A 57,527-nucleotide genomic window follows, 5' to 3' on the forward strand; every position below is an offset into this window, starting at 1 on the left:
CGCCGCGCGCAGGTGCATCCGCCACCCGCTGTTCGTAGTCGGCCACCGCGGCGGCGAGCTTCTCGTGCAGCAGGGTGCGCACGGATTCCGGCTGGGCGTGCAGGCGGCGGGCGAGCGCCTCCATCGCATGGAAGCGCACCGGGTCGATCCGCCACGCGTGCGCAGCGCGCAGGGCGGCCAGGCGGTCGGCAGGCGCGGGCGATGCGCTCATTTCGCGGCGGGTGCGGAGACGGGGACGGCCGCGGAGGCGGCGACGGCGGAGGAGGTGGGAGCGGAGGCGGAGGCGGAGGCGGAGGCGGCGACGGGCGCAGAGGCGGCTGCGGAGGCGGCCGCGGCGGCTGCCGGGTTGCTGCGCGGCACCGGCGCCATCTCCACGCGCCGGTTCAGCGCGCGCCCCTGCTCGCTGGCATTCGACGCCACCGGCTGCTGCGCGCCGAACGCCGCGGCGAACACCTGCGCGGAGGGCATGCCTTCCTCGATCAGCGCGCGCGTCACCGTCAGGGCCCGCTGCGCCGAGAGCTCCAGGTTGTCGGCGAAGCGGTGATTGCTTTCGCGCAGCGGCTTGTCGTCGGTGAAGCCGCTGACCATCAGCATCTCCCTGCGCTCGCCGAGATAGACGCGCAGCGGATGCACCAGGCTGCGCAGGAGCTGCCGCCCTTCCGGACGCAGTTCGTCCGAGTTCACCGCGAACAGCACGCTGCCGCTGATGCCGATGCGGCCGTTGTCCAGCGTCACGCGGCCGGAGGCGAGCGGGATGGCGAGCGCCTTCTCCAGTGCCATGCGGCGCTGTTCCTCGATGCGGCGCTTCTCCACCTCCTGCTGCAGGCTGGCGACCAGGTCCATCTGCACCAGCAGCACGCCGATCAGCACCAGCACGAAGGCGCCGACCAGGCCGGCCATCAGGTCGCCGAACACCGTCCACACCGGCGCCTGCGCCGCCAGGTCGCCGTCGTCCGCCTCCGTCATGCGGGTTCCCCGTCCGCGAGCGCGAGCGTGCTGCCCCTGCGGCCCTGGAGCTGGCGCAGGTTCTCGACCAGCCCCTGCTGCGAGGCGATGCTCAGGTCGATGACCTCGCGCGCCTGCGCCACGTAGTACGCGAGCTGCTCGTCGCTGCGCGCGGTGGAGCGCTGCAGCGCGGCTTCGATGCGCTGCAGGGACTCGGCCAGCTTGTCGTTGCCGGCCTGGAAGGACTGCACGCCCTGAGCGAACGCCTCGGCCACGCTGGCGAGTTCCACCGCGCCGGCCGCCAGGTGCGCGCTCGTGTCGGCCGCCTTGCCGGCCTGGGATTCGAGCGCCTGCGCCCAGCGCGCCCCCGCCTGCTCCAGCACGGAAGTCGTCGAGGCCACCATCGCATCGATGGCGGCCCTTTGCTCGCCGGAGGCCTCCTGCAACGACTGCAGCAGGGCGCCGAGGCGCTCCAGCAGCAGGGTGCGCTCCTGCAGGCCAGCGTTGTCGCGGTCCGTGGCGCGGCTCATTTCCTCGCGCAGTTGCGCGATCACGCCGGCGGCCGCCTGCGGCACTTCGGACGCCGTCTGCAGCAGGCGCGTGATCGGCGCTTCCAGCGCGGTACCGAGGGTGGCCAGGTGCCGCGCGACGCCCGCCTCGAGCTCGCCCAGCCGGGCCACCGCGGCGCGAGCGCGCTCCTCCTCCTGCGCGCGCAAGGCCTGCAGCTCGCGCGCCAGGCCTTCGAACGCCTGCGTCCAGGCCTGCTGGCGCTGCTGCTCGCCGCGTGCCTGCTCCTGCAGCGCCGCCGTCCAGCGCTGCGCCATGTCCTGCGTGGTCCCGCCGAACTGCGCCGCCATCGCTTCGACCTGGCGCTGCGCCGCTTCGCCCAGGCGCTCGTGCAGGCGCTGCGCGTCCTGCGCGAGCTGCGCCATCGCGGAGGCGACCACGGGGCGGATGCTGTCGCCGGCCGCGCGGGCGCCGTCGGCCAGGCTCTCCTGCAGCGAGGTGCCGACGCGGTCCGCGAGCGCGCCGTAGGCGCCGCGCACCTCCTCGTGGAACCGTTCCTGCCGCACCGAGAGCTGCTCATCGAGCTGGCGGCCGCGCTGCTCGATGCGCTCCATCATGGCTTGCAGCCGGTCGACCAGTTCGGGCAGCGCATGCGCCTGCCGCTGGATCGCGTGGAAGGTCTCGTTGCGCTGGTGCGCGAGCGAGAAGGGCCGCAGCGCGGTGGCGATGCAGCCTTCGAGCTGGCGCGCGACCTCGAGCCGCTCGCGCCGGGCGATCGCCGCCATCAGGCCCAGCATGGCAGACGCCGCCACGCCCGCGACCGACGTGCCGAAGGACAGGCCCAGCCCCTTGATCGGCGCCGCCAGCGCGGAGCGGATCGCCTGCAGGTCCGTGGAGCCTTCCAGCGCGAACACCGCGCCCTTGAAGGTCACCACCATGCCGAGGAAGGTGCCCAGCATCCCCAGCATGACCAGCAGGCCCACCAGGTAGGGCGTGAGGGCGGGGCCGGGCAGGCCGGCGCGTTCGCCGTCCATGCGCAGGCGCACCGCCTGGCGCAGCGCCGGCGGCACGCGTTCCAGCCAGGGGCCCAGCTGCGCCAGCGGCTGCGGGATCGTGGCCAGTGCCTCCGCCAGGCCCGTGGTGCCGGCGCGGAACTGCCGCAGTTCCGCGGCGCCCAGCAGGTACACCCCGCCGATCGCCAGCGTCATCACCAGGGCCAGCCAGCTCGAGGAGCCGACGAAGCCGGCGGCCACCCAGGCCACTGCCGCCAGGCCGATCGCGAAGGCGGCCGCAAAAGATCGCTTGCTCATTGCAGTTCGTTCGATTCGTTGTCCAGGGCCTCGACCAGCCCCATTGCGGGCTGCAGCCGCAGCTCCAGTTCCGCGGCCAGCAGCTGCCGCCATGCCTGCGCGAAGCGCTGCAGCCAGCCACCCGGCCGGCGCCAGGCCGCGGGATCGTCCTGGCCGGCGCTGTCCTGCAGCGCCTGCAGGTGCGCTTGGCGCAATTGCGTGAAATGCGCCTCCATGCGCTCGGCGATGCGGGGCAGCAGCAGTTGCTCGCGCGGGGCGAGCACCTGCTCCATCGCGGCGTCCAGCGCGGCGAGCTGGCGCAGGCGCACCGAGCGTTGCGAGAGCGCCTGCCGCAGGTGCTCGCGCAGCGGGGCGATCATCAGCTCCATCTGCCGCTGCAGTTCCAGGTGGCGCTGGCGCCAGGGCGCGTAGCTCGCATCGGCGGCGGCCTCGTCGGGCCGGGCGGCCGCGCGCGCGAGGCGGCGCAGGTCGGCGGGCGTGCGTGCCGTTTCCACCACGGGCCCCGGTTCCTGCGCGATGGCCCGGGCCAGCACCGAGCGCACCCGCTCGACGTCCTCGCGCAGCGACTGCGACTGCGGGCCTGGCCTGCGCGTATTCGCGGCCGCGGGCTCGCGCAGCGCGGCGATCGCCTGGTGCGCCGCCTGCAGCCGGATCGCGTCGAAGGCGTTCACCCACAGGCTCAGGCGTTCGGCCACGTCCGGGCCGGACGGCTCCGCTGGCGCGGGCGTCCAGCCGTCAAGCAGGCGGACCAGCGTGGAACTGCCGAAAGTGCTGCGCAAATGGATCCTCCGCACCGTGCGGTGCGATGCACATTCCGAAATGGGGGGTGGCGCAAGGCCGTCGCCCGGCGGCGGGGTTCCGCGTGGAAGCCGTGGCGGGACCCGTATTAGAAACGATCCGGCGGGCGGCTCCGCGCAGGACCACCCGCGGCCGTGCACTTTTCCGGCCCCCCGGGGCGCGGCGCAAGTGCTACGCTGGTCCGCTCATGACAGCGCCCCCGTTCCAGTCCAGGTATCACGCCATGCGGATCTTGCTTGCGGTTTCCTCTGCTTTCCTCGTTCTCCTCGCCGGCTGCAGCATGCCGCGCGCCGGCGGCGACGTCGCCGGTGCGGCCTGCGAACGCGCCACCGTGCCGCCCGGCGCGGTGTTCGGCGTGCGCGACCGCACGGAGATCGCCACCTGGCCGCCGGAGATGGCGCGCGGCGTCACCGGTTGCCAGCGCGTGTGGTACGGCGACCGCGCGAAGCCCGAGACCATGCAGGTGCTCGCGACCTACTACTTCGAAGGCGGGCGCGTCCGCCGCCTGACCGGGCGCGTGCCGAACGGCGCGGCATACGACTGCAAGTACAGCGACGGCGAGCTCGATGCCGCGCACTCGCAGAATCCTTCGCAGTGCCCCCGCGCCTCGGAAATCGAAGTCGCGCGCTGACGCCGTCCTGAACCTTCGCGCGCGCCTGACCTGCGCGCCCCCTCGTGTCCATCGCCTCGAAGTAGGGTGATGTTGCACACCCGTTTACGTGATGTCTCGATACGTAAAAGAGACGAGGAAACATGAGCGACTTTCCGGGAGAGTCGGCCGCTGGCAACCGTAGCGCATGCATCTTCACCAGTCGCTGCGGTGCCTTTCCGGTTGATTCGCTTGAAAGGTCTGTCTATGCGAAATCGCTCGATTGCGGCGCTGGCCCTGGCCGGTGCCACCCTGGTCCTTTGCGCGTGCGGCGGCGGCGGAGGCGGCGGCAAGGAAACCCCCGGCGGTGCGGCACCGCCGCCGGCGGTGGAACCGAACCCGCCCGCGGCCACCACGCTGGACATCTCCGGCGTGGCCGCCGTCGGCCGGCCCTTCGCCGGCGCGCTGGTCACCGTCTATGCCAGCGGCTCCGCGGCCGGCACGACCACCGTGCAGCTCGATGGCGCCTATGCACTCACGATCCCCGCCAGTGCGGCGGGGCCGCTGGTGGTGGAGGCCACGCTGGGCAGCGACAGCCTGGTCAGCATGGCGCCCGAGGCGAAGAGCGGACGCATCAACGTCACGAAGTTCACCAACCTCATCGCGTCGCAGCTCGCGCCCGACGGCGATCCGCTGTCGCTCAAGCGCGATGCGGCCAGTGTCACGACCGCCGCGGTCGCCGAGAAGGTGCAACTGCTGGCCACGATCCTCAAGCCCCTGCGCGATGCGGCACAGGATGCGATCGACCCGATCTCCGGCGTCTTCGCCGCCGACGGCACGGGGCATGACCAGGCGCTGAGCGCGGTCAGCGTGGTGATCCATCCGACCGGTGCCGGCGCCAACATCGAGGTCAGCTACACCACGGTGTTCGCGGACGACGGCAGCCCCCTGAGCACCACCTTCACGAGCGCGCAGACCACCGCCATCGCGCCGCTGCCGCCGGTGACCCAGGCGGACCTGCCCCCGCCGAGCCTCGACGGCATGATCGACGATCTCACGCAGCGCATGACGGCGTGCTTCGCGCTGCCGCTGCCGCAGCGCGTGCGCAACGTCGGCGCGACGGCCACGGCGGTGATCGGCACCGGCGAGGACATCGTCGCCGCCGAATGCCGCAGCCTGTTCGTGGGCGATGACCCGACCACCTACCTGAGCAACGGCGGGCGCGTCGGGCGCGACCGCAACGGCAACGGCGCCTTCAGCGGCATCTTCCGCGCCGGTGCGACGGGCGTGAAGTTCGACCAGGGCAACTTCGAGTTCCTGCGCAACAACGCGCAGAAGGACGTGGTCTTCACTTTCCGCACGGTGGGCAGCAACGGCGACGAGAGCTTCGACCAGGTGGTCGCGCGCCAGGAGAGCGGCAAGCTCAAGCTGTTCGGCAACCAGTACATCTACAGCGCCCGCGTGCGGCCGATCGTCGAGGACCGCGAGTTCCTCAACCAGCCGGCGGCCAGCTACGTGCTGACCGGGTACGACTTCTTCGTCAACAACCTGCTGGATGGCAGCGGCAACCCGGTGTTCTCCAAGGTGGTGGTCACGGCGCCGAAGCCGGGCACGCAGACGTTCACGCTGGCGCCCAACGCCGGCCGCGACGGCCTGACCCTGCAGCGGCCCAATGGCACCCTCACGCAGACCTCGGCGATCGGCCTCGCAGCGCAGTTCCGCAACGGCGACCCGCGGGCGCCCGGGCAGTTCGACACCGGCCTGCTGTTCCAGTCGCCGGCCCTGGCCGACGAGGACATCCGGAAGATCCCGGCAATGGGCGTGTGGACCGTGGAGTTCTTCCACGCCGACTCCACCAGGCCCAACGTGGTGCAGACCTACCGCACCATCTCCCGCGCGCTCACCGTCGCCGAGGCGCTGCAGCGGCCGATGGCGCAGCTCACGGACGCGGCCAAGGCGGCACTGCGCGCGGACGGCAATCCGCAATCGGGCGTGCTCGTCTTCGGCGCCAACAGCACGACTGACCCGAACGTGTTCCTGCTGACGCTGCCGGACGGCGGCGATGCCTGGCAGGTGACGCCGCCCGCGCTGCCGCCCACCCTGGTGCAGGTCTTCGGCCGCGGTCCGGCGGGCACCTCGGCGCCGGGCGCGCCGTTCAGCGACAGCGTCAACGTCTCGCCGAGCGCGCGCAAGGGGGGCCGCATCGACTGCTCGCGCCTGGGCACGGCGGACACGCACTGCGACAGCAGCGTGCCGGCGCAGTTCGCGCAGGGCACCAGCATCTCGGTCATCCAGCTGTTCACGACCTCGCGCCGCCAGGAGGAACTGAGCAAGATCAACGCGCTCTACTTCATCCTGCCGCGCCCGTAGGCGGGCGCATGGCCCGGGGCCGCCGCGCGCAGCGGCCCGGGTCCGGCTACGAGAAGTGGCGCTCGCCGGGCATCTGGTGCAGCGCCACTTCGCCGGGATGACCGCCGAGGTTGAAGGGAATGGTGGTGAACGCGGTGAACGCCACGGGCACCAGCGCCATCACCACGACCCTCAGCCACTGGCGGCAGAAGCACGCAAGATCCTTGTCCATCATCGGTCGGCCCTCCTTGTCGATGCTTCGCATCCTGGCGCGCTGGCCTTAGGGTTCCCTTAACAAGGGGCTGGACTCGGGGCGGGCGCAGAGGGAGGCGTCCTGCGCCAGCGGCAGGCAGATCGTGAAGGTGCTCCCCAGGTTCGCCCCCTCGCTGTAGGCCTCCACGTGGCCGTCGTGCAGCGCCACCAGCTTCTGCACCAGGGCCAGCCCGATGCCGAGGCCGCCCTGGGCCCGCGACAGGTGGCCGCTCACCTGCTCGAACATGTCGAAGACCTTGGCCTGCGCGGCCGGCGGGATGCCCACGCCGTCGTCCGCCACTTCCACGATGGCCTCCTGCCCTTCGCGCCGGGCGGACAGCCGGATGTGGCCGCCCGGCGGCGTGTACTTGGCGGCGTTGCTCAGGAGGTTGGTCATGACCTGCAGGAGGCGGTTGCGGTCCACGTCGACGCAGAGCGGCGCGTCGGGCAGCGTCGTCGTCAGCTCGTGCCGCGGCCCCTGCATGAACACCGCCGCCGACTCCGCGGCGCCCGCGAGCAGGTCGCGCAGGTCCACGCGCTCCTTCTGCAGCCGGATCTTGCCGGCACTGACCCGCGAGACGTCCAGCAGGTCGTCGATGAGGCGGCGCAGCTGCGCGAACTGGCGTGCGATCAGCTCCTGCGCGCGCACGGCGCGGTCCGAGCCCGCGCGCACGCGCTCCAGGATCGCGAGGCCGTTCTGCATCGGCGCGAGCACGTTGCGCAGCTCGTGCGACAGCGTGGCCAGGAACTCGCCCTTGAGGCGGTCGGCGTTGCGCAATTCCTCCGCCAGCGTGCGCAGCCGCTCCTCGTTGAGCTTGCGTTCGGTGATGTCGACCGCCAGGGCGGCGACCGACAGCACCTCCCCGTCTTCGCTGCGAACGGGCGACAGGACGAGGTCGACCAGCGTCTGCCGGCCGTCCGCCATGCTGTACGCGGCTTCGCAGCGGAAGGTGTCGCCCGCGCGAGCGGCCTGGAAGCCGCGCTGCACGGCCTCCATCGAAGCGCTCATGCCGCGCCACCAGGCGCAGTCCCAGAACCTCGCGCCCACCACGTCTGCGCGCGTGTAGCCGCAGGCCGCCAGGCCGGCGTTGTTGGCCTCCAGCACCGTTCCGTCCAGCGCGAGAACGCAGGACAGGAAGCAGCCCTGCTCGAAGAAGGTGCGGAATTTCGCGTTCGCGGCGGCCAGCGCGCTCGCTTCCGCCTGCGCCGCCCGGTCCGCGAGCGCCTGGGCCTTCTGCTCCTGGCGCTGCGTGAAAACGACGAAGGCGGCCGCCAGCAGGCCGGTGAACACCAGCAGGCCCGCACCCGCGCCGAGCACCGCGCGCCGCCAGCCCTGGAGCACGGTCGATTCGGCGGTGGCGAGTACCACCACCAGCGGCTGGCTGTCGAGGGCGCGATAGCTGACGATGCGCTCGAAGGGCAGCGGCGGGCCGCTGGTGGTGAAGGAGCCGGCCCGCTGGCGCGGCAGGAGTTCGGTGAAGAGCCGGGTCTGGGCGTAGGTCTGTCCGATCTTCGCGTCGTCGTGGGGGAAGCTGGCGAGCAGCTTGCCGTCCGTCTGCAGGAGTGCCATCGACTGTCCGGAGACCAGTTGCAGCTTGTCGAACAGCTTGCCGACGGTGTCCAGGTGCACCGCGGCCACCACCACGCCGCGGAAGTCTCCCTCGGGGCCGGCGATCCGGCGCGTGGACGCGACGAACCACCCGTGGCCGGAGCGGCTCTGCAGCGCCTCCGACAGGGCGTGCTGCAGGTCCGGGCGTTCCAGGTACTGGCGGAAGTAGGCGCGGTCGGCGAGCGAGACGTCCGGCGTCTTCGGGTAGTCCGTGTCCTGCTGGATCCTGCCGTCGGGGCCGATCACGTAGATGGCACGCACCGTGGGCAGGTACTGCAGCCGCTGGCCCATGACCGCCCGCAGGTCCGCGTCATGGCGCTGGAAGTTGTGGCGCGTCATGAGCTCGGCGAGGCCGGCAAGGGCGACGTCGACGGTGTCGAAGGTGCGCGCGGTGCTTTCCTCGAGCACGGCCGAGAGGCTGCGCGCCTGCTGCTGGGCCTGCGCCAGCGCCTGCTGCCGCTCGCGGTGCAGGGCCAGCGACACGATGGCCACCACCGCCAGCCACAGCACGATCGCGGCCCACAGCGCCGTCCTCACCTCGGCGGGCACGGACTTCCTGGCTTCGGACGGATCCATCGCCTCACCTCCTCCATCCGGGATGCAGCCTCACGTATGCCATCCGCCGCAGGCGCGTTCAAGCCCCGCCGCCCAACGGCCGGCGCCGTGCGGGGCCGTCACCACTGCAGGCTGTAGCTCACGACCAGCGCACCGCCGGCCATCCCCACGCTGGCGCCGGAGCGCCGGCCCGCGAAGCGGTCGGTGAAGAACCAGCTCGAGGCGCTGCCGATCACGGCCCCGCCGATGACATCCTTCGTGAAGTGATGGCGGGTGCGCACGCGTTGCGCCGCGGTCGCGGCTGCCAGGGCGTAGAAGGGCATCGACCATTGCAGCGAATAGCGCCTGTGGACGTAGGTCGCGGCGGCAAACGTCGTGGAGACATGACCGGACGGAAACCCGCGCCCGGTGCCGTCCGGGCGCTTGCTGTTCACGGCGTGCTTGAGAAGTTCCGTGCTGCCCTCGGACAGGAGGAGGGACTTGCCAAGCTGCTTCAGGCCCTCGGTATCCCTCTCGTACGCGCTGAGTGCGGCTGCCGCCAGCGGCAGCCCGAAGTGCATCGTGTCGCCGAACCGATCCCTTCCGGCGACGACCTGCGCCTGCGTGGCGGTGCACGAGAACGCCAGGCACAGGGCGGCGCGACGGGCGGGACAGTTGGGCAGGCGCATCTTCATTCCTCGGTGCCGGTGGGGGTGGCGCTGGACCAAGGCTAGGGGGCACCGGCGGTGCGAGCTTGACAGCCGTCAAGTCCGCGGTCGCGCGAACCGTCGGGCGGCAAACTGGCGTTGGCCCCGTCAGTCCGGGCCATGGCGCAAGCTGGACGCCACGACGAGGGTCAGCACGGTGATGATCGCCAGCGCCAGGACCAGCAACGCCCAGTCGGACCCGTGCAGCGGGCGCAGATTCAGGAGTCGGCCGAGCCTCGGGACCTGGACCAGGACGACCAGGGAGGCAACCGTCCCGGACACGAGCCAGCGCGCCGCGGCCTGGCGCAGCCGGGTCAGGCCGGCCGTGAAGCCCGCGCTGGCGAGCAGCAGCATGGACAGGGCCATCGCGCGCGCGTGCTCCACGTCCTGGTCGCCACCGAGCGCGTGCAGGTAACTCCAGACCGTGGCGAGGCTCACGAGGCCGCCGGCGAGGCCCATGAACACCCAGGCCTGGGTGGAGAAGAAGCGCGCGCGTCCACCGCGCCGCACCGGCGCCAGGGGCCCCTGCCGGGGCAGGTCCTGGAAGGCCAGCATGGCGGTCGGATGGATGACGAGTTCCAGCCACACGATGTGGATCGGCAGGAACAGCAGCGGCAGGTCCATCAGCGGGATCGCCGCGGCCCCGATCACCAGCGGCAGGTGCACGAGCAGCAGGTAGGCAAAGGCAAGCCGCAGGTTCTGGAACAACTGGCGGCCTTCGGCGATGGCATCGACGATGGTCCGGAAGTTGTCGTCGAGCAGGACCACCGGGGCCACCTCGCGCGCGCTGCGCGTGCCGCGCTCGCCCATCGCCACGCCGATGTCGGCCAGGCGCAGCGCCGGCACGTCGTTCACGCCGTCGCCCGTCACGGCGACGAGTTCCCCCTGGGCCTGCAGCGCCAGCACGAGGGCGAGTTTCTGCGCGGGCGTGGCGCGCGCCACGACGTGGACGCCGGCTTGCGCACCCCGGGCGGCGTCGTCCTCGAGGGCGAGAACGACGACCTTCGCCTCCGCACCGAGCCCGATCTCGCGCGCAATCGCCGCGGCCGTCGCCGGATGGTCGCCGGTGACCATGATGACGCGCATGCCCGCGGCCATGCATTCCGCGATCGCCTCGCGCACGCCTTCCCGGACCGGGTCCTCGAAGGCCAGCAGGCCCGCGAACCGCAGTCCGCCCGCGGGTTCGACGTCCGTGGCCGCGCCGGGGGCAAGTTCGCCCCGGGCGCAGCCGATCACCTTGTGACCGGACCGGGCGTACGCCTCCACCCGGGCGAGCCAGTCCGCGCGTTCGGCCTCGGTCATTGCGCTCGTGGCCAGCACGGTTTCCGGCGCCCCCTTGGTGAAGGCGATGGGGCTGCCGTCCCCCATGCGCCAGATGACCGTCTCGCGCCGCCGGGCTTCCGTGAACGGGAAGTCGGCCAGCCGCGTCGCCCGCGGCAGCGGCCCCGCCGCCGCGTGCAGGGCCTGGTCCAGCGGATCGCCGCTGTCCGGCCGCGCGGCGAAGGTGGCCACCTGCAGCACCGACGCTTCGTCCTGTCCCCCCGCGGGGACGCGGTGGGCCAGCACCAGCGAGCCGGCGGTGATCGTGCCCGTCTTGTCGGACACGATGCAGGTGACGCGGCCGATGTTCTCCACGGCCACGGCGCGCCGCACGAGGGCCTTCCTGCGGGCCAGGCGGAAGACGCCCGCGCCCAGGAAGAAGGTGTAGACGAGCGGGAACTCCTCGGGCAGCGCTGCCACGGCCAGCGTCACCGCGCTGACGAGGGCATCGATCCAGCCGTGCCCGTGCCACAGCCGCACGGCGGCCAGGATGACGCAGAGGACGACCGCCACTGCCAGCAGGACGGCGACGAGTTCGCCGATGGCCTTCTGCAGGGGAGTCGCCGCGTGGCTGCCCTCGGTGGCGGAGCGGACGATCTCGCCGTAGCGCGTCTCGCTGCCCGTGCAGACGATGCGCACCCGTGCGGTGCCGGTCAGCAGGCGCGTGCCCGCCATGCACCAGTGTTCCTCCGATGCGCTGGGAGGCAGCGGCTCGGCAGGGTCCATGCTGCGCTTGGCGACCGGCAACGATTCGCCGGTCAGGGTCGACTCGTCCACCTGGATTCCGTCGCCCCAGACCAGCAGGCCATCGGCGGGCAGGTATTCACCCGCCGTCACCTCCACCAGGTCGCCCGGAACCAGTTCCCGCGAGACGATCTCCTGCCACACGTCATCGCGCAGCACGCGCGCCGAACTGGCGAGCCGGCTCGCCAGCCCTGCGGAGGAAGCAGTGGTGCGCCGGTGCAGGTAGGCGTCCATCCCCAGCAGCGGGGCCATCGCCACGAGCAGGGTGACGGACTCGGTGACCTGGCCCAGCAGGCCGAACAATCCCGCGGTCAGCGCTAGGAACCACAGCATGGGGTCGCGCGCCGTGTCGCGCGCGACGACCCGCCAGCCACTCGCCGTCGGCGGAACGATGTCGTTCAAGCCGAAGCTGCGTTGCGCCGCGACCTGCGTGGAGGCCAGACCCATCGTGCACGGTGCGGGCAGTCTCTCGAGGGCGATGCGGCGCTGGCTCATGGCGATCGGAGCGCGCTGGCCGCGCGCCCGTGCGGGCAGTTTCCCTCCCAACGAGGGCGGCAGGCCGCGCCGCGGTCAGCGAAGTTGCGGCGCATCAAGAACCTGGGTGGGAATCCCTGCTGGTGCTGGTGCGCGCCGGCGTCCACTTCAATGCCATCGTCGGCTGGCTCGCGGTCGGCGCCATGCCGGTCGACGTGGGCAGCGGACTCACGGGCAAGTTCTGCTGGATCGCTCGCGACGGGGATGCCATGAACATTCGCAGGCGAAAGTCCGGCAGCAACGCCACACGGCTCGCCCGAGGAATCCGACGCTCGTCTTCGTCGTGAGCCGACTGTCGAGGACCGTGCTCGACCAGATCCTGTGCCCATGTCCTTTTGAGGAGATCGACATGAAGCACAACAAGTTGATTGCAGCGCTTGCCACCGCGGGCAGTCTCTTTGCCGTGAGCAGCGCCCATGCCTTTGCCCCGGCCGTGGCGGCCGGCATCGCTGCCCTGATCGGGGCGGGTGCGGGCAGCGCGGCGAACCAGGCGGAACAGGCGCGGGCGGAACAGGCGCGCGCCGACCAGGCGCGCGCGGCCGCGGCCGCCCCGAGCAACCCGACGGTGGTGCTGGGTGGCCCGCCGGCAGTCATCCAGGCAGGAGGCTACCGATGGCAGCAGGGCCACTTCGAGGTGCAGAACGGCGTCTCGGCGTGGGTGCCCGGCCACTGGGTTTCCAGTGAAGTGGTGATCCACGAAGGCAACTGAGGCGGGCCAGCCGCAGACGCCAGCAGGAAAAAAGCCGCTACGGATTCCGTAGCGGCTTTTCCTTGTGCGGGTGGTGGGTCCTGTAGGATTCGAACCTACGACCTACGGATTAAGAGTCCGCATCCCCGAGAACTTCCGGGATTTCGTGGGACGGCCGATTTCCGGATTTTCCCTCTGAAAATCGTCCCAGGATGTCTACGGGCGGTCGACACCATCTCGCCCAAAACTGTCACCATACTGTCACCAGCGCGCAGAGGGGGGACAAGGTGGCAAGTTACAGCGAGCGGCTTGATTCGCTTCAATCAGGGCAGTCCGCGGTCATCGAAAAGCTTGCGACGGGCGGGTCGCTGGAGGCGCGACGCCTGGGCTCCGGCGCAGTCATGTTTTACTGGCGCTACACCCAGGAGAAGCGGACCGAGCGCATGCCGATCGGCGTGCACGACCCTGCGGCCCCGCCGCGGGCACTGAAGCCGACCGCCCGGGGCTTCGGGGTGCAGGCGGCGCTGGAGCGCGCCCGGGACCTGGCCAAGAGCAACCGGGACGTCCCGGGCGGCCTGAGAGCCGAACGCTTGCGGCGCAGCGCCAGCGACGCCGCGGAGGCGCAGGCGAGAGTGGCGCGCGAGCAGCACTCGCTGAAGGCGCTCTGCACGGACTACTGCGACTGGCTGAAGTCCAGCGGCAAGTCGGCGCATGCCGATGCCGCGAACATCTTCAAGAACCACCTGGAACAAGCCTATCCCGAGCTGGTCGGAAAGCCGGCGGTCGAGGTGGAGAAGCGGGAGGTTGTCGCGGCGCTCAGGAGGCTGACCGAGGCAGGCAAGGTGACGACGGCTCGCAAGCTGCGAGCCTATTTGCGTGCAGCGTACGCGTGCGCGCTGCACGCAGATTCCGACGCTGCGATCCCTGCGAAGTTCATCGGCTACCAAGTCACCGTGAACCCGGTCGAGGGCACCGCGGCCATCAAGGGACAGGCCGACAAGAATCCATTGTCACTGCCGGAGTTGCGCAAGTACTGGAAGCAGCTCAAGCAAGAGGATGGAGTGATCGGGGCTGCCTTGCGGCTGCATCTCCTCACCGGTGCGCAGCGCACCGCGCAGCTCACGCGGCTGAAGGACTCGGACACGGCCGGCAGCGTGCTCAAGCTCCTCGATCCCAAGGGGAAGAGGACGGAACCGAGGTCGCACCTGATTCCGGTCACCATCCCGATCCGAAATGAACTGGGCAAGCTCCCTCAGCGCGGCTTGGTGTTGTCGACGGACGGAGGGCGAACGCCGATGCATTCGACCAGCATGTCCACCTGGGCGCAGGAGGCCGCGGCCAAGGCTGGAATTTCGGGCTTTCAGCTGAAGAGGGTGCGCAGCGGCGTGGAGACCTTGCTTGCCGAGGCCGGCATTCCGCGGGAGATCCGTGGCCAGCTTCAGTCTCACGGGATCGGCGGAGTTCAGGACCGCCACTACGACGCCCACCACTACCTGCCAGAGAAGCGCCATGCGCTCGAGACACTGCACCGGGCGCTCGAAGGCAAAGCCCTGGCCAAGCGGTCCCGCGCGAGCAGCGCGTCGGTATAGCGTTCTGGCGCGAGCTCCTTCTGTGATGACTTCCTGTCTGCGGCGGCATCTCCCATTCCGAAGCGGTACATAATGACCATATCGATCAATATGGCTGCGAGGTCTCCATGATTACCGAAGTCAACGCCGTCACCTTCCGCCAGAACCTGGGCGAGATGCTCAACCAGGTCCAATATCGGAACGACAGCATCGTGATCAACAAGGACGGCAAGCCCGTGGCCGCCCTCGTGGACGCCGAGTTGTTCGCGCGCATCCGGCGCATGCGCGAGCGCTTCGACGCACTCAGCGCCCGCATCGCCGACGCGTATGCCGGAGTCGAGCCCGAAGAGGGCCTCGCAGAGATCGATGCGGCCGTGGCGGCCGAGCGCGCGCGGCGCTGATGCCAGGCTTGCGCATCGTGCTGGATACCAACGTGCTGGTGTCCGGGCTGGCGTACCCCGGCAGCATCCCGGGGAGGATCGTCGCAGCTTGGCGGCAAGGAGGCTTCGAGCTCGTGCTGTCGCGGCACATACTGGACGAGATGGTCCGGGTGCTGCCCCGCCTTTCGCGGGTGCAAATGACGCCTGCGGAGATCCGAGACCTGGCGGACAGCTTCATGTTCCTGGCCAACGTCGTTGAACCGGCAGGCGAGTCGGAACCCGCCCTGCGCGATCCGGCAGATCAGCCCGTGCTGAACACCATGCTGGCGGGGCGGGCCGACTACCTCGTCACCGGCGACAAGGACCTGCTGGCGCTGGCAAGCCAGTACCCGATCATCACGCCGGCTGCTTTCTGGGCCCGCCACGGCGGCTGATTGGGCGCTGCTACCTCTGAGTTGCCGTTAGCTGCCCCGCCTACTGCCAATTGGCAGCAATCGTGCCGCCAAGCGCCGCCTGGTAGTCATCGGGAAGGGTCGTCTGGCCCATGGCAGGCGGCGAGAAGCTCGCCATGGCTTGAACGAGGTTCTGCACGTTGGCATCCGTCAGGCGCTTGCCGTCGCTCACCTGCAGCGTCTCCACGTGCCAAGTGGTGCTGCTGTACCAGTTGGCGATCGTCACCTTGTCGGAGGTTCCGATCACGGAGACCTCCAGGTTGTTGTTGACGCGCCGCAACCAGAGCTGGTTTTCGGCAATGTCCGCGCCGAAGCTCAGTACGTCCTGCGCTCCTGCGGTGCCATCGTTGTCGTAGACAGTGTCTTGGCCGCCGCCCCGTGCGAAAAGGTAGGTGTCGTTGCCCGTCCCGTTGTACGTTCCCCAATAGCCGTCGTAGACACCGCCGATGAGGGCGTCGTTGCCCGAGCCGCCGTCCAGGACATCATTGCCGTTGCCACCCTGGAGGTTGTCGTTGTCGTCGCCTCCGAGCAGCGTGTCGTTGCCATCCTGGCCGGCGAGCGCGTCGGCGCCTGCGCCGCCGTCGAGCCGGTCGTTGCCCGTGCCTGCGCTCATGGTGTCGTTGCCTGCATTGCCGACCATTGCATCGTCACCGGCGTAGCCGACCAACACGTCGGCGCCTGGACCACCCGTGAGGGCCATCGCCTTCACGTCGGCGATCGACCAGAGAGCCGTGGCGTCGTCCGTGAACCGGATCTCCTCGATAGCCCACCCACCGGCCCCGTCGTTGAGGAAGTAGTTGGCCACCGTGATCTGGTCGGTGGTGCCGTTGATCTTCAGGACCAGGTTGTTGCTTCCGCCCGGGCGCTGTACCTGAACGTCCGTGGGCAGGACGCCGGCCTTGAACACAAGCTTGTCCACCACGCCAGCCGTCGTGTCACTGTCGTACACCGTGTCCTGGCCGTCGCCGCGGCCAAAGAGGTAGGTGTCGGCGCCGGGCCCGGTGTACGAGTTCCAGTAGCCGTCGTAGATGCCGCCGATCAAGGCGTCATTGCCCGCCCCGCCATCCAGCGTGTCGTTGCCGTTGCCGCCCTGCAGGTTGTCGTTGTCGGCACCGCCGAACAGTCCGTCATTTCCGTCATCGCCTGCGAGGGTGTCCGCCCCGGCACCCCCCAGCAGGGTGTCATTGCCAACGCCGCCGGAAATGCTGTCCGCACCGTCCTCGCCGTTGAGGCTGTCCGCGCCGGCGTTGCCGACCACGCGGTCGTTACCGGCCCCGGCGTTGATGGTGTCGTCCGTGGCGTAGCCTTCGAGGTAGTCCGCTGCAGGCGTGCCCGTGATCGCCATGGCCTTGACCGCGGGAATCGTCCAGACCGTGCCGGGATCGTCGGAAAACCGGATCTCCTCGACGGACCAGCCGCCGGCAGCGTCGTTCAGGAAGTAGTTGGCAACCGTGATCTGGTCGGCGGTGCCGTTGATCTTCAAGACGAGGTTGCTGCTTCCGCTCGGACGCAGGACCTGCAGGTCCGCCGGCAGGACGCCGGGCTTGAACACGATCGTGTCCACCACGCCGGCCGTGCTGTCAGCGTCGTACACGGTGTCCTGGCCGTCGCCGCGTCCGAACAGGTAGGTGTCGGCGCCGGCGCCGGTGTACGTATTCCAGTAGCCGTCGTAGACGCCGCCAATCAAGGCGTCGTTGCCGGCGCCTCCGTCGAGCGTGTCGTTGCCGTTGCCGCCCTGCAGGTTGTCGTTGTCGGCACCGCCGTAGAGGCCGTCGTTGCCATCTTCGCCAGCCAGCGTGTCTGCGCCGACGCCGCCATACAGCGCGTCATTGCCCGTGCCACCGGAGATGCTGTCCGCACCGTCATCGCCGTTCAAGGTATCCGCCCCGGCGTTTCCGATGAGGCGATCGTTCCCGGCGCCAGCGTTGATCGTGTCGTCGGTCGCGTAGCCTTCCAGGTAATCCGCGCCAGTCGTTCCTGTCAGCGCGGCAGCCTTCACGGCGGCTACCGTCCAAATGGTGGCAGGATCGTCCGCGAACCGGATCTCCTCTACGGCCCACCCGCCGGCGGCATCGCTGGTGAAGTAATTCTTCACCGTGATCTGGTCGGTCGTGCCGTTGATCTTGAGAACCAGATCGGTATTCGAAGGCCGCACCACCTGCACGTCGGACGGCAAGACCCCCGACTTGAACACCAGCTTGTCGATCACGCCTGCGCTCGTGTCGTTGTCGTACACGAGGTCCTGGCCATCGCCGCGGCCGAACAGATAGGTGTCCGCCCCAGCGCCGCCATAGGTATTCCAGTACCCGTCGTAGCTGCCTCCGATCAGCGTGTCGTTGCCGCTGCCGCCATCGAGCGTGTCGTTGCCGTTGCCCCCCTGGAGGTTGTCGTTGTCGGCGTTCCCCAGGAGGCTGTCGTTGCCGTCCTCGCCATAGAGCGTGTCCCCTCCGGCCTCCCCATTGAGGGTGTCATTGCCGGCACGCCCACTGAGGGTGTCGTTGCCCGCGCCGCCCCACATCACGTCGTTGGTGGCATACCCCACCAGGTTGTCGTTGCCGGCGGTGCCGCTCAGGGCGACCCGGTTCTTGACATCGGCGACGGTCCAGACGGCAGCAGCATCGTCGGTGAAGCGGATTTCCTCGATCGCCCAACCGCCGGCACCATCGTTGGCGAAGTAGTTGGCCACCGTGATCTGATCGGTGCTCCCGTTGACCTTCAACACCAGGTCGTTGCTGGACGCGGGGCGCACGGCCTGCACATCGGCCGGCAGCACGCCGGCCTTGAACACGATCTTGTCCACCACGCCAGCGGTGCTGTCGTTGTCGTATACCGTGTCCTGGCCGTCGCCGCGGCCGAACAGGTAGGTGTCGGCGCCCGATCCGGTGTACGTATTCCAGTAGCCGTCGTAATTTCCGCCGTTCAGCACGTCATTGCCGGCGCCCCCATCGAGAACGTCGTTGCCGTTGCCGCCCTGGAGGTTGTCGTTGTCGGCACCTCCGTACAGGCTGTCGTTGCCGTCCTCGCCGTAGAGCGAGTCCGCACCAGCGCCGCCCAGAAGGATGTCGTTTCCGGAGCCCGCGGAGATGCTGTCCGCGCCATCCTCGCCGTCGAGGCTGTCCGCACCGGCATTCCCGATCACACGGTCGTCACCCGCGCCGGCATGGATCGCATCGTCGGTGGCGTAGCCCTCGAGGTAGTCGGCCGTCGCCGATCCGGTGATCGCCATGGACTTCACGGTGGGAAGCGTCCACACCGTTGCGGGATCGTCCGAGAACCGGATTTCCTCGATTGCCCAGCCACCGGCGGCGTCGCTGGTGAAGTAGTTCTTTACCGTGATCTGGTCAGCCGAGCCGTTGATCTTCAGCACCAGGTCGGTGTTCGACGGCCGCAGCACCTGCACGTCCGCGGGCAGCACGCCAGCCTTGAAGACGATGGTGTCCACCACGCCGGCGGTCGTGTCGTTGTCATAGACCGTGTCCAGACCATCGCCGCGGCCGAAAATGTACGTATCGGCGCCCGAGCCCGTGTACGTGTTCCAGTAGCCGTCGTAGGTGCCCCCGATCAGGACGTCGTTGCCAGCGCCGCCATCGAGGGAGTCGTTACCGTTGCCGCCCTGGAGGTTGTCGTTGTCGGCACCTCCCGCCATGCTGTCGTTGCCGTCTTCGCCGTACAGGGCGTCGGTACCGGCGCCCCCGACCACTGTGTCGTCGCCGGCGCCACCCCAGATCGTGTCCGCACCGTCCTCTCCGTTCAGACTGTCAGCACCTCCGTTGCCCATCACGCTGTCGTCGCCGGCACTGGCATTGATCGTGTCGTCGCTGGCGTAGCCCGCCAGGTAGTCCGCCGCGGCCGTGCCGGTGATCGCCAAGGCCTTCACCGTGGAGAGAGTCCACACCGTGGACGGGTCGTCCTCAAATCGGATCTCCTCCACCGCCCAGCCGCCCGCCGCGTCACCGGTGAAGAAGTTTTTCACCGTGATCTGGTCGGTGGTGCCGGTGATCTTCAGCACCAGGTCCGCGTTCGAGGGACGTACCACTTGCACATCGGCCGGGGACACGCCCGCCTTGAACACGATGCTGTCGACCACGCCTGTGCTTGTGTCGTTGTCGTACACCGTGTCCTGGCCGTCGCCGCGGCCGAACGCGTACGTGTCTGCGCCAGGACCCGCATACGTGTTCCAGTAGCCGTCGTACGTTCCGCCGACCAGGACGTCATTGCCGGCGCCGCCATCGAGCACGTCGTCGCCGTTTCCGCCCTGCAGGTTATCGTCGCCGGCTCCGCCCAGAAGGACGTCGCGTCCGTCCTCCCCCCGAAGGGAATCGGTGCCGTCGCCGCCATCGATGGTGTCATCGCCGGCACCGGCGACGACGCTGTCGTCCCCCGCAGCGGCCGTGATGCGGTCATCGCTGGCGTAGCCCACGATGGTATCGGCGCTTGCGGAGCCCACCAGCATCATCGCCTTCACATCCGCGACCGACCACACTGCATCCGCCGCATCCGTGAACCGGATCTCCTCCACTGCCCAACCGGCAGCTGCGTCGCCGGCAAAGTAGTTGCGGACGGTGAACTGGTCCGTGGTGCCTGCTATGCGAAGCACGAGATCGCTGCCACCGTCCGGACGCTGCGCTTCGACCTGCGACGGAAGAACGCCCGCCTTGAAGACGATCGAGTCCCGCACTCCTACCGTCGTGTCGTTGTCGTAGATGGTGTCCTGGCCATCGCCTCGGCCGAACAGGTAGATGTCGGCACCGGCACCGTTGTAAGTGTTCCAATAGGCATCGTAGTAACCACCGATCAGGACGTCGTCGCCAGCACCTCCGTCGATGACGTCACTGCCCGATCCGCCCGAGAGCGTGTCATTTCCCTCCAATCCATCAAGCACGTCGTCACCTGCGCCGGCGTTGAAGGTGTTGGCATCTGCGTCGCCAAGGAAGATGTCAACCGAGTCAGATCCGGTCGGGGCGGCTCCCAGATAGATCCCCAGGGAAGCGAATTCCCCACGCACAGGTGCATCGGGCGCGAGGCCGCCGATCCAGTCGCGCAGGACACTGGTGGTCGGAAAGCCCGTAGCCATCAAGGCGTCGCGGGCATACTTGTTCAATTCCACCAGGTCGATGAACGCGTTGCGTTCGTCGACGAACTTGTGCGCGTCGAGCATCGCCGTCATAGCCGCCGTGTCGAGCCGAATTCCGTCTTCGTCGATGACCAACTCGATCTCGTCCAAATAGGGACGAAGGCGGGTCTGAAGCACCAGCGACTCATAGACGCTCGTGCGCAGCGCGTCGTAGCTTGCGTTCAGCAGGCCGATCTGCGTCGAGCTCAAGGTTGCGTCGACATACGTCGCCCCCGCGACGGTGCCGCTGGTTTCGCCGCCTCCCCCGCTGCTGCTTCCCACTGGCGTGGATGGAGGAGGCGGTGGGATCAACTGGACGAATTTGCCCCCGTTGAAAACCTCCAGCACATTGAGCCGACGGAGTACCTCCGCGCCGGCTTCGGTTGGCACAGTGCGTGTACCGAAGAGGGTATCGCTGACCGTCGTCTCCATGCCTTGCGGGTGCAGCGTGAGCACCGTCGATCCAAAGGACTCGCTGGTCAGGTTAGTCGTGACGTAACGGCCGTCGCTGTTCGAGACCAGGTTGTAGCGGTAGATGCTATCGACCTGGCGTTCGCTGCTCCTGCCCCAATCGGACAGAAGCTGGTCGATGAGTGCCATCTGCTCGTCGCGCGTGGTCGCGGCGGCGAACGCGGAAACGCTATTCTGCAACGATTGCGCATGCTCGGTGCCGAGACTCATGGCCTCGCGCAAGTCCCGAACTACGCCGGACCCGTGCATCTGTGGGAGCGCCAATGCCAGATCGATCAGTTCAGGGTCGTCGGAAAACTCCCGGTAGAAGTTGTTCGAAGCGAGCAGCAAGCTGCCTGAAAGCTCCGGGGTCCCCGTCTCCCCCGTTGTACCGTCAGCCTTCGCGTAAGAGCTCGTCCACGGCTGGGTGTTGCCATTGCCCAAATTGGTGTTGGTGGCACTTGCAGTCAGGGAGATGCCGACGACCCCCTTGTCTGCCAGCGTGGAAAGCTCGTTCGCTTGACTGACACCATCCTGGTTAAAGTCTTGCCAGAGGCGCAGTCTTGAGTACGCGGCATCGTTTGCGTCGATCTGGTGATCGCCGTTAGCGTCCAGGTCCGCCAGTGCCTCGAAGCCGTTGGATGCCAATTGGCCTGCATTAGGTCCATTTTCCAGAACCGTGTTGTCGCCGAAGAGCTCACGGCCGGAGTCGATCGTTCCATTCCCGTCGCGATCAAGTACCAGGAGGCCGTCGTCCGGCTGGATCCAGCCGGTGGCTGTCTTGATGCCGTCGGCGTTCTGATCGAAGAGCACCGGACGATTCGGATCGATCGCTGTGGCTTCGATGCCGTCTCCGTCTAGGTCGAGGACGAGTGGGTCGCGCGGGGTGACCCAACTTACCGCCGCGCGCCAGCCGGCGCTGACCGAATCAGAAACGAAGCACGAGAAGTCGCTTAGATTCTTCTGGAGCAGATCGAACGCATTATTGAGGTCTCCGGGGTGATCCTGGATATACCTCTTAGCGATGACCGTTCCCGCGATGATCGGAACAGCGGCGGCCGCGTATGGCCCACCGTATAAGGCCAGCAAGCCTGCGCCACCACCGAGGACGTCAAGGTATCCAGTCGCAAACTCATCCGAGTTGTGCGTAAGTATCGCATCTTGCATCTTCGCAATGCCAGAGCCGATCGTGTATGCATTCATGACGATGCCGGTCAGCGCGAAGCCGCCTGTGGCGCCGCCGCCAGGGAGGGCGAACTCGTCTGAAATCGCTTTCCCGACTGTGGCAATCAGCGCCGTCGAGGAAGCAAGTGTGTCCGTAATCGCTAGCCAGTCGGTCGGAGAAAGATCGGGTTTTGCGAGCAATGGGAGGTTTGAGACTCCGTCATTCGCTGCTGCAGTGACGTTGTTTAGTAGATCGCCCAGTTTGACGAGTGCTTCGCTGGTCATGTAATCCTCCAGAAGAAATACGTGCCAATCGCCCCAATCAACACCCCGAAGGAAATGCACATTGCGGCGAAACCGATGAAGAACGCAGTCCAAGTCGCGCGAGCGGATCCGCCAAGTCGCTCCCAACTCGCCGAATCCGAGACCAAGTCTCGCCAACGCACCCCTGGCTTCCGCCTACGCAGGAGCATCATCGCGATCCAGAGACAGAGCGCGATCGCGACACCGACGCGGGCCATAAGCAGGCTGGAAAAGGCAAGCATGGAACCGTACTTCGGGCCACTCACTCCCAACACGAACACGAGCGCGGCCGAAATCCAAGTGAAATGCATGTAGTAGCTACCTACGGTGCGTATTACTGAAAAAGAAAAACGCGGCATACCTCTCCTTAGTAGTTTCATTCGCATGCCCAGAAAACCGGATCAGCGCTCCCTCAGGCTCTCGCCGGCGGCCTTTTGAATCGGTGAAAGCAGGTACTCGATGACCCGTCTCTGCCCCGTCCTGATCTCGGCAGTGACATTCATGCCCGGCGCCAGCCGGATCATCCTGCCGTCCACATTGATCTGATTCCGCAGCAAACCGACGGTCACGGGAAAGATCGCACCGCGCTTTTCGTCATTTACCGCATCCGCAGTAACAAGAGTCACCTTGCCGTCGATTGTCCCGTAGCGCGTGAACGTAAAGGTCTCCAGCTTGATGACGGCCTCCTGTCCCACACGTACGAACCCGATGTCCTTGTTCTCCAGGGTCACTTCCGCCGTGACCTGCGCGGCCTCCGGCACCAAGATCATCGCCACCTGGGCCTCCGTCACGACGCCGCCGGACGTGTGCACGGCCAGTTGCTGCACCACGCCGTCCACGGGCGCCCTGAGCGTGGTGAGCTTCTCGCGGTAATCCGCCTTGGCCTGCTCCTGCGACGCCGCCTCGCGTTTGAGGTCTGCCTGGGCCTCGCGCTCGGAAAGGGATCGGCGCGTCTCGGCCAGGTAGGCTTCGCGCGTGTTCTCGCTCTCGGCCAGGCCCGCCTGCGCCTCCACAAGTTTCGACCGCTCGGTGGCCAGGTCTCGCTCGAGCTCGATGCGTTCCCGGGTGCGGTCCTGCCCCGCATGGCTGGACATGAAACCCTGCTCCGCCAGCCGCTTGAAGTCTTGCTCGCGCTGTACCACCAGCGGCAGAGTCGCTTCCAGTTTGGCGACCACCTCGCGCACGGTGACGATCTCCGCGCGGCGGCGCGCAACTTCGGCGCCGGCCTTCGCGAGCTTCGCAGTGACGTCGTTCCACTCCGCCGCGAGCTGCGCCCGCGCTGCCGCCCGGTCGCGTTCGCTCCAGGCTCCCGGCAGCTCCCTCGCGAGCTGCGACTGCAACTGCGCCAGCGAAGCGGACCCGCTTGCCTGCAGTGCCTGCAGCAGCACGCGAGCGCGGATCACGTCCGACTGCGTGGCCTTGAGCTGCTCGTCCGCCGTCGCCTTGTCGGCGGTGGCCGCAGTCGGATCGAGTTCGACCAACACCTGCCCCGCCTTCACATGCTCGCCGTCTCTGACCAGGATGCGCTTGACCACACTGCGTTCCAGCGGCTGGATCTGCTTGGTCCGCTCGCTCACGACGATTCGTCCTGGCGCGACCGCCACGATGTCCACCTCGCCGAACACCGACCAAGCCAGTGCGATGGAGAACAAAGCCATGAGCGCGTATGCCAGCCGGCGCGGTGCCGGATGCACCGGCGTTTCCTGCAGGCTCAGTGCGGCCGGCAGGAAGGCCGTCTCGTCGGCTATGCGCCGCGGACCGGCCAGCTCGTGGCGCACCTGCCACGCCGCGCGGAACACGGCGCTGTAGCGCGCCAGCAGGACCAGGAGCGGGTGCTGTTGCGATGCAGTGCTCATCGTGCTGCCTCCGCAGCGGGGCGGCTGCCGTCCTGCATCCGCCAGAGATGAGCATAGATGCCCTGTGCCTTGGCCATCAGCGCATCGTGCGGCCCCACCTCCGCGATGCGCCCTTTGTCCATCACGATGATGCGGTTGGCGTGGCGCACCGCCGAGAGCCGGTGCGCGATGATCAGGACGGTGCGGCCCTTGCAGATCGCCGCCATGTTGCGCTGGATGATCGCTTCGCTCTCGTAGTCCAGCGCGCTGGTCGCTTCGTCCAGGATCAGGATGCGCGGATTGGTGAAGAGCGCTCGCGCAATGGCGATGCGCTGTCGCTGCCCGCCGGACAGCGACGAGCCCTGCTCGCCCACGACGGTGTCGTAGCCCTCGGGCAATTCGCTGATGAAGTCGTGCGCGCCGGCCAGCTGCGCCACGCGCACGACGGCCTCGATCGGTGCTGCAGGATCCGCGATGGCAATGTTCTCGCGCACACTGCGATTGAACAGCAGGTTCTCCTGCAGCACGACGCCGACCTGCCGGCGCAACTGCGCTGCATCGATCAGGCTGATGTCGATGCCGTCCACCAACACGCGCCCCTGTTCCGGCGTGTACAAACGCTGCACCAGCTTCGTGAGCGTGCTCTTGCCGGACCCGGAACGCCCCACGATGCCGATGACCTCGCCGGGCGCTGCATCGAGCGTCACCCCGTGGAGCACGGGTGAGGCCTCCGGCCGGTACCGGAAGGTCACGGCATCGAGGGTTACGCGCCCCTTGAGCGGGGGCAGTTGCGCAGCATTGGTGGGCGGCAGCTCGGTACGCGTGTTCAGGATGTCGCCCAGGCGCGCCATCGAAATGCCGGTCTGCTGAAAATCCGTCCAGAGTTGCGCCATTCGCATGATGGGCTGGGCGACGCGCTGCGCGAACATGTTGAAGGCGACGAACTGGCCCACGGTGAGCTCGCCGTTCATCACACGGTGCGCGCCGTACCAGAGCGTGGCGGCGTTCACCAGCTTGCCGATCAGGTTGATCCCCTCGTGCGCCCAGGACGCGAGCGTTTGCGTACGGAAGCTGGCCGAGACATAGGCGGCCAGCTGGTTGTCCCAGCGGCGGCCGAAACTCGGCTCCAGCGCACTGGCCTTCACCGTCTGAATCCCGGTGACCGTCTCCACCAGCATGGCCTGGTTTTCCGCGCCCCGCGCGAACTTCACGTCCAGGCGCTTGCGCAGGATGGGGACGATGGAAACGATCAGGGTCGCGTACAGCGGCAGGCTGGCCATCACGATCAGCGTGAGCGGCACGCTGTAGAAGAACATGACGGCGATGAACAGCACCGAGAAGAACACATCGAGCAGCACCGTCATGGCGTTGCCGGTGAGGAAGCTGCGGATGTTCTCCAGCTCGCGCACGCGCGCCACCGAGTCGCCGACGCGCCGCGCCTGGAAGTACGCCAGCGGCAGCTGCACCAGGTGGCGGAACAGGCGGGCGCCCAGCTCCACGTCGATGCGGCTCGTTGTATGGCTCAAGATGTACGAGCGCAGCCCGTTGAGGGCGCTTTCGAACACCACCACTACCACGAGGCCGATGACGAGCACGTCCAGCGTGGTGAGGCCGCGGTGCACGAGCACCTTGTCCATCACCACCTGGAAGAACAGCGGGCTCACCAACGCGAAGAGCTGCAGGAAGAAGGAGATCAGCAGCACTTCGCCCAGCAGCCGCCGGTACTTCACGATCGCCGGAACGAACCAGGAGAAATCGAACTTCGCCAGCGCCCCGACCATGCTCGCGCGGCTGGTGACGAGAATCAGCTTGCCGGTCCACTGCTCGGCGAAGACAGACAGGGGCTCGATGGTGGGACGGCTCGGCACCGCCGCGGGGTCCTGTATCAGCACGCGCTGACCGTCGCACTGGGCGACGATCACCGTACGGGTGGATCCGTCCTCGCTGCGCATCAGCGCGAGTGCCGGCAGCGCGGCCAGCGGCAGGCGTTCCGCGCTCGACGCGGACAGCTTCGCCTTCAGGCCAAGGTGGTGCGCAGCACGGACGATGTCGTCCGGCGAGACGGCATCGCTCTGGGCGATTCCGAGTTGGTGGGCCAGTGTGGCCGGATCGGCGGCGATCTGGTGAAAGCGCGCCACGGCGCACAAGGCGACGAGCGCAGACGCTCGGGGCCGCTCTTGCTGCGGCGCCGTGTTCGGCGGCACCGGTTCTTCCGGCGCGGCCTGGATCCCCCCTCCCATTGCGACTCCCTCTAGTTCTTGTCCCTGTACAACCGGCCGAGTGTCCGTCGTAAACCCCTCGGCTGCCCATCGCTCAATCGGGCTAAGAAACGTGCCACCCCATTCGTAGAAGCATGGGGACGAGCGTTTATAGGTCGTCGACGTGCTGACTCCCCGCGTGCCCCCTGTCAACATTGACAGTTCCAAAGTTCCACCTTGTCGCGCATTCGAGCGTTTGCGTGAACTTGTCACTTGCCGGTGTTCAAGCGCATGCGGGGTCACCTCGCGTGTGCATCGGCAGGAGCCTGTGCCTGCGGTGCCCACGAAAGTTGAAACCCTTCGTGACAGTGCCACGCACGTACCGGGATGTTCTGGGCTCGCCTTGGATCTCCTGGTATTCGCAGGCCATCCCAGGTGCTGCGCTGCTGTCCCTTTCGGAATTGCGTGCGTCACGGCACGATCGTTCCATGCGTCTGCCGTGGCGAAAGTCGCCCCTCCATCAGCTCGATCTGCTGGGCGATGTGCCCGCGATCGACGCCGAGCAGGCGGCCACCCAAAGTCAGAAGCTGCCCGCTCCACGGCTCGCCACGGGCCGACCGGCAACAGTCCCCATCGCACTGATTGACGAAGACCCGGCCAATCCACGGGCCGACTTCTCCGAAACGGAGTTGGACGACTTGGCGGCCGACATCGAACTGCGCGGCATCCTCGTTCCGCTGGTTGTTCATCCCGCTAATGCGGATGGCCGGTACCTGCTGCACTTTGGTGCCCGGCGGCTGCGCGCCGCGACGCGTGCTGGCCTGCACGAGGTGCCAGTAGTTGTGCGGGACGCGCCGGCCGACCGGTACGCCCAGGTGGCCGAGAACGTCCGACGCGCGAATCTTGAGCCGTTGGACTTGGCGCGATTCATTCGCCAGCAGATGCACGCTGGCGACTCGCAAGCCGAGGTCTCGCGGCGATTGGGAATGAACCTCACGACGGTGGCACACCACCTGTCCTTGCTGGATCTGCCACCGATGCTCGCCGATGCGTTGAAGTCGGGTCGCTGCACTTCGCCGCGTACGCTGCATGAACTGAGCAAGCTCAACGAGCAGCAGCCGGAGATGGTGCGCTCGCTGATTGAAGGGAAGGGTGCAGTCACACGCGAGGCGGTCGAAGCGCTGAGGGATACCACAACGGTCGCTGCTTGCTCCCCGATGCCCCGCGTGATCCAGCAGGCCCATACCGCCTGCGAGCGGCTCCAGCGCTTGCTGGCACGGGTCAAGCCGCCGGCTGACGAAGCATCCCAGGCGGACTTGGCCGCATTGCGCACCAAGGTCGAATCACTCACCGGGTATCTTCCGCAAGGGTCTGACAGTCAGACCCTCTCCGCGACGGATTCCTGACCCCGAGAGAGCGGCGATGGAGAAGGTTGGAGGAGATGTAAGGCAGGATAGGCGGGCTGCCACAAAGTGGCTGCCACGCCGCCTTCGGCGCGGGGTGGCCAGGCATGGCAAGGACGTCGCGTGATCGCGTGTCGATCGACCTGCGCGGCGTGGGCGAGGCCGTGCGAGCCGCTGCCGCCGGGCGCAGGCAGACTGTGGCGGCGTTTGCCAGAGACGCGCTTGTCGCGGCGGCTGGTTCCCTTCCGTCACCCACCAAACGGGGGGAACCGCGATCGCGCGGCATGACCAAGCTCCATCTGCGCATGGGTGATCTCGAAGCCGAAGCGCTCGTCGTCAACGCACGCCTGCTCGGCCTGAGCTATGGCGACTACGTTGGCCGGCTCGTCGTCGGGACACCGTTGCCGGCACCGGTCGCGCAGCGAGATGCAGTGCGTGCTGCATTGCGGCAGTCCTGCGATCAACTGGCCGTGCTGGGCGGCGACATCAACGCGGTGATCCGGTTGATCTACTTGGGCAGGCCCGCGGACGCAGCGAACGAGTACGGCGAGAGCATGCGCAGGCTGGAGGTCGAGGTTCGACGGCACATCGATCTCGCATCGCGACTGCTGGCCACCCTGGAGGACACACGATGACTGCGAGTCCTATCGATGGCGTGCTAGTGGAGTGGGGCGACCGGCTGTTCTATGGATCGAACCGCATCGTGCGAAGCCGCACGCCGGTTCTCACCGGCGCGGGCTTGCACACGCGCGCGAACGCGCTGCGCCAGCGCATCCAGGCGATCGTGGTGCGCCACGCGCCACAGGTGATGGTCAAGGTCACCGGCGGCGGTCGGGGCATGGGGGTCATTGCGGCGCACCTGCGCTACATCAGCAAGTCCGGCCGGCTCCGCTTCGAGGACGACCGCGGCGTCGTGCGCGACGGGCCGGACGCCTTGCGCGACGTGATCGATCAATGGCGCTGTGGCGGAAGCCGGATCCCGGAGCACAGCGAGCGGAGGGAGGCGTTCAACATCATGTTGTCGATGCCGGCCGGGACGCCGCCGGAGATCGTGCGCAATGCGGCGCGCGAATTCGCGAAGGCCGAACTCGCGAACCACCGGTATGTGATGGTGCTCCACACGCACCAGGCGAACCCGCATGTTCACCTTGCAGTACGCGCAGAAGGTCGCGACGGCCGAAGGCTCAATCCCCGCAAGCAGGACCTGCGCCGCTGGCGCGAGGTGTTCGCAGAAAAGCTGCGCGGCTGGGGGATCGAAGCGGACGCTTCGTCGAAGCTTACCCGTGGCAGCCGGCACCGCAATCAACGGCTTTGGGAGCGTAAGGCACGGGAGCGAGGGCGCGTTGGCGAGCGCGGAGCAAGCGCGGACACGAAGCTCACCCCGGTTCGCCGTGCCGCGGCGCGGGCCTGGTGCGAGATTGCCAAGGCGCTCGCGTCTTCCGATGACATGGCTGATCGTGAACTGGGCCGGTCGGTCGTCAACTACGCGCGCTGGTTGCCGGGTGTGCGCTACAGGGCGCCCGAGAAGCAGCCGCAGCGGGAGTTGCCAGGGCTGGAGCGCACGGTTGCGCAGAAGACACGGCCAGAGCCTGGATGGGAACGCTGACTACGCGCGCAGTGTTCGAACGCTGAAGTCATCAATGAGATGCAACAGGGCCACACGGAACCGAGGTGTCCTCGCCGCCGGACGGGCTCGGGGGCAGGCCTCCCATGGAAGCCTGCCCGAGCCCGCAGCGTAGTGCGGCGCGCGCCGCGTCAAGGGTGCGCCTTCGGCCGGGCTGCGCCCGCCCTTGACGCGGCGCGTGCCGCGGACCGAGTCGCTGATCCGCCCAACGCTGAGCAACAGTGGCTGGGCACTTCGCGACCGGCCACGCGGGGAGACTGGAATTGCCAGACCGGCACACCTCTGTCACCAGACTGTCACCAGCGCCTCCCAAAGAAAAAAGGCTGCTACGTGTTCTGTAGCAGCCTTTTAAGCGTTGACGCGGTGTTGGGGTGGTGGGTCCTGTAGGATTCGAACCTACGACCTACGGATTAAGAGTCCGCTGCTCTACCAACTGAGCTAAGAACCCCCGAGGGATGTTGTGGTGGAGAGGAGGAGGATCGAACTCCCGACCTCCGCATTGCGAACGCGGCGCTCTCCCAGCTGAGCTACCCCCCCACAACGAACGTCATTGTAGCAAAAGCCGCGCAGCACTTTCCGCGACCCCGCTGCAATCAGTGGATCCGTCAGCGTGCGAACAGGCTCTCCATTTCGCGGCGGATCCTGTAGGCGTGGGTGGTGGTGTCCATCGCCACGTCGGCCCAGCTCAGGCTCTGGCCCTTCTTCACCGGGCGCACCAGCTTGACGTCGTGCGCCAGCCCGAGCGGCAGGCCGCCCATGCGCACCGAGGCGTCGACCGGCAGCAGCTTGCCCCACACGGTGTAGCCGCCCTCGCCGTCGAGCACTTCGCCCGGCTGCAGGTCGCGCTTGGCGGTGGCCACGACGTCCGCGTTCCAGCAGGTGGGCACGCCCGTGCCTTCGCCGCGCAGCGCGACGCTCGCCACCGACACGCCCACCTCCAGCCCGATCAGGTGCCAGCGCTTGTAGAGGGTGAAGTAGCGGCCGCTAGGGTCGGTGTGGGCCTTGTACTCCTCGAAGCAGTTCCTGATGTACTCCGTCTCGGCTTCCACCGTGACCCACACGCCCATGCGGATCTCGTACGGGATCGCGCGGCCGTCCGCCTCCAGCGAGGAGATCACTTCGACCATGCCCTTGCGTTCGAGCACGCCGCCCTCGGAGCGCGGGCGCGTGACGAAGGGGATGTCCTCGATGCTGGCGGGCGGATAGAGCAGGCCGTTCGACGGCACCGCGAGGCCCGTGGCGTTGGCCACCGCGGTGCTCTCGATCGAGGGCTTGGAGCCATCGAGGAAGCTGTTGAACATCTTCGGGTTGAGGCCGCCGCGCTGCGCCTGCTCCGGCGTGAGGCCCCAGTTGTTCCACACCGTGTCGGGCGTGGATTCGCTGAAGTGCGGCAGCCACTTGTGCCCGCGGCCGGCGGCCACCACGGGGAAGCCGCAGGTACGCGCCCAGTCCACCAGGTCGCAGATCAGGGCCGGCTGGTCGCCGAAGGCCAGCGAGTAGACGACGCCGGCCTCCGCCGCCTTGCGCGCGAGCAGCGGGCCACAGAACGCATCGGCCTCCACGGTCACGTTCACCACGTGCTTGCGGTTGGCGAAGGCTTCCAGGCAATGGTCGACGGCGGAGATGGGGTGGCCCGTGCACTCGACGACGACGTCGATGGCGGGATGGCGCACCAGCGCCTGCCAGTCGTCGCCGACGTGCGTGGCGCCTGTCCTCAGCGCTTCGTCGATCGACGAGGCCTGCGCGCGTTCCGGCTTCCAGCCCACGCGGGCCAGGTTGTTGCGCGCGTTGGAGGGCGACAGGTCCGCGATGGCGGCCAGGTGCACCCCGGGCGTGTTGGGAACCTGGGCCAGGTACATGGAGCCGAACTTGCCGGCGCCGATCAGGCCGACGCGGATCGGCTTGCGCTCGGCGGCGCGTTGCTGGAGTTTCGCGTGCAGGGACATTGGGTTTCTCCTGGGTCCCCGCCTACGCGGGGATGACGGCTTGCGCCGTCGCTTTCTTGATCTGGTCGATGGGGTCAGGGGAAGTGACGAGCGCGCTGGCCGGCATGCCGTCCTTCCAGGGCAGGTCCACGGGGTAGGGCCTGAGCAGGCAGTCGTCCGGCAGGCAGGCGATCGGCGTGAAGTCGCGGTGCGCGATGTACTCGGGCCGCTTGAAGCGGCGGATGTGGTTGGAGACGGCGCACAGGCTCAGGTACACGCTGACGCGGTTCCACGGCGACAGGTTGCTGGTGGACGCATGCACCAGGCAGCTGTGGAACAGGATCATCGAGCCGGCCGGCCCCTTGGGGCTGACGATGCCGCCGTTCTTGCCGCCGGCGCGTTCCACCAGCTGCCGGATCAGGTCGCTGGAGACCGTCCACAGCGGATAGCTGGTGGTGGTGAGGTCGTGCTGCGCATCGACCACGCCCTTCCTGTGGCTGCCCGGGATGAACATCAGCGGCCCGTTGAACTCGTTGACGTCGTCCAGGAAGATCGCGACGTTCATCGCGCGCTCGGTGGGCATCATGTCGTCGTTCAGCCAGGTGCCGTAGTCCTGGTGCCACTGCCAGACGTCGCCCTCGAAGGCCATCTTGCCGTTGATCTTGAACTGGTGCATGTAGACCGCCTCGTCGAAGAGGTCCATCACCGGCTGCACCATGCGCGGATGGCGCGCCAGCCGCGCGAAGGGCTCGCTGTACAGGTGCGCCGCGAAGTTGGTGCGCACGGCATCGCTGCCTTTCTCGCGCACGTTGAAGGCTTCGCGGCGGGCGTACAGCGCCGGCACCGCGGCGGTGAGCGTGCGGGTTTCCTCCGGGCCGAACAGCCCGGGGAAGAACAGGTAGCCGTCGCGGTCGAACTGTTCGAGTTGCGCGGGGGTGAGTCTCACGTGGGTCTCCTCGGGTCGGTCGCCATCGGTGCCTGCAGCACGTGGTCCAGCCCCGCGCCGAGGTTCTCGCTGGCGTGGCGGCTGTGCTCCTCGATCAGGCGCGCGGCCTCGCTGGCGCGGCCGGCGGCGATCGCGCGCGCGATCGCCTCGTGTTCGTCCCAGACCTGCTCGCGCTGGCGCAACTGCTGCAGCACCGCGCCCATCACGCGCCGCAGGTGGCGCCAGTGCAGCTGCGCGCTTTCCTCGATCAGCGGGTTGCCGGCGGCGCGGTACAGGGCGACGTGGAAGGCCAGGTCCGCATCGATCATGGCGACGACGTCGTCCCCGCGGGCGGCCAGGCGTCCGGCCTCCAGCAGGGCGGGGTCGATCCGCAAGCGCAGTCCGGCGGCCAGCCGCGCGGCGAGCGCATCGAGGGCGCCGCGCACCTGGTACACGTGCCGGATCCACTGCGCATCCAGCGCGGCCACCTGCAGGCCGCGGCCGGGAGCATCCTGCACGAAGCCGTCGCGCTTGAGCAGGCGCAGGGCTTGCAAGACCGGCTGGCGCGACACGGCGAGTTGCTGCGCGATGTCTTCCTGCGTGATCCGCTGGCCCGGGGCCAGGGAGCCGTCGCTGATCGCGTCGCCCAGGGTGCGGTAGACCCGCTCCACGAGATCTGGCGTGGCTTCCAGTTGCACGAGTTGGGCGGCCATGGGGCCCGTATTCTGTATACGGAATACTTTTACGTCAAACTGACGACCTCAACCGTAAGCTGACAAATTGTGACAGGATGTTGCAAAAGGGGTGGGGTACAACGGAGGAGTGGATATGAATTGGGGTGACGGAGCCTGGTACGACCGGATGTACAACAACCGGGCGCTGGTGCCGGACCATGCGGACTACTTCGCGCGCTGGGCCGAAGAGTCGCGCAAGGCGCGCAGCGAGCTTCGCTGCGAGCTGGACGTGGCGTATGGCAAGGAGCCCGGGGAGACGCTCGACGTCTTTCCGGCCGAGCAGGGCGACGGGTCCGTGCTCGTGTTCATCCACGGCGGTTACTGGCGCTCGCTGGACAAGAGCGACCATTCCTTCGTCGCGCCGGCGTTCACGCGGCACAACACCTGTGTGGTGGTGCCCAACTACGCGCTGGCGCCGGCGGTGACGATCCCGCAGATCACGCTGCAGATGGCGCGCGCCGTGGCGTGGACCTGGCACAACGCGCACCGCTTCGGCGGCGACCCGAACCGGATCGTGGTGGCGGGCCATTCCGCCGGCGGGCACCTGGCCGCGATGCTGCTGACCTGCCTGTGGCCGCAGCTCGATGCTTCGCTGCCGCGCGACACGGTGCGCAGCGCGCTGTCGATTTCGGGCCTGCACGACCTGGACCCGATCCTGCATACGCCCTTCCTGCAGGCGACGCTGCAGCTCACGCCGCAGCAGGTGGAGCAGGCGAGCCCGGCGCGGCTGCCGGCGCCGCGCGGCGGCACGCTCTATTCGGTGGTGGGTGGCGAGGAAAGCCCTGAATTCCACCGCCAGAACCGCCTGATCCAGGAAGCCTGGGGCGCGCGCCGCGTGCCGGTGTGCGAGGTGCTGCCGGGCCTGCACCACTTCAGCGTGCTCGACGCCCTGGTGGAGCCGAGCCATCGGCTGCAGCAACTGGCGCTGGATCTGCTGCGGGCTTGAATCGCGCGAAATACCAAACTACCGGACGCAGAGGACGCGAAGGGTACGCAGAGGACGCAAAAGAACACCCATTGAAAATGTATTCTTTGCGTCCTCTGCGTACCCTTTGCGCCCTCTGCGTCCGGCAGTCCTGCCTTCGGCCCCAGCCCGTCACATCAGCAGGTGCTCCCCCGCGTTGTCGCCGCCCAGGATCACGTAGTTCACCTTCCGCACGTCCATCAGCTTGGTGCCGCCGGCGTAGCTGATCGAGCTTTGCAGGTCTTCTTCCATCTCGCGCAGCGTCTCGGGCAGCTTGCCCTTGACCGGCTCGAGGATGCGCTTGCCTTCCACGTGCTTGTACTCGCCCTTGTTGAAGTCCGAGGCGCTGCCGTAGTACTCCTTGTACAGGCGGCCGTCGACTTCGACCGTCTGGCCGGGTGACTCCTCGTGGCCGGCCAGCATCGAGCCCACCATCACCATCGTCGCGCCGAAGCGGATGCTCTTGGCGATGTCGCCATGCTCGCGGATGCCGCCGTCGGCAATGATCGGCTTGGTCGCCACGCGGGCACACCACTTGAGCGCCGAGAGCTGCCAGCCGCCGGTGCCGAAGCCCGTCTTCATGCGCGTGATGCAGACCTTGCCCGGGCCGATGCCGACCTTGGTGGCGTCCGCGCCCCAGTTCTCCAGGTCGATCACCGCCTCGGGCGTGCCGACGTTGCCGGCGATCACGAAGGCGGCCGGCATCTTCGACTTGATATGGCGGATCATGTCGCGCACCGTGTCCGAATGGCCGTGCGCGATGTCGATCGTGATGTAGTCCGGCACCAGGCCTTCGGCGGCCAGGCGCTCGATGGTCACGTAATCGGGCTGCTTCACGCCCACCGAGATCGAGGCGAAGGCGCCCGCTTCCTTCATGCGCCGCACGAACGCCAGGTTGTCCAGGTCGAAGCGGTGCATGACGTAGAAGTAGCCGTTCTTCGCCAGCCAGAGGCAGATCGTCTCGTCCACCACGGTCTTCATGTTCGCCGGCACTACCGGCAGCTTGAAGCGACGGCCGCCGAACTCGATCGAGGGGTCGCATTGGGAGCGGCTTTCCACGCGGCACTTGCGCGGCAGCAGCAGGACTTTGTCGTAGTCGAAGATTTCCATTCCAGGCTCCGGAGGACTGTTGAACAACAGGTGGACGCTTGGACTGTGGGCGCCGGTCTTGCCGGGGGGCGCAAGGGCCCGCCCACGAAAAACCGGGCCACAAATGCTTGGGCCCGGTGATTGATTCTACGGCCGCCGCCTCACTCGCGACATTCGGTTTGGGTGATAGCCCTGATACGCCCCCGGCCATCCTGCAGCACCGCCACCAGGCGCAGCCGGTCGGGGTGCGTCCACTGGGGCACCTGCATGGAGCGGGTCTCCGCCAGCGCGCCTGAGCCGCGGCCGACCTTGGACCAGGACTCGGGCCGGAACACCTTGCGCACCAGGTTGCGCGCGATGGGCGTGCCCTCGGCGCCCGCCGGGATCTTTTCCACCAGCAGCAGCCAGGCGTGCCACACGTCGCTGCCCGCATCCTGCAGTTCCATCGAGACGCCGATGTAGTCGTTGAAGGCCTCGCCGTGGGCGATCCGCAGGTGCACCGGCTGGCCCTCGCGCTTGCCGGTGACCGTCTCGACGGTCTTCGGCGTGCGGTGGCGCAGCCAGTCGAGCCGCTCCATGGCCTCGTCGCTGGCGGCACTGGCCAGCGCCGCGCCGTCGGCCTTCAGGCCCGGGACGATCCAGTCGAGCACCAGCGTGTCGGCGGCGGGACGGCCGTCGGAACGGTCGCGCCAGCAGGCCAGGCAATCCGCGCTGATGAACCTCTCGACGAGCGTGTTCGCGCCCGGCACGTCGTCGCTGGTGCACAGCGCCTGCGCCGCCAGGGGCGCGGCCAGGAGGAAAGGGGCGAGGATTCGAAGCACTGCCGTTCAGATGCCGGGAACGCCGCTTGGGTTCCCGGCCGGGTTCCTACAATGCCCCATGTTCCCAGAAGTCACCGAGTCGCCGCTGCTGCAACATCTCAACGCCGAGCAGCGCGCGGCGGTCATCCTGCCCGACGCCCACGCGCTCATCCTGGCCGGCGCGGGCTCCGGCAAGACGCGCGTCCTCACTACCCGCATCGCCTGGCTGCTGTCCACGGGCCAGGTCGGCCCCGGCAACGTCCTGGCCGTGACCTTCACCAACAAGGCGGCCAAGGAAATGATGACGCGGCTGGCGGCCATGCTGCCGGTGAACGTGCGCGGCATGTGGATCGGCACCTTCCACGGCCTGTGCAACCGCTTCCTGCGCGCGCACTGGAAGCTGGCCAACCTGCCGCAGGGCTTCCAGATCCTGGATACGCAGGACCAGCTCTCGGCCATCAAGCGCCTGATGAAGCAGCACAACGTGGACGAGGAGCGCTTCCCGGCCAAGGAACTGCAGTGGTTCATCTCCGGCGCGAAGGAGGAGGGCCTGCGCGCGAACGCGGTGGAGGTGCGCACCGAGGACGACCGCCGCAAGGTGGAGATCTACCAGCTCTACGAGGAGCAGTGCCAGCGCGAAGGCGTGGTCGATTTCGCCGAGCTGATGCTGCGCAGCTACGAGCTGCTGCGCGACAACGACCCGATCCGCGAGCACTACCGCCGGCGCTTCCGCCACATCCTGATCGACGAGTTCCAGGACACGAACAAGCTGCAGTACGCGTGGATCAAGATGTTCGCGGGGCCCGGCAACTCGGTGTTCGCGGTGGGCGACGACGACCAGAGCATCTATGCCTTCCGCGGCGCGCGGGTGGGCAACATGGCGGACTTCGTGCGCGAGTTCCAGGTGCAGCACCAGATCAAGCTGGAGCAGAACTACCGCAGCTTCAGCAACATCCTCGATTCGGCCAATGCGCTGATCGCGCACAACAAGACGCGCCTGGGCAAGAACCTGCGCACCGACCAGGGCCCGGGCGAGCCGGTGCGGATCTACGAAGCGCCGACCGACATGGCCGAGGCGCAATGGCTGGTGGAGGAGGCGCGGCAGCTCGCGCGCGAGGGCATCCCGCGGCACGAGATCGCGATCCTCTATCGCAGCAACGCGCAGAGCCGGGTGATCGAAACGGGCCTCTTCAACGCCGCAGTGCCCTACCGCGTCTACGGGGGCCTGCGCTTCTTCGAGCGGGCCGAGATCAAGCACGCGCTGTCGTACCTGCGGCTGCTGGAGAACCCGCAGGACGACACCAGCTTCCTGCGGGTGGTGAACTTCCCGGCGCGCGGCATCGGCGCGCGCTCGATCGAGCAGCTGCAGGACGCCGCGCGCGCCTCCGGCTCGTCGCTGCACGACGCGGTGAAGTCCACCACCGGCAAGGCGGGCGCCAACCTGGCCGCCTTCGTGGCGAAGATCGACGCCATGCGCACGGAAACCGAGGGGCTCACGCTGCGCGAGATCATCGAAGTGATGCTGCAGCGAAGCGGCCTCGTCGATCACTACCGCGCCGAGCGCGACGGCGCCGACCGCATCGAGAACCTGGAGGAACTGGTGAACGCGGCGGAGAGCTTCGTCACGCAGGAAGGCTTCGGCCGCGACGCGGTGGCGTTGCCGATCGACGAGCTCGGCGCCACCGTGCTGCGGCAGTCGCCGGCCAGCCAGGGGCTGGATCCCAGCCTGCCGGAGATCAACGAGCCGGCGCCGGACTACGTGCCGCCCGATGCGGAAACGGGCGAGACGCTGTCGCCGCTGGCCGCCTTCCTGACGCATGCCGCACTGGAGTCCGGCGACAACCAGGCGCAGGCGGGGCAGGACGCGGTGCAGCTCATGACGGTGCACTCCGCCAAGGGCCTCGAATTCGACTGCGTGTTCGTCACCGGCCTGGAGGAGGGCCTGTTCCCGAGCGAACGCTCGCTGTCCGACCACGACGGGCTGGAGGAGGAGCGGCGCCTGATGTACGTGGCGATCACGCGGGCGCGCCAGCGCCTGTACCTCAGCCACTCGCAGACGCGGCTGCTGCACGGGCAGACGCGCTACAACGTGCGCAGCCGTTTCTTCGACGAACTGCCCGAGGGCGCTCTCAAGTGGCTGACGCCGAAGAACCAGAGCTTCGGCGGCTCGGCCTTCGGCTTCGGCATGGGCTATCCGACCTCGCGCGGAGGCTCGGCCGGGTACGGCCGTTCCAGCGAAACCTTTGCCAATCCGGCGGTGCCGGCGCAAAAGGCGGAACCCGCGCATGGCTTGCGCGCGGGCATGAAGGTGTTCCACGCCAAGTTCGGCGAAGGCAAGGTCATGACCCTGGAGGGCACCGGCCAGGACGCCCGGGCGCAGATCGATTTCCCGCGGCACGGGCAGAAGTGGCTGGCGCTGGCGGTGGCGAAGCTGACGCCGGTGCCGTAGGCTGGGGGAGGATCTGGCGCTGGAAAGTAGGCTGGCGGTGGAGCGACAGCGCAACCCCAGCGCTGGGGTTCCGGCGCTTCGCGCGTCACCGCCAGCCTACGTCCGCGGCGCTTCGCGCATCGCTGGGCTTTCGCTGGCGCTCCAGCGCCAGCCTACGGAATTCCCGTTTGGCGTGCCCGGTGGCGGCCCGGCGAGGACCTAGCTAGCGCGCGGCGGGGTGCGTCCGCCCCGGCTGCGGCTCCATGTAGCCCGAGCCGTCGTGGTCGCCGCGCCGCCCCGCCACCTGCCAGGGCGTGCGCTGCCCCACCAGCTGGGCGAGGAACTCCATTTCCTCGTCGGTGTGGTTGATCGCCCGCGCCGGCGTGAGCAGGCGGCCGTTGACCGGCGCCGGCTCGCCCCAGAAGGACTGGTGGTACTCCGATTCGGACACCACGCGCTCGCGGCCCGCCGCCATGTCGATCACGCCATAGCAATTGCAGAAGTAGGTGCGCAGGTCCTCCTGCGGCCGCACCTCCAGGTAGGTCCCCGTGCCGCGGATGCCGGCGGTGAGGGTGGGCGTGACGATCTGGCGCGTCGTGCCCTTGCCCCACACGGCGGCCACCGCGCCGGTCAGCAGGCGCAGCAGGCTCACGGTGTTGAGCGTGACGCCGCGCTCCACCGCCATGCGCGTGTTCTGCCGCAGCTGGAAGGCGGCGTTGCCAATCACGAACACGATGTGCGCATCCGGCCCCGTCTCCAGCGCGTCGCCGGTCTGGACGAACTGCTGCGGCCGCATCGGCCGGCCATTGAGCAGCACGTCGCCGCGCAGCTCCACCACGTTGCTGCGCTGCTGCGCGAGCGCGCCGGCGAAGCCGCCCGTGGCCGTCCAAGCGGCAGCCGCCCGCAGGACGCTGCGGCGGCGGAACCACAGCACCTCGTCGACGCTGCGGCCTTGCAGGATGTGCTGGTTCATGGTGCGCTTTCTTCGGGAGGGGCGGGTTGCGGTTCCGCCAGCTCGTCGTCGGGGTCGAAGCTGTCGCGGAAGGTGAAGTACAGCGAGGTCGAGAACATCGCGACCAGCAGCAGCACGGTGGGCAGCATCACGCTGCGGGCCACGGCCACGCCGCCCAGCATCATGCCCACCGAGCTGAAGACGAAGGCCACGACCACGAAGACCCCCAGCCAGGTCACGGCGTACATCAGCATCGCGCCCAGGTTGCGGAAGCAGGCGACGGCGCTGAAGAACAGGCTCTTGACGGGCGCGATGCCGTGCCAGTGCACCAGCGCCGGCGAATGCCAGAACAGGATCACCAGCGGCGTGTGCAGCACCAGCGCGACGAGCGAGCGCGCATCCAGCGGCGGGCTCTGGCTGTCGGCCGCGACGGCGGCACCGGGCTCCCCCACCAGGGCGCTGGCCAGCAGCGTGGCGAGCATCGAACCCACGGTGTAGATCGCGCCCAGCACCAGCATCGCGCGCGCCCGCTGGCGGCCGGCGCGGAAGGCGCTGATCAGGACGGAAGGCATGGGGAAGCGCCCGCTCGCGGCTTCGGCCGTGGCGGCCATCAGGCCGAGGGTGGCGGCCGGCACCAGCATGGCCCCCAGCACCGAGCCCACGAAGGGCAGCTGCGACAGCACCAGCACGCCCGCCATGTACATGAAGAACAGGCCCGTGAGCGCCAGCGGTTGCTTCAGGAAGGTGCGCATCCCGAGCTTCACCCACACGAAACCGGTGCGGGCGGGAACGATGTTGAGTTTCACGAGGGGAATTTAACGCAAGGCCCCGCGTCCACCCCGTGGCCGCGTCAAAGGGAGGCCGCCGTCACAGGATGCGCGATGCGTTCGCGCAGCACCCGCTCGAAGTGCGTGGGGTCGTGCGGCTTGAGCAGGGAGGCCTCGCGCGGCAGGTGGAAGTCCCACAGGCGGGAGATCCAGAAGCGCAGCGCCCCGGCGCGCAGCATGGCAGGCAGCAGCTGGCGCTCGGCCGGCGAGAGCGGCCGCACCGCGGCGTACGCCTCGACGAAGGCGGCGGCGCGCCCGGCGTCGTGGCGGCCCGTGGGCAGGTCGATCGCCCAGTCGTTGAGGCACACGGCCAGGTCGAACAGCCAGCAGTCGACGCCGGCGAAATAGAAGTCGAAGAAGCCGGTGAGCTGTCCTTCCTCGAACATCACGTTGTCGCGGAAGAGGTCGGCGTGCACCGGCCCGCGCGGCAGGGCGGCGTAGGGGGCGCCGGCCGCGACGTGGTTCTGGTAGGCCAGTTCGCCGCGGATCAGCGCGGCCTGCGCCTCGTCCAGGAAGGGCAGGACCAGCGGCACCGTCTCGTTCCACCAGGCGAGGCCGCGCAGGTTGGGCTGGCGGCGGTTGTAGTCGCGGCCGGCCAGGTGCATGCGGGCGAGCATCGCGCCGACCTGGGCGCAGTGCTCGGGGCCGGGCGCCAGTTCGTGCTTGCCGGCCAGCTTGTTGACCAGCGCGGCGGGCTTGCCGGCCACGGTGTGCAGGATGTCGCCGCTGCGGTCCGCCTGCGGGTCGGGCACGGGGATGCCGTGCTGCGCCAGGTGCTTCATCAGGTGCAGGTAGAACGGCAGCTGCTCGAAGGTGAGGCGCTCGAACAGCGTCAGCACGTATTCGCGCGTGCCGAACATGTCCGCGGCGGTCACGAAGTAGTTGGTGTTCTCGATGCCGCTCTGGATGCCGCGCAGCTCGCGCAGCTCGCCCAGGTTCAGGGCGCGCAGCAGTTCGCTGGCCTCGGTCTCCGAGACTTCGGTGAAGACCGCCATCAAGCCTCCGACGAGCCGCCTCTAGGAGGCTTGCGCCCCCTCGGGGGGCAGCGACTACACGAAGTGAGGAGCGTGGGGGCGTGCATCAAGCCTCCGACGAGCCGCCTCTAGGAGGCTTGCGCCCCCTCGGGGGGCAGCGACTACACGAAGTGAGGAGCGTGGGGGCGTGCATCCCTAGAAGCCCAGGATGTTCCAGACGCGCGGCTTGCGGCTGGAGAATCCTTCGCGGCTTTCCGAAGGGCGGCTGCGGCCCATGTCGTCCGGCTGGATCTCGTAGGCCGGCACGTTCGCCTTGGGCTGCACGGTGATGTTCTGCGTCTGGCCGCCCACGCGCAGTTCCTCGATGCGGTTGCCGCCATCCTCGATGCGGATGCGCTCGATCTTCTGGTTCCGGCGCGGATCCACGCCAGCCTCGCGCTCGATCGTGGCCTGCGCGAGGACGCAGGCGGGGAGCAGGGCCAGGAGGAGGAAACTCGCGCGCATGGTGCCGATTGTAGGCTGGCGGTGAGCGGCGAAGCCCGAACCCCAGCGCTTCGCGGAACGCTGGGGTTTCGCTCGCGCTCCGCCGCCAGCCTACCGGTCCTGCCGGTGTCCGCAGGCACAATCCCAGGCCTATGAGCGAGACCGACGAAGTCCCCCAACCCCAACCCAAGGTGCTGCTGCTGGTCGACGGCTCCAGCTACCTCTATCGCGCCTTCCATGCGATGCCCGACCTGCGCGCGGTGCCCGGCGACCCCACGAGCCCGGCCACCGGCGCCATCCGCGGCATGATCAACATGATGCAGAAGCTGCGCCGCGACGTGCGCGCGGACTACGCGGTGTGCGTGTTCGATGCCCCCGGCGCCACCTTCCGCGACGAACTGTATCCCGCGTACAAGGCGACGCGCTCGCCCATGCCGCCGGAGCTGCGCACGCAGATCGACCCGATCCACGAGGTGGTGCAGCTGCTCGGATGGAAGGTGCTCAACGTGCCCGGCGTCGAGGCCGACGACGTGATCGGCACGCTGGCCTGCCTGGCCACGCGCGCCGGCGTGCAGACCATCATTTCCAGCGGCGACAAGGACCTGTCGCAGCTCGTGAACGAGCAGGTCGTCGTGATCGACACCATGAACGACCGGCGCCGCGACCTGCAGGGCGTGGAGACGGAGTTCGGCGTCCCGCCGCGGCTGATGGTGGACTACCAGACGCTGGTGGGCGACGCGGTCGACAACGTACCGGGCGTCGACAAGGTCGGGCCCAAGACGGCCGTCAAGCTGCTGCAGGAATACGGCTCGCTCGACAACCTGATCGCCAACGCCGACAAGGTCAAGGGCGCCGTGGGCGAGAACCTGCGCCGCGCGCTCGAATGGCTGCCCAAGGGCCGCCAGCTGCTGACCATCCGCACCGACTGCGACCTGAAGGACCACATCCCCGGCTTCCCGGACCTGCAGGACATCGTGATCGGCGGGCAGGACGTGGAAAAGCTCAAGGCCTTCTACGAACGCTACGGCTTCAAGGGGCTGGCACGCCAGCTCGAGACGCACGACGTGCCGCCGGAGCTGATCGAGGAGCACCGCAGCAGGAAACGCGTCGGCCCCGGGGAGCGCCCGCCCGGCGGCGCGTTCGAGGAGCCGGACCTCTCCGGCCTGTCGCAGGCCACCACGCTGCACTACGAGACGATCTTCACCTGGGACCAGCTCGCGCCGTGGCTGGAGCGCATCGAGGCGGCCTCCCTGGTGGCGCTGGACACCGAGACCGACTCGCTCGACGAGATGCGCTCGAACATCGTCGGCCTCTCCTTCAGCACCGAGCCGGGCCTGGCCTGCTACATCCCGCTGGCGCACGACTACCAGGGGGCGCCCGACCAGCTGCCCCGCGACGAGGTGCTGCAGCGCTTCAAGCCCTGGCTGGAGAACCCGGACAAGCACAAGCTCGGCCAGCACGTGAAGTTCGACCGCCATGCGTTCGCCAACCACGGCATCGAGGTGCAGGGCTACGTGCACGACACGATGCTGGAGAGCTACGTGCTCGAAGTGCACAAGCCGCACAGCCTGGCGAGCCTGGCGGAGCGCCACCTGGGGCGCACCGGCATCGACTTCGAGACCATCGCCGGCAAGGGCGCGCACCAGATCACCTTCAACCAGGTGCCCATCGACAAGGCGTCCGAATACTCGTGCGAGGACTCGGACCAGACCATCGACGTGCACCGGGCCCTGTGGGCCAGGCTGGAGAAGGACTCGAAGCTGCGCTTCATCTACGACCTGGAGATCGAGTGCAGCGAGGTGCTGTACCGCATCGAGCGCAACGGCGTGCTGATCGACGCGCAGGCGCTGGCGAAGCAGAGCACCGAACTCGGGCAGCGCATGATGCAGCTCGAACGCGACGCGCACGACCTCGCGGGCCAGCCCTTCAACCTGGGCAGCCCCAAGCAGATCGGCGAGATCCTGTTCACCAAGCAGGGCCTGCCGGTGGTGAAGAAGACCGCGAGTGGCGCGCCGAGCACCGACGAGGAGGTGCTGGAGAAGCTGGCGGAAGACTATCCGCTGCCGGCGAAGATCCTGGAGCACCGCAGCCTGTCGAAGCTCAAGGGCACGTACACCGACACGCTGCCGCAGATGGTGCATCCGCGCACGGGCCGCGTGCACACGCATTACGCGCAGGCGGTGGCGGTGACGGGGCGGCTTTCGAGCAACGACCCGAACCTGCAGAACATCCCGATCCGTACCGTGGAAGGCCGGCGCATCCGCGAGGCGTTCATCGCGCCGCCGGGTAGCTGCATCGCGAGTGCCGACTACAGCCAGATCGAGCTGCGCATCATGGCGCACATCAGCGAGGACGAGGCGCTGCTGCGCGCCTTCCGCGAGAAGCTGGACGTGCACCGCGCCACGGCGGCGGAGGTGTTCGGCCTGCCGCCGGACCAGGTCTCGAGCGAGCAGCGCCGCTACGCAAAGGTGATCAACTTCGGGCTGATCTACGGCATGAGCGCCTTCGGTCTCGCGCGCAACCTGGGCATCGAGACGGCGGCGGCGAAGAACTACATCGAGCGCTATTTCCAGCGCTATCCGGGCGTCAAGCAGTACATGGACGAGACGCGCCTGTCCGCCAAGAGCCGCGGCTTCGTCGAGACGGTGTTCGGCCGCCGCCTGTACCTGCCGGAGATCAATTCACCGAACGGCCCGCGGCGCGGCAGCGCGGAGCGCCAGGCGATCAACGCGCCGATGCAGGGCACCGCGGCGGACCTGATCAAGATGTCGATGATCGAGGTGCAGAAGGTGCTGGAGCGCGAGCAGCGCCGCACGAAGATGATCATGCAGGTGCACGACGAACTGGTGTTCGAGGTGCCCGAAGACGAAGTGGAGTGGCTCAGGACCGAGATCCCGCGGATCATGGCCGCGGTGGCCGAGTTGCGCGTGCCGCTGCTCGCCGAAATCGGGGTGGGCGCCAATTGGGAAGAAGCGCATTAGAAAGGCGGACTTCCGGACGCAGAGGACGCGAAGGGTACGCAGAGGACGCAAAAGAAAACCTTCTAAGTTTCTTTGTCTTTTTTGCGTCCTCTGCGTACCCTTTGCGTCCTCTGCGTCCGGCTGTCGGTATTCAGGAATTCCGCGGATCCCACCGCCGCACGTCCGGAGACTCCAGTCCGAAGAGGTCCAGCACCCGCCCCAGCGTCTGGTCCACCATCTCCTCCAGGCTCGCCGGCTTGGCGTAGAAGGCCGGCACCGGCGGGTAGACGATCGCGCCGGCTTCGGTGGCGGCCGCCATGCTGCGGAGGTGCCCCAGGTGCAAGGGCGTCTCGCGCACCATCAGCACCAGCCGCCGCCGCTCCTTCAGCGCCACGTCCGCTGCGCGCGTGAGCAGGGAACTGGTCACTCCGCTGGCGATTTCGGACAGCGTCTTGATCGAACACGGCGCGACGACCATGCCCAGCGTGCGGAACGAGCCGCTCGCGATGGAGGCGCCGATGTCCGACGGCGCATGGCAGTGGTCCGCCATCGCCCGCAATGCGTCGACCGACACGTCGGACTCGTGCCCCAGCGTCACCTGCGCCGAGTTGCTGAGGACCAGGTGGGTTTCCACGTCCAGCCGCTGCAGCATCGCGAGCAGGCGGATGCCGTAGATGGAGCCCGAGGCGCCGCTGATGCCCACCACCAGCCGCGGGCGCGAAGCGGTGGCCACTCAGCCCTGCTTCTTCTTCTCGGACCAGAGCTCGCCACCCGTGGCCCAGTCCGAAGGCTTGACGTCGAACAGCAGGATGTCCACCGATTCGGGGTTGCTGCCCAGCGCCTCGACGCAGGCGGCCGTCAGCGCCTTCACCAGGTTCTTCTTCTGCTCGGGGGTGCGGCCCTCGAACAGCTCGACGCGGATCGTCGGCATGGGGTTACTCCTTGAAGCGAAGCGCACATTGTGCAGCGGGTCACTAGACTGCGCGCTTTCCACCCCACGGGAGAGTGTCCATGCTTCGCGAAGACCTGGAGAAGGATTTCGATTCGCTGCGGCCGGGCGAATCCACCCTCGAAGGCGCCACGCGGCGCACCGCGCTGAAGACGGCGCTGGGCGTCGGCTACGCGGCCGCGGCCGCGCCGCTGATGGCGCAGACCGCGATCCACACCACCGCCGAGGGCCTCACCGTCGGCGAGACCAGCTACGACGTCAACGGCTTCCAGGTGCCCGCGTACGTGGCGGCGCCGACCGGCAGGACCCACCTGCCGGTGATCCTCGTGGTGCAGGAGATCTTCGGCGTGCACGAGTACATCGCCGATACGGCGCGCCGCTTCGCCCGCGCCGGCTACCTCGCGATCGCGCCGGACTTGTACAAGCGCCAGGGCGACGCGCGCCAGTACACCGACATCCCCAGGCTGATGGCGGAGGTCGTCTCGAAAGTGCCCGATGCGCAGGTGATGGCCGACCTCGACGGCGCGCTGAAGTGGGCCGGCACGCACGGCGGCGACGCCAGCCGGGCCGGCGTCACGGGCTTCTGCTGGGGCGGGCGCATCGTCTGGCTGTACGCCGCGCATGCGCCCATCAAGGCGGGCGTGGCCTGGTACGGCCGCCTGGTCGGCACGCCTTCCGAACTGGCGCCGCGCAACCCGGTGGACCTCGTGGGCAGCCTCAAGGCGCCGGTGCTGGGCCTGTACGGCGAGAAGGACACGGGCATCCCGCTGGACACGGTTGCTAAGATGAAGGCCGCGCTGGCGGAAGGAACGCCGGCTGCGAAGGCCTCGCAGATCGTCGTGTACCCGCAGGCGCCGCATGGCTTCCATGCCGACTACCGCCCAAGCTACGTCAGGCAGGCGGCGGAAGACGGATGGAAGCGCGCGCTGGACTGGTTCAAGACACACGGCGTGGCCTGAGCCCGAGAACAACGACCCTGCTGCCGGCCGCCCCCAGGGGCGGCTTTTCACGTGACCCTGATCGCCATCCTCTTCGCCACGCTCGCCGCCGGCATCGGCAGTGTCTGGCTCGCCGCCGCGCTGATGCGCCTGGGCTGGTTGCCCGGCGCGGGCCCGCAGGACCGCGGGCCGGCCGAACAGCACCTGCTGAGCCTGGCGGCCGGCGCGCTGATGGCCACCGCCTTCATGCACCTGCTGCCGGAGGCGCTCGAGAGCGGCCACGACGCGCAGGCCCTGTTCGGGACGCTGCTCGTGGGGCTGGTGTTCTTCTTCCTCCTGGACAAGGCGGAGCTCTGGCACCACGGCCACGAGCATCACCATGCGCAAGAGGGACCGGGCCACGAGCATGCGCACGCGGGGCACGCGCACGCGCATCACGCGCACGCCGCGCATCCAGGGCCGCAGCTGGCGGAGCCGGCGGTGCGTTCGGGCGGCTGGGCCGTGCTCACCGGCGACAGCGTGCACTGCTTCGGCGACGGGATCCTGATCGCCTCCGCCTTCGTGGCCGACGCGCGCCTGGGCTGGGTCGCCGCGCTGGCGGTGCTCGCGCACGAGGTGCCGCACCACATCGGCGACCTCGCCGTGCTGCGCCAGACGAGCAGCAGCCGCCGCGCGGCCCTGGTGAAGGTCTCGCTGGCGGGCGCGGTCACGCCGCTGGGGGGATTGGTGGGATGGTGGCTGGTCGACCGGCTGGTCGACTACCTGCCGTTCTTCCTGGTGGTGGCCAGCAGCAGCTTCATCTACGTGGCGCTGGCCGACCTGATCCCGCAGCTGCAGAAGCGGCTCGGCGCCCGCGAGACGCTGGCGCAGATCGCCTGGCTGCTGGTCGGCATCGGGCTGGTCACGCTGGTGAGCGTGCTCTCGCACGCCCACTGAGCGCGATCAGGCCGCTGGCTCAGTAACGGCGCGGGTTGTTCGGCCGGCGGTCGAAGCGGTTCGGCACGCCGTCGTGGTCGCGGTCGTTGGACCAGCCGCGGTTGTAGTGCCGGCGCTGGCCGTGGCCATGGTTGTCGTAGTAGATGTAGCTGGGCTGCGTGTAGACGTAGCTCGGCTCGGTGTAGACGTAGCTGGGCTGCGTGTACACATAGCTCGGCTGGCTGTAGACGTAGCCCGGCTGCGTGTACGCATAGCCCGGCTGCACATAGCCGTACGGCACGCCCGTGCCGATCGACAGGTTGATGGACGTGCGCGCCTGCGCGGGCGCGGCGAACAGCGCGGCGCTCGCTGCGATGGCGGCTGCAATGCCGATGATGCGGGTCTTGCTTCCCATGACGTACTGCTCCTTCAGGTGACTGTCGTGGATCTTGCACCCGCGGTGTCAATCCCGGCCGGCGCGCAAGCAAAGGCTGCGTGAAGCTCGATGCTGATCGTTTCAGCACGGAACAGCAGTCCTACATTCCTGCGGATGTTGTCCGACAGGGCTGTCAGCGCCGCAGTCCTAAGGTGACCGCTTGATGGAGGACGTGGGCCATCGCTCGTGAGGCCGGGAAGTCCTTCGTCAGCATCGACCGACAGCATCCAGAAGGAGAATGAGACATGGCATCTCGTGACTACGAGGACCGCGACCGCCAGGGCCGCTGGGGCAGCAGCGACCAGCAGCAGGATCGTGGCCAGGGCATGAGCGGCAGCGAGGCGCGCGGCGGCTGGGGCAGCCAGCAGGGCGGCTATGGATCGCAAGGCTCGCAGGCAGCGCAGGGATCCCCGGGTTCGCAAGGCTCGCAGGCCGGCTACGGCGGCCAGCGCTCCGGATCCGAATTCGGATCGCAGCAATCCTCGGGGTACGGCGGCTACGGCGGCGAAGGCCACGGGTATGGCCGCGGCCAGTCGGGCCCCGACTACGCCAGCGGCCAGCAGGGCGGCGGCAGCTGGGGCCGCGGCGAAGGCAGCGAATTCGGCGGTGGCCGCAATGCGGGCGGCATGCAGTCCTCCGGCTTCGGCGGCGCGGGCGCCAGCAGCTACGGCCAGGGCAGCTGGGGCGGCCCGTCGGGCCAGTCCGGCCAGAGCGACTGGGGCCGCTATGGCGGCCAGCAGGGCAGCTGGGGCGGTGGCCAGGGTGGCGGCATGCACGGCTACGGCCAAGGTGGCGGCATGGGCGGCAGCGGCTACGGCCAGATGAGCGGCGGCATGGGCAGCCAGGGCAGCTACGGGCAGATGGGCGGCGGCACCTACGGGCAGGCCGGTGGCGGCTATGGCGCCAGCCAGGGCTATGGCCAGAGCGGTGGCGGCTATGGCAGCACCCAGGGCTGGCAGGGCGGCCAAGGCCACAACCAGCCGGGCTACGGCGGCCAGGGCAGCAGCTACAACCAGGGCAGCTACGGCAGCCCCGCCGGCGGCACGGGCCAGGGCAGCCATGCCGGCGGCCAGGGTTACGGCAGCCAGGGCTACGGCTCGGGCGGACAGGGCTACGGCGGCGCCCAGTACGGCGGCAGCCAGGGTGGCGGCTACGGCAGCGGCCAGGGCAGCTTCGGCGGCGGCACGGGCAGCTACGGCCAGACGGGCTACGGCGGTGGGCACAGCCAGGGCTATGGCCAGGGCGGCAGCCACGGGCAGGGCAGCAGCTGGAGCGGCGGCGGCCAGGATGTCGGCGGCTACGGCAGCCAGGGCTCGAGCTGGAACCAGGGCGGCAGCAGCTACGGCAGCAGCAGTGGCCAGCACCCCCACCACGACCCCGAATACCACCAGTGGCGCGAAGAGCAGATCCGCAACCTGGACAACGACTACCAGTCGTGGCGGCAGGAGCGCTATCGCAAGTTCAGCGACGAGTTCACCAGCTGGCGCAACAGCCGCAGCGGCGGCCAGGGGCAGAACAGCATGGGGCCGGGCAGCGGTGCGTCGGGCACCAGCGGCATGTCCGGCGGCGTGGGCAGCGGCTCCGGGCAGGGCAGCTACGGCTCCACCGGCCAGAGCGGATCGACCAGCCTGCATGGCGCGGGCGGCACGGCCAGCACGGGCAGCGGGACGAGCGGCAGCAGCGGGTCGTCGGGCAGCTCCGGCACGTCCGGCAGCAGCCTGGGCGGCGGCTCGGGCGGCACGACGGGGTCCAGTGGCAGCAGCGGCTCCGGCAGCGCGGGCGGCTCCAGCGGCAGCAGCTCCGGGAGCAGCGGCTCCGGCAGCACCCGCAAGTGAGCGCCTGCAGCAGGACCGGCGGCGCCGCATGCGGCGCCGCCTTTTTTTCCCGGCACCGATTCCAACGACAGACAGGGAGCATGCAATGAAATCGACCCGCGTTCTCGCACTGCCGGCGCTGGTGGCGCTGGCCTTCGGCCTGGGTGCCGCGCAGGCCCAGACCACCGCCGGCACGGACCGGTCCGCCATCGGCCGCCCGTCCGCCCCGATGGCGCAACCCGGCGCCGGCACGCGCAACCTGCCCGCCACGAGCCGGAAGATCGCGCGCGGCGATCGCAAGTTCATCGAGGAGGCCGCCAGCAGCGGGATGTTCGAGGTACAGGTCGGGCAGCTGGCAGTGGCCAAGGCGAACGACCAGGAGGTCAAGGCCTTCGCCACCATGCTGGTGGACCAGCACACCGCCGCCAACAACGAGCTCGTGCAGCTCGCCAACGCCAAGGGCGTGGAGCTGCCGGCCGCACCCAGGCACTCCCTGCGCCGCGACATCGACAAGCTGGGCAAGAAGAACGGCGCGGAGTTCGACCGCGACTTCGTGCGCAAGGTCGGCATCAAGGCGCACGAGAAGGACATCAAGCTGTTCGAGAAGGCGCGCAAGGACGTGAAGGACGCCGAGCTCAAGGCCTTCGTCGACAAGACCCTGCCCGTGCTGCGGGACCACCTCGCGGCGGCGGAAAAATTGCCGCAATCGGGCAAGAATGCAGCTGCGATGGGAGCCGGCAAGCGCTGAGCGGCTCCGTCGCGTGTCCGAGGAGGGGGCAGGCATGCACACGGCGATCTGGGGGATGGTGGCGGCGGCCGCGCTGGCGGCGCTGCCCGCGGCGGCCACGACGGCCCGCGCGCCGGGGTATGCCGCGTCGTCGGTGGCGGATGCGAAGCCGCTGACGCCGGCGCAGCGCCTGGAGCGCCGCTTCCTGCAGCTCAGTGCCGCCAACATGCGCTTCCAGGCGGAGGGCGCGCGCGTCGCCCTCACCCGCTCCAACAATCCGGCGGTGAAGGAGCTGGCGCACAGCCTGCTGGCGCGCCAGCAGACCGCGCAGCCCGAGCTGCTGCGGCTGCTGCACGCGCGCGGCATGGCGATGCCGCTGGCGACCAACGAGCACGCCAAGCTGCTCAAGCAGCTGGCGAAGCTCAATGGGGCGAAGTTCGACCGGCTCTACGTCGACGAGGTGGTGATCAAGTCGTACCAGGTCGACATCAGCAACTACGAGCGGGTCGCCCTGCAGGCCGAGGACCCGGTGCTCAAGGCCTGGGTGGAGCGGCAGCTCCCCACGCTGCGCCTGCAATTCGCCAAGGCCGGCAAGGCCCTGCCGAACGCCTCGCTCAAGCCTCAGCGCGCCGTGTAGCCGGTGACGCGCCAGCGGCCGTCCGGCTCGCGCACGGTGGTCACCGTTTCCTCCACGTCCGCCTTGTTGGCGAAGCGGCTCTTGAACAGCACCGTCACGTAGTCGCCGGCCGGCCGGCCGGGCAGCGTGGTCTTGTACGTGGCGTCGACCGGCTGGCGCTCGATGAAGGCGCCGAAGGGATCGCGCAGCTTGGGGATGCCGTCCATCCACGCCGGCAGCGGCACGGACTGGCGGAACACCTGGCTGGAGGCGTCCCAGGCCGTGCCCCAGTCCTTGCGATCGAGCAGCAGCAGCCACCCGTGGGCTGCGGTCTGGCCGGCCCGCGCCAGCTCTTCGTCCGGGTTCTTCGGTGCGGATGCTGCCGCGGGTGCGGGGGCAGGGGCCGCGCTCGGTGGGAGAGTGAGCGAGGGGCTGGAATAGCGCGGCGAGGGCTTGATCTGCGCCGGCGCGGCCACGACGGCGAGGGCAAGGCCCAGGGCCAGCATGGTGGGAACGAGGCGCATGGGGAAAACTCCAGGAAACACGGCAAAGGCGCAGCGCAGTCTACCGGCTGCCGCCCACCCGTCCGGCCGCGTACACCCTTTTACCCGGCATTTACCCGCGGCACTCCGCGCGCCAGGCGGGCGGATGGAAGCGGCCGCCGGCGATCGGCGTCTGGTCGGTCCAGGAGGCAGTGCCGACCGGAGGCTGGAGGGGATCACTGGATTAACATACAGCCGCCATGGACCTGCAGTCTCCCGATCCGCTCGCATCCCTCAACCCGCAGCAGCGCGAAGCCGCCACGCATGGCACCGGCGAGAGCGCTGCCGACACCCGGCCGCTGCTGGTGATCGCGGGCGCCGGCTCGGGCAAGACCAACACGCTGGCGCACCGCGTCGCCAACCTGGTCCGCCACGGCGCGGACCCGCAGCGCATGCTGCTGCTCACCTTCAGCCGGCGGGCCGCCCAGGAGATGGAGCGGCGCGTGGGCGGCGTGCTGCAGCAGGCGCTGGGCCTGCCCGGCACGCAGGCGCTGCCCGACCTGCCGTGGAGCGGCACCTTCCACGGCATCGGCGCGCGCCTGCTGCGCGAATACGCGCCGCGCATCGGGCTGGAGGAGAACTTCACCATCCACGACCGGGGCGACGCCGAGGACCTGATGGGCCTCGTGCGGCACGAGATCGGGCTGGCCGACCAGAAGAAGCGCTTCCCGCTCAAGGGCACCTGCCTGGGCATCTATTCGCGCGTGCTGAACACCCGCGATCCGCTGGGCCTGGTGCTGCAGTCGGTCTACCCGTGGTGCACGCAGTGGGAGGACGAACTCAAGAAGCTGTTCGGCGCCTACGTGGAGGCCAAGCAGCAGCAGAACGTGCTGGACTACGACGACCTGCTCGGGTTCTGGGCCGACATGATGGCCGAGCCCACGCTCGCCGAGGAAGTCGGCGCGCGCTTCGACCACGTGCTGGTCGACGAATACCAGGACACCAACCGGCTGCAGGCCCAGATCCTGCTCGGGCTCAAGCCCACCGGGCAGGGCGTCACCGTCGTGGGCGACGACGCGCAGAGCATCTACTCGTTCCGCGGCGCCACGGTGCGCAACATCCTGGACTTCCCGCACCGCTTCGCGCAGCCGGCGCGCATCGTCACGCTGGAGCGCAACTACCGCAGCACCCAGCCCATTCTCGAAGCGAGCAACGCGGTGATCGCGGCGGCGCGCGAGCGGCACGCCAAGGACCTGTTCACCGACAAGGCATCTTCGCAGCGCGCGCAGCTGGTGCTGGTGCCGGACGAGGCGCAGCAGGCGCGCTGGGTCGCCGACCAGGTGCTGCGCCAGCGCGAGGCCGGCGCGCCACTGAAGGCGCAGGCGGTGCTGTTCCGCGCGAGCCACCACAGCGCGCCGCTGGAGCTGGAGCTCGCCCGCCGCAACATCCCGTTCGTGAAGTTCGGCGGGCTGAAATTCCTCGAGGCCTCGCACATCAAGGACCTGATGGCGCTGTTGCGCTTCGCGCAGAATCCGCGCGGGCGCATGGCGGGCTTTCGCGTCGCCCAGCTGGTGCCCGGCGTCGGTGCCGCCACCGCCACGCGCCTGCTCGATGCGTTGGGCGAGGCGAGCGATCCGCACCAGGCCCTGCAGGCCTTCGAGCCGCCGTCGTCCGCCAGGGAAGGCTGGAGCGAACTCGCATCGCTGTACGCGAAACTGAACGACGCGGAACTCGCCTGGCCGGCCGACATGGAACTGGCGAAGTCCTGGTACCTGCCGGTGCTGGAGCGCCTGCACGACGACGCGCAGGTGCGCAAGCTCGATTGCGAACAGCTCGCGCGGCTGGCCGCGGGCTACGGCAGCCGCGAGCGTTTCCTCACCGAGCTGACGCTCGACCCGCCCGAGGTGACCAGCGACCAGAGCGGCCCGCCGCTGCGCGACGAGGACTACCTGATCCTGTCCACCATCCACAGCGCCAAGGGCCAGGAGTGGAAGGCGGTGCACGTGCTCAACGTGGTGGACGGCTGCATCCCCAGCGACATGGCCACGGGCACGACCGAGGAGCTGGAGGAGGAGCGGCGCCTGCTCTATGTGGCGATGACGCGCGCGAAGGAGCAGCTGCACCTGCTGGTGCCGCAGCGCTTCTACGTCTCGCAGCAATCGGGCGGCGGCGACCGCCACGTGTATGCGGGCCGCTCGCGCTTCATTTCCGAGGCGATGGCGAAGCACTTCGAGCAGGTCGCCTGGCCGGAAGCTGCGGTTGGTGCAGGCCTGCCTGCCCGACCCACCGCGCCGGTGATGCAGGTGCGCGATCGCGCTCGCGCCGCCTGGCGCTGACCGACGCGCGAAGCTGCGCCTCGTTCGCGTCGGTGCGCGTCCTGCCTCTGCCGAAAGTGCAGCGGCGAGGGCAGGGCGTTTCCTACGTCGATGCACTGGCGCATGCCGACAGTGCCCCCGGCCCACGTGCCTAGATTGGCCGTGTGGCCGAAGCGAAGTTCGAAAGAGCGACGGCCGAAACCAACCGAACCAAGGAGCAAGCCATGGCATCCCGCAGTTCTTCCACATCCTCGAAATCGGGTTCGTCCCCCTCGCGCAGCAGCTCCGGCAGCAGCCGCGGCAGCGCGTCCAGCGGCGGCAAGAGCAGCAGCCGCAGCAGTTCCAGCCGCAGCAGCAAGCCCAGCGCCAAGGGCGGCAGCCGCAGCGCGAGCTCCGGCAGCAAGTCCTCGCGCAGCAGCAGCAAGTGACGCCCGCCCCGGAGGCGTCCGGGGCCCTTGCAAGCGACGGATGCCTGGCAGGCGCGAGCCGCCAGGCATTGCCTTGTCCAGGGCCGCGTGAAATGCGCATGTCATTCCCACGGCCGATCCCCGCGCGGCCGTTCCCGCGGATGCCGTAGAGTAGCCCCATGCGACTCCCAGGCGCCGCCAACTTCCGTCCCGTCTCCACGCTCCGCCCGGTCCTCTACCGCTCCGACCACCTCGGCGCGCTCGACGAAGCCGACGCGCGCGCGATCACGGCGCTGGGCATCAAGCGCGTGCTGGATTTTCGCGGCGTGCAGGAGCGCGCGTCGGCGGCCTGCCGCGTGCCGGGCGTCACCGTGCATTCGCTGCCGATCGAGCCCACGATCGTCCAGAAACTCAGCGACCTGCTCGCGGCCGGCCAGCCCCTGACCGGCGCCGACGTCACCGCGCACATGCAGGACACCTACCGCGGCTTCGTGCGCCACAACACCGCGCGCTTCGCGGAGTTCTTCGCGCACCTGCTCGCCCGGGACGAGCCGACCGTCTTCCACTGCACCGCGGGCAAGGACCGCACCGGCTTCGCGGCCGCGCTGCTGCTGAAAGCCGTGGGCGCCAGCGACGACGAGGTGATGCACGACTACCTCCTGACCAACGAGCGCCTGGTGCTGCCGCAGGAGTCGCGCATGGGCCTCTCGCGCGAGGCGATGGTGGTGCTGTGGCGGGTGCAGCCCGAGTTCCTGCGCGCCGCCTTCGACGAAGCGGACCGCGCCTACGGCTCGCTCGACACCTACCTGCGCGAAGGCCTCTCCCTCGGGCCGGCGCAGCGCGAGCGGCTCGCCGCCCTCTACCGGGCTGGGTAGCAGCCGGCCCGCAGGCCCTGCCGTTTCCTGCCGCGCCCCGCGCCGGCCTCCTACGCAACTCCCCGGGCAGAACCGACAGGTCTGCCGTGGCCGGATCGCCAACACTGCATGGCATGCCAGCCAAAAGGCCTGTATCCAAGCAGGTCGAAGGCCTGTACATAACAGACAGCAGCAAAGGAGTCCGCCATGCCCAACCAGGAACAGTCCCGCAGTGACGGGACCCCGCGCAAGGACCAGGACGAGAAGGGGCGGCCGCCCGCGAGCGAATCGCCTTCCGGACAGGACTACCGCGGCGACGGCCCCGGCAAGGTCGGCCTGGTCAGCGACAAGCAGCCGGACCTCGTGGCGCCCTCCGGCGTCAACGAGCGCGACACCGGTGCGGCGGACGACCGCGCTGCCGCCGGCGGCACGCTGGACTTCGACGACGGGACGGACATGGTGCATCCGCGCGGCAAGGTGACCAGCGCGGGCCGCACGGCCAACGAGAAGAATCCCAGCGACGCCGGCGATCTCGGTACGCCGAACGCCGGGATGTCCGACCGCAACGGCCCGAGCGATCCCGATGCAAAACGCAGTCGCTAAGACGCTGCGCGGAGGAGGCAACATGGTTTACGCAATGTTCTCCGCCGCCGTCCTGCTGGCCATCGGCGCCATCTATGCCGGCGCCGTCGGATGGCTCTATTTCCGCCAGGAACGGCTGCTGTTCGAACCGGACAAGCTGGCGCCCGACGAGCCGATCTCCAACGACCCGGACACCTTCGAGTTCTTCGTGGACGTGCCCGGCGCGCGCCTGTCGGGGGCGCACATGCGGCTGCCGAACCCGCGCGGGGTGTTCTTCTTCCTGCACGGCAACTCCGGCAACCTGAAGAAGTGGTTCGTGGAGCTCGAGGCGTTCCGGCAGGCCAACTTCGACGTGGTGATGTTCGACTACCGCGGCTTCGGCAAGAGCAGCGGCGACATCGAGAGCGAGGAGCAGCTGCGCGCCGACGTGGAGGCCGTGTGGAACCACATCGCGCCGATGTATGCGGGCAAGCGCGTGGTGATCTCGGGCCAGTCGCTGGGCACCGGCCTGGCGGCCGGACTCGCGGCCAGGCTGTGCTCCGACGGGCACGCGCCGGACCTGACGCTGCTCGTGTCGCCCTACAGCAGCATGCGCGCGCTGGCCGGCGAGCTGTACCCGTGGGTGCCGCTGCAGGTGCTGCGCTATCCGCTGCATACGCTGGCGCATGCCGAGAAGCTGCTGGGCCCGGTGATGCTGATCCACGGCGACAAGGACGAACTGATCGGGATCCACCACAGCGAGCAGCTGTGCAGCGCGATGCGCTCGGCGGAACTGCTGCGCGTGACGGGTGCCGGGCACGGCGACGTGCACCAGTTTCCCACCGTGCGCCAGGCCTTGATGTCGGCGCTGGGACGCCTCTGACCCCGTCGTCCCCGCGCACAGGCGGGGGAGCCGGAAGAAGCCCCGCACCGCGGGGCATTCTTCCTTGTGGCCCCCGAACCTTGCGCGGTGACCGCGCGGGCAGCGGTTAAGCTCGGTCGATGCCCAAGGGCCTTGCGATCACGCTGCTGTTCCTCGCCGGCCTGCTGGCCCTCTACCTGGGCACCCTCGCCTTCCTCTGGTGGCGCCAGGAACGCCTGCTGTTCTACCCCGAGCCCCTGCCGGCGAGCTATCCGCTCGCCACCGCGCCGGACATCCACGAACGCACCGTCGCGGTTGCGGGGGCGCAGCTGTCGGTGCTGCAGCTCAAGGTGCCGGACGCGAAGGGCGTCGTGTTCTACCTGCACGGCAACGCCGGCAACCTGGCCCGCTGGTTCAGCAACGCGGACTTCTACCGCGCTGCCCGTTTCGATCTCGTGATGCCGGACTACAGGGGTTACGGCAAGAGCACCGGCGCGATCGCCGGCGTGGAGCAACTGCGCGCGGACATGCGGGCCGTGTGGGATGCCTTCGCCGGCGAATACCGCGGCAAGCGCATCGTGGTCTTCGGCCGGTCGCTCGGCACGGCGCTGGCCGCGGACCTGGCGGAACAGCTCTCCAGCGAAGGCCACGCGCCCCAGCTGACGGTGCTGGTGTCGCCGTATTCCAGCCTGCGCGAGCTGACGGCGGAGTTCTACCCGTGGGTCCCCGGCGCGCTCCTGCGCTATCCGCTCGATACGGGCAGCCACCTGCCCGGCATCCGCGGCACGGTGCTGCTGGTGCACGGCGAAGACGACGCGCTCATCGCGCTGCGCCACTCGCGGCACCTGCAGCAGGTGCTGCCTTCCGCGCGGCTGCTGGTGGTGCCGGGCGCGGGACACAACGACGTGCATGAATTCGCGCTGTACCGGCAGGTGCTGGGTCAGGCGCTGGACGCGCTGTAGCAGCCTGCCGCTGGAAACAGGGACCCCGCCCGATGCACCAGGGGAACACGCGATCGGGGTGCCAGGCCGTGAAAAATTTGTGACAAGCCCCTCCCCCGCCTTGCCTCGTCCTACAGCCTTCGACAGTGGCAGACGACACCGAGGGTTTTCCCTCAACCTAAAGTGAGCCGCAGGCAGCGCAAACGCTGTCATGCCTCTCACGATTCCATCGATACACACCCCCTCAAGGAGTTTCCTGATGATCAAGTCCCC

Annotated in this window: 49 protein-coding genes and 2 tRNA genes (2 of these 51 running past the window's edge); 24 read left to right on the forward strand and 27 right to left on the reverse strand. The window is 68.7% G+C overall.

The annotated features are described in order from the left end of the window. The 4 genes in view from WG923_RS06610 to WG923_RS06625 are tightly spaced (each overlapping or abutting the next) and all read right to left on the reverse strand, a layout consistent with a single transcriptional unit that may run on beyond the window. Positions 1-211, reverse strand: the start of a protein-coding gene (locus tag WG923_RS06610) for a DUF2894 domain-containing protein (protein WP_340350152.1). It extends 446 nt beyond the left edge of the window; only the first 211 of its 657 coding nucleotides appear in the window; its start codon is at positions 209-211; its stop codon lies off the left edge, out of view. Continuing rightward, positions 208-966, reverse strand: a complete 759-nt coding sequence (locus WG923_RS06615) for an OmpA family protein (protein WP_340350153.1) — start codon at positions 964-966, stop codon at positions 208-210. Before WG923_RS06615 ends, WG923_RS06610 begins: the two co-directional genes overlap by 4 nt. Further along, complete coding sequence (locus WG923_RS06620) at positions 963-2,762, reverse strand: hypothetical protein (RefSeq protein ID WP_340350154.1); 1,800 nt, start codon at positions 2,760-2,762, stop codon at positions 963-965. The genes WG923_RS06615 and WG923_RS06620 overlap by 4 nt, the downstream gene beginning before the upstream one ends. Beyond that, a complete protein-coding gene (locus tag WG923_RS06625; RefSeq protein ID WP_340350155.1) occupies positions 2,759-3,541 on the reverse strand; it encodes a DUF3348 family protein in 783 nt (260 codons plus the stop codon). Before WG923_RS06625 ends, WG923_RS06620 begins: the two co-directional genes overlap by 4 nt. A 242-nt stretch (positions 3,542-3,783) precedes the next feature. On the opposite strand from WG923_RS06625, the gene WG923_RS06630 reads away from it, so the two are divergent. Next, on the forward strand, positions 3,784-4,191 hold the full coding sequence (locus tag WG923_RS06630; protein WP_340350156.1) for a hypothetical protein: 408 nt from the start codon (positions 3,784-3,786) through the stop codon (positions 4,189-4,191). Between the two features lie 225 nt (positions 4,192-4,416). Next, a complete protein-coding gene (locus WG923_RS06635; RefSeq protein ID WP_340350157.1) occupies positions 4,417-6,519 on the forward strand; it encodes a hypothetical protein in 2,103 nt (700 codons plus the stop codon). A 46-nt stretch (positions 6,520-6,565) separates the two neighbouring features. Here the strand turns inward: WG923_RS06635 and WG923_RS06640 are convergent, their stop codons facing one another. The 4 genes from WG923_RS06640 to WG923_RS06655 all read right to left on the reverse strand — a co-directional run bounded on the left by WG923_RS06640 (position 6,566) and on the right by WG923_RS06655 (position 12,159). Next, entirely contained in the window at positions 6,566-6,733 is a 168-nt protein-coding gene (locus tag WG923_RS06640; protein WP_340350158.1) for a hypothetical protein, read from the reverse strand. A gap of 45 nt (positions 6,734-6,778) precedes the next feature. After that, positions 6,779-8,935, reverse strand: a complete 2,157-nt coding sequence (locus WG923_RS06645; RefSeq protein ID WP_340350159.1) for an ATP-binding protein — start codon at positions 8,933-8,935, stop codon at positions 6,779-6,781. A 98-nt stretch (positions 8,936-9,033) separates the two neighbouring features. Next, positions 9,034-9,582: a phosphatase PAP2 family protein gene (locus WG923_RS06650; RefSeq protein ID WP_340350160.1), complete on the reverse strand. Its 549-nt coding sequence runs from the start codon at positions 9,580-9,582 to the stop codon at positions 9,034-9,036. 126 nt (positions 9,583-9,708) lie between these two features. Continuing rightward, complete coding sequence (locus WG923_RS06655) at positions 9,709-12,159, reverse strand: cation-translocating P-type ATPase (RefSeq protein WP_340350161.1); 2,451 nt, start codon at positions 12,157-12,159, stop codon at positions 9,709-9,711. A 122-nt stretch (positions 12,160-12,281) separates the two neighbouring features. Here WG923_RS06655 and WG923_RS06660 point away from each other — a divergent pair, with 122 nt between their 5' ends. The 5 genes from WG923_RS06660 (at position 12,282) to WG923_RS06680 (ending at position 15,268) form a co-directional block, all read left to right on the forward strand. Further along, the gene (locus WG923_RS06660; protein WP_340350162.1) at positions 12,282-12,485 is read left to right on the forward strand and encodes a hypothetical protein; all 204 of its coding nucleotides are present in this window, start codon (positions 12,282-12,284) and stop codon (positions 12,483-12,485) included. A gap of 17 nt (positions 12,486-12,502) precedes the next feature. Beyond that, complete coding sequence (locus WG923_RS06665) at positions 12,503-12,907, forward strand: YXWGXW repeat-containing protein (protein WP_340350163.1); 405 nt, start codon at positions 12,503-12,505, stop codon at positions 12,905-12,907. A 266-nt stretch (positions 12,908-13,173) separates the two neighbouring features. Next, positions 13,174-14,475 carry a tyrosine-type recombinase/integrase gene (locus WG923_RS06670; RefSeq protein ID WP_340350164.1) on the forward strand — a complete coding sequence of 434 codons (1,302 nt, stop codon included), beginning with the start codon at positions 13,174-13,176 and terminating at the stop codon, positions 14,473-14,475. Between the two features lie 107 nt (positions 14,476-14,582). After that, positions 14,583-14,855: a type II toxin-antitoxin system Phd/YefM family antitoxin gene (locus WG923_RS06675; RefSeq protein WP_340350165.1), complete on the forward strand. Its 273-nt coding sequence runs from the start codon at positions 14,583-14,585 to the stop codon at positions 14,853-14,855. Then, positions 14,855-15,268, forward strand: a complete 414-nt coding sequence (locus tag WG923_RS06680; RefSeq protein ID WP_340350166.1) for a putative toxin-antitoxin system toxin component, PIN family — start codon at positions 14,855-14,857, stop codon at positions 15,266-15,268. Before WG923_RS06675 ends, WG923_RS06680 begins: the two co-directional genes overlap by 1 nt. Before the next feature lie 40 nt (positions 15,269-15,308). On the opposite strand, the gene WG923_RS06685 is transcribed toward WG923_RS06680, so the two are convergent. From WG923_RS06685 to WG923_RS06695, 3 genes are all read right to left on the reverse strand, one after another. Beyond that, entirely contained in the window at positions 15,309-22,298 is a 6,990-nt protein-coding gene (locus WG923_RS06685; protein ID WP_340350167.1) for a calcium-binding protein, read from the reverse strand. A gap of 419 nt (positions 22,299-22,717) precedes the next feature. Then, entirely contained in the window at positions 22,718-24,172 is a 1,455-nt protein-coding gene (locus WG923_RS06690) for an HlyD family type I secretion periplasmic adaptor subunit (protein ID WP_340350168.1), read from the reverse strand. After that, positions 24,169-26,391 carry a type I secretion system permease/ATPase gene (locus WG923_RS06695; RefSeq protein ID WP_445322907.1) on the reverse strand — a complete coding sequence of 741 codons (2,223 nt, stop codon included), beginning with the start codon at positions 26,389-26,391 and terminating at the stop codon, positions 24,169-24,171. Before WG923_RS06695 ends, WG923_RS06690 begins: the two co-directional genes overlap by 4 nt. Positions 26,392-26,837: 446 nt before the next feature. Between WG923_RS06695 and WG923_RS06700 the strand changes: the two genes are divergently transcribed. From WG923_RS06700 to WG923_RS06710, 3 genes are all read left to right on the forward strand, one after another. Further along, entirely contained in the window at positions 26,838-27,755 is a 918-nt protein-coding gene (locus tag WG923_RS06700; protein ID WP_340350170.1) for a ParB/RepB/Spo0J family partition protein, read from the forward strand. A gap of 128 nt (positions 27,756-27,883) precedes the next feature. Beyond that, complete coding sequence (locus tag WG923_RS06705) at positions 27,884-28,387, forward strand: hypothetical protein (protein WP_340350171.1); 504 nt, start codon at positions 27,884-27,886, stop codon at positions 28,385-28,387. After that, positions 28,384-29,358 (forward strand): relaxase/mobilization nuclease domain-containing protein, encoded by a 975-nt coding sequence (locus WG923_RS06710; RefSeq protein WP_340350172.1) that lies wholly within the window; start codon positions 28,384-28,386, stop codon positions 29,356-29,358. The genes WG923_RS06705 and WG923_RS06710 overlap by 4 nt, the downstream gene beginning before the upstream one ends. A gap of 390 nt (positions 29,359-29,748) precedes the next feature. Here WG923_RS06710 and WG923_RS06715 read toward each other — a convergent pair. The 5 genes from WG923_RS06715 to WG923_RS06735 form a co-directional block, all read right to left on the reverse strand. Next, a tRNA-Lys gene (locus WG923_RS06715) sits at positions 29,749-29,824 on the reverse strand. 13 nt (positions 29,825-29,837) lie between these two features. Then, positions 29,838-29,913: transfer RNA gene (locus WG923_RS06720), tRNA-Ala, on the reverse strand. 68 nt (positions 29,914-29,981) lie between these two features. Then, positions 29,982-31,322, reverse strand: coding sequence for an NAD(P)H-dependent oxidoreductase (locus tag WG923_RS06725; protein ID WP_340350173.1), 1,341 nt, complete (start codon positions 31,320-31,322; stop codon positions 29,982-29,984). 22 nt (positions 31,323-31,344) lie between these two features. Continuing rightward, on the reverse strand, positions 31,345-32,247 hold the full coding sequence (locus WG923_RS06730; RefSeq protein WP_340350174.1) for a phytanoyl-CoA dioxygenase family protein: 903 nt from the start codon (positions 32,245-32,247) through the stop codon (positions 31,345-31,347). After that, a complete protein-coding gene (locus tag WG923_RS06735) occupies positions 32,244-32,939 on the reverse strand; it encodes a GntR family transcriptional regulator (protein WP_340350175.1) in 696 nt (231 codons plus the stop codon). The genes WG923_RS06730 and WG923_RS06735 overlap by 4 nt, the downstream gene beginning before the upstream one ends. Positions 32,940-33,054: 115 nt before the next feature. Between WG923_RS06735 and WG923_RS06740 the strand changes: the two genes are divergently transcribed. Further along, entirely contained in the window at positions 33,055-33,906 is an 852-nt protein-coding gene (locus tag WG923_RS06740; RefSeq protein WP_340350176.1) for an alpha/beta hydrolase, read from the forward strand. Between the two features lie 150 nt (positions 33,907-34,056). Here WG923_RS06740 and WG923_RS06745 read toward each other — a convergent pair whose 3' ends face one another. Together WG923_RS06745 and WG923_RS06750 are read right to left on the reverse strand one after the other, a co-directional pair. Next, positions 34,057-35,034 (reverse strand): GMP reductase, encoded by a 978-nt coding sequence (locus tag WG923_RS06745; protein WP_340350177.1) that lies wholly within the window; start codon positions 35,032-35,034, stop codon positions 34,057-34,059. A 140-nt stretch (positions 35,035-35,174) separates the two neighbouring features. Continuing rightward, entirely contained in the window at positions 35,175-35,834 is a 660-nt protein-coding gene (locus tag WG923_RS06750) for a hypothetical protein (RefSeq protein WP_340350178.1), read from the reverse strand. Positions 35,835-35,892: 58 nt separating this feature from the next. On the opposite strand from WG923_RS06750, the gene WG923_RS06755 reads away from it, so the two are divergent. Next, positions 35,893-38,262 carry a UvrD-helicase domain-containing protein gene (locus WG923_RS06755; protein ID WP_340350179.1) on the forward strand — a complete coding sequence of 790 codons (2,370 nt, stop codon included), beginning with the start codon at positions 35,893-35,895 and terminating at the stop codon, positions 38,260-38,262. A gap of 202 nt (positions 38,263-38,464) precedes the next feature. Here the strand turns inward: WG923_RS06755 and WG923_RS06760 are convergent, their stop codons facing one another. From WG923_RS06760 to WG923_RS06775, 4 genes are all read right to left on the reverse strand, one after another. Then, a complete protein-coding gene (locus tag WG923_RS06760; RefSeq protein WP_340350180.1) occupies positions 38,465-39,214 on the reverse strand; it encodes an iron dicitrate transport regulator FecR in 750 nt (249 codons plus the stop codon). After that, complete coding sequence (locus tag WG923_RS06765) at positions 39,211-39,999, reverse strand: BPSS1780 family membrane protein (protein ID WP_340350181.1); 789 nt, start codon at positions 39,997-39,999, stop codon at positions 39,211-39,213. The genes WG923_RS06760 and WG923_RS06765 overlap by 4 nt, the downstream gene beginning before the upstream one ends. Positions 40,000-40,043: 44 nt before the next feature. Continuing rightward, entirely contained in the window at positions 40,044-41,015 is a 972-nt protein-coding gene (locus WG923_RS06770) for a homoserine kinase (protein WP_340350182.1), read from the reverse strand. Positions 41,016-41,189: 174 nt separating this feature from the next. Beyond that, positions 41,190-41,498: a hypothetical protein gene (locus tag WG923_RS06775; protein ID WP_340350183.1), complete on the reverse strand. Its 309-nt coding sequence runs from the start codon at positions 41,496-41,498 to the stop codon at positions 41,190-41,192. Between the two features lie 131 nt (positions 41,499-41,629). Between WG923_RS06775 and polA the strand changes: the two genes are divergently transcribed. Then, the gene (gene polA, locus WG923_RS06780; protein WP_340350184.1) at positions 41,630-44,458 is read left to right on the forward strand and encodes a DNA polymerase I; all 2,829 of its coding nucleotides are present in this window, start codon (positions 41,630-41,632) and stop codon (positions 44,456-44,458) included. Between the two features lie 130 nt (positions 44,459-44,588). Here the strand turns inward: polA and WG923_RS06785 are convergent, their stop codons facing one another. Further along, the gene (locus tag WG923_RS06785; RefSeq protein ID WP_340350185.1) at positions 44,589-45,170 is read right to left on the reverse strand and encodes a UbiX family flavin prenyltransferase; all 582 of its coding nucleotides are present in this window, start codon (positions 45,168-45,170) and stop codon (positions 44,589-44,591) included. Further along, complete coding sequence (locus WG923_RS06790; RefSeq protein ID WP_340350186.1) at positions 45,171-45,395, reverse strand: 4-oxalocrotonate tautomerase; 225 nt, start codon at positions 45,393-45,395, stop codon at positions 45,171-45,173. A 53-nt stretch (positions 45,396-45,448) separates the two neighbouring features. On the opposite strand from WG923_RS06790, the gene WG923_RS06795 reads away from it, so the two are divergent. Beyond that, positions 45,449-46,345, forward strand: a complete 897-nt coding sequence (locus tag WG923_RS06795; protein ID WP_340350187.1) for a dienelactone hydrolase family protein — start codon at positions 45,449-45,451, stop codon at positions 46,343-46,345. 51 nt (positions 46,346-46,396) lie between these two features. Beyond that, positions 46,397-47,260, forward strand: a complete 864-nt coding sequence (locus WG923_RS06800) for a ZIP family metal transporter (RefSeq protein ID WP_340350188.1) — start codon at positions 46,397-46,399, stop codon at positions 47,258-47,260. Positions 47,261-47,279: 19 nt separating this feature from the next. Here the strand turns inward: WG923_RS06800 and WG923_RS06805 are convergent, their stop codons facing one another. After that, positions 47,280-47,654: a hypothetical protein gene (locus WG923_RS06805; RefSeq protein ID WP_340350189.1), complete on the reverse strand. Its 375-nt coding sequence runs from the start codon at positions 47,652-47,654 to the stop codon at positions 47,280-47,282. A gap of 266 nt (positions 47,655-47,920) precedes the next feature. Between WG923_RS06805 and WG923_RS06810 the strand changes: the two genes are divergently transcribed. The 3 genes from WG923_RS06810 (at position 47,921) to WG923_RS06820 (ending at position 50,853) form a co-directional block, all read left to right on the forward strand. Then, on the forward strand, positions 47,921-49,510 hold the full coding sequence (locus tag WG923_RS06810) for a hypothetical protein (RefSeq protein ID WP_340350190.1): 1,590 nt from the start codon (positions 47,921-47,923) through the stop codon (positions 49,508-49,510). A gap of 85 nt (positions 49,511-49,595) precedes the next feature. Continuing rightward, positions 49,596-50,237 (forward strand): DUF4142 domain-containing protein, encoded by a 642-nt coding sequence (locus WG923_RS06815; protein ID WP_340350191.1) that lies wholly within the window; start codon positions 49,596-49,598, stop codon positions 50,235-50,237. A gap of 34 nt (positions 50,238-50,271) precedes the next feature. Beyond that, positions 50,272-50,853, forward strand: coding sequence for a DUF4142 domain-containing protein (locus WG923_RS06820; protein WP_340350192.1), 582 nt, complete (start codon positions 50,272-50,274; stop codon positions 50,851-50,853). On the opposite strand, the gene WG923_RS06825 is transcribed toward WG923_RS06820, so the two are convergent. Beyond that, complete coding sequence (locus WG923_RS06825) at positions 50,838-51,356, reverse strand: DUF4019 domain-containing protein (protein WP_340350193.1); 519 nt, start codon at positions 51,354-51,356, stop codon at positions 50,838-50,840. The genes WG923_RS06820 and WG923_RS06825 overlap by 16 nt on opposite strands. 218 nt (positions 51,357-51,574) lie before the next feature. Here WG923_RS06825 and WG923_RS06830 point away from each other — a divergent pair, with 218 nt between their 5' ends. Continuing rightward, positions 51,575-53,650, forward strand: a complete 2,076-nt coding sequence (locus tag WG923_RS06830) for an ATP-dependent helicase (RefSeq protein WP_340350194.1) — start codon at positions 51,575-51,577, stop codon at positions 53,648-53,650. 130 nt (positions 53,651-53,780) lie between these two features. On the opposite strand, the gene WG923_RS06835 is transcribed toward WG923_RS06830, so the two are convergent. Further along, positions 53,781-54,053 (reverse strand): hypothetical protein, encoded by a 273-nt coding sequence (locus WG923_RS06835; protein WP_340350195.1) that lies wholly within the window; start codon positions 54,051-54,053, stop codon positions 53,781-53,783. A gap of 162 nt (positions 54,054-54,215) precedes the next feature. On the opposite strand from WG923_RS06835, the gene WG923_RS06840 reads away from it, so the two are divergent. The 5 genes from WG923_RS06840 to WG923_RS06860 form a co-directional block, all read left to right on the forward strand. Beyond that, positions 54,216-54,911 carry a tyrosine-protein phosphatase gene (locus tag WG923_RS06840; protein WP_340350196.1) on the forward strand — a complete coding sequence of 232 codons (696 nt, stop codon included), beginning with the start codon at positions 54,216-54,218 and terminating at the stop codon, positions 54,909-54,911. 186 nt (positions 54,912-55,097) lie between these two features. Continuing rightward, on the forward strand, positions 55,098-55,493 hold the full coding sequence (locus WG923_RS06845; RefSeq protein ID WP_340350197.1) for a serine/threonine protein kinase: 396 nt from the start codon (positions 55,098-55,100) through the stop codon (positions 55,491-55,493). A 22-nt stretch (positions 55,494-55,515) separates the two neighbouring features. After that, complete coding sequence (locus WG923_RS06850) at positions 55,516-56,334, forward strand: alpha/beta hydrolase (protein WP_340350198.1); 819 nt, start codon at positions 55,516-55,518, stop codon at positions 56,332-56,334. A gap of 119 nt (positions 56,335-56,453) precedes the next feature. Next, positions 56,454-57,275 (forward strand): alpha/beta hydrolase, encoded by an 822-nt coding sequence (locus WG923_RS06855; RefSeq protein WP_340350199.1) that lies wholly within the window; start codon positions 56,454-56,456, stop codon positions 57,273-57,275. Between the two features lie 238 nt (positions 57,276-57,513). Next, a protein-coding gene (locus WG923_RS06860; RefSeq protein WP_340350200.1) for a hypothetical protein crosses the window boundary here: on the forward strand, positions 57,514-57,527 show its 5' portion. It continues 355 nt past the right edge of the window; the window shows 14 of its 369 coding nt (coding positions 1-14); it begins with the start codon at positions 57,514-57,516; its stop codon lies off the right edge, out of view.

Source organism: Ramlibacter sp. AN1133 (genome assembly GCF_037890035.1).
In the GTDB taxonomy this organism is placed as follows: Bacteria; Pseudomonadota; Gammaproteobacteria; order Burkholderiales; family Burkholderiaceae_C; genus Ramlibacter.

Bases quoted from the DNA above. Each gene is read 5' to 3' on its own strand.
- WG923_RS06615 (WP_340350153.1), bottom strand. From the start codon at position 966: ATGACGGAGGCGGACGACGGCGACCTGGCGGCGCAGGCGCCGGTGTGG.
- WG923_RS06620 (WP_340350154.1), bottom strand. From the start codon at position 2,762: ATGAGCAAGCGATCTTTTGCGGCCGCCTTCGCGATCGGCCTGGCGGCA.
- WG923_RS06630 (WP_340350156.1), top strand. From the start codon at position 3,784: ATGCGGATCTTGCTTGCGGTTTCCTCTGCTTTCCTCGTTCTCCTCGCC.
- WG923_RS06635 (WP_340350157.1), top strand. From the start codon at position 4,417: ATGCGAAATCGCTCGATTGCGGCGCTGGCCCTGGCCGGTGCCACCCTG.
- WG923_RS06640 (WP_340350158.1), bottom strand. From the start codon at position 6,733: ATGATGGACAAGGATCTTGCGTGCTTCTGCCGCCAGTGGCTGAGGGTC.
- WG923_RS06645 (WP_340350159.1), bottom strand. From the start codon at position 8,935: ATGGATCCGTCCGAAGCCAGGAAGTCCGTGCCCGCCGAGGTGAGGACG.
- WG923_RS06650 (WP_340350160.1), bottom strand. From the start codon at position 9,582: ATGCGCCTGCCCAACTGTCCCGCCCGTCGCGCCGCCCTGTGCCTGGCG.
- WG923_RS06655 (WP_340350161.1), bottom strand. From the start codon at position 12,159: ATGAGCCAGCGCCGCATCGCCCTCGAGAGACTGCCCGCACCGTGCACG.
- WG923_RS06675 (WP_340350165.1), top strand. From the start codon at position 14,583: ATGATTACCGAAGTCAACGCCGTCACCTTCCGCCAGAACCTGGGCGAG.
- WG923_RS06680 (WP_340350166.1), top strand. From the start codon at position 14,855: ATGCCAGGCTTGCGCATCGTGCTGGATACCAACGTGCTGGTGTCCGGG.
- WG923_RS06685 (WP_340350167.1), bottom strand. From the start codon at position 22,298: ATGACCAGCGAAGCACTCGTCAAACTGGGCGATCTACTAAACAACGTC.
- WG923_RS06690 (WP_340350168.1), bottom strand. From the start codon at position 24,172: ATGAGCACTGCATCGCAACAGCACCCGCTCCTGGTCCTGCTGGCGCGC.
- WG923_RS06695 (WP_445322907.1), bottom strand. From the start codon at position 26,391: ATGGGAGGGGGGATCCAGGCCGCGCCGGAAGAACCGGTGCCGCCGAAC.
- WG923_RS06700 (WP_340350170.1), top strand. From the start codon at position 26,838: ATGCGTCTGCCGTGGCGAAAGTCGCCCCTCCATCAGCTCGATCTGCTG.
- WG923_RS06710 (WP_340350172.1), top strand. From the start codon at position 28,384: ATGACTGCGAGTCCTATCGATGGCGTGCTAGTGGAGTGGGGCGACCGG.
- WG923_RS06725 (WP_340350173.1), bottom strand. From the start codon at position 31,322: ATGTCCCTGCACGCGAAACTCCAGCAACGCGCCGCCGAGCGCAAGCCG.
- WG923_RS06735 (WP_340350175.1), bottom strand. From the start codon at position 32,939: ATGGCCGCCCAACTCGTGCAACTGGAAGCCACGCCAGATCTCGTGGAG.
- WG923_RS06740 (WP_340350176.1), top strand. From the start codon at position 33,055: ATGAATTGGGGTGACGGAGCCTGGTACGACCGGATGTACAACAACCGG.
- WG923_RS06745 (WP_340350177.1), bottom strand. From the start codon at position 35,034: ATGGAAATCTTCGACTACGACAAAGTCCTGCTGCTGCCGCGCAAGTGC.
- WG923_RS06755 (WP_340350179.1), top strand. From the start codon at position 35,893: ATGTTCCCAGAAGTCACCGAGTCGCCGCTGCTGCAACATCTCAACGCC.
- WG923_RS06760 (WP_340350180.1), bottom strand. From the start codon at position 39,214: ATGAACCAGCACATCCTGCAAGGCCGCAGCGTCGACGAGGTGCTGTGG.
- WG923_RS06770 (WP_340350182.1), bottom strand. From the start codon at position 41,015: ATGGCGGTCTTCACCGAAGTCTCGGAGACCGAGGCCAGCGAACTGCTG.
- WG923_RS06775 (WP_340350183.1), bottom strand. From the start codon at position 41,498: ATGCGCGCGAGTTTCCTCCTCCTGGCCCTGCTCCCCGCCTGCGTCCTC.
- polA (WP_340350184.1), top strand. From the start codon at position 41,630: ATGAGCGAGACCGACGAAGTCCCCCAACCCCAACCCAAGGTGCTGCTG.
- WG923_RS06795 (WP_340350187.1), top strand. From the start codon at position 45,449: ATGCTTCGCGAAGACCTGGAGAAGGATTTCGATTCGCTGCGGCCGGGC.
- WG923_RS06805 (WP_340350189.1), bottom strand. From the start codon at position 47,654: ATGGGAAGCAAGACCCGCATCATCGGCATTGCAGCCGCCATCGCAGCG.
- WG923_RS06810 (WP_340350190.1), top strand. From the start codon at position 47,921: ATGGCATCTCGTGACTACGAGGACCGCGACCGCCAGGGCCGCTGGGGC.
- WG923_RS06815 (WP_340350191.1), top strand. From the start codon at position 49,596: ATGAAATCGACCCGCGTTCTCGCACTGCCGGCGCTGGTGGCGCTGGCC.
- WG923_RS06820 (WP_340350192.1), top strand. From the start codon at position 50,272: ATGCACACGGCGATCTGGGGGATGGTGGCGGCGGCCGCGCTGGCGGCG.
- WG923_RS06825 (WP_340350193.1), bottom strand. From the start codon at position 51,356: ATGCGCCTCGTTCCCACCATGCTGGCCCTGGGCCTTGCCCTCGCCGTC.
- WG923_RS06830 (WP_340350194.1), top strand. From the start codon at position 51,575: ATGGACCTGCAGTCTCCCGATCCGCTCGCATCCCTCAACCCGCAGCAG.
- WG923_RS06840 (WP_340350196.1), top strand. From the start codon at position 54,216: ATGCGACTCCCAGGCGCCGCCAACTTCCGTCCCGTCTCCACGCTCCGC.
- WG923_RS06845 (WP_340350197.1), top strand. From the start codon at position 55,098: ATGCCCAACCAGGAACAGTCCCGCAGTGACGGGACCCCGCGCAAGGAC.
- WG923_RS06850 (WP_340350198.1), top strand. From the start codon at position 55,516: ATGGTTTACGCAATGTTCTCCGCCGCCGTCCTGCTGGCCATCGGCGCC.
- WG923_RS06855 (WP_340350199.1), top strand. From the start codon at position 56,454: ATGCCCAAGGGCCTTGCGATCACGCTGCTGTTCCTCGCCGGCCTGCTG.